The organism is Herbidospora yilanensis, from assembly GCF_001570565.1.
GTDB classification, from domain to species: domain Bacteria; phylum Actinomycetota; class Actinomycetes; order Streptosporangiales; family Streptosporangiaceae; genus Herbidospora; species Herbidospora yilanensis.
Map to the genome: position 1 here is coordinate 111696 of NZ_BBXE01000031.1, position 57416 is coordinate 169111.

Genomic DNA, 57416 nt, shown 5'->3' on the forward strand with positions numbered 1-57416 from the left:
CGACCTCCCAGCGCTACCCGACCTGCGCGGCGGCCATCGCGGCCGCGGCCGGCCCTTACACCAAGGGCATCCACGAGGAATACGAGTGGTACATCGACGTCGACAACGACGGCGTCGCGTGCGACCCCGACGACGTGTCCTGATTCCGGTCGGGTACGACCTGAGCGGCGCCCCTCGGCCGGCTGTTTCGCTCTATGCCGGGACGCTGCTCAGGGCGATGTCATCGAGCCGAATCGGCACCCTCGACAGCGGCAGGCCCGTCGCCGCCCGGACCGCCGCCGCGATGGCCGGGGTCGACGACAACGTCGGGGGTTCGCCCGCTCCCCGCAGCCCGTAGGGCGCGTGCGGGTCGGGGTTCTCCAAAATCGACAACCTCATGGGCGGCATGTCGAGGATGGTCGGGATCAGGTAGTCGGTGAACGACGGGTTCAGCACCTTCCCGTCGCGGATCTGGATCTCCTCCATCAGCGCCAGGCCGAGACCCTGGGCCGTGCCGCCGTGGATCTGGCCTTCGAGGGCGAGCGGGTTGAGGATCTTCCCGACGTCCTGGACGGCGGCCAGTTCGACCACCTTGACCAGGCCGAGCTCCACGTCGACGTCCACCACCGCCCGGTGCACGCACAACGCCAACTGGGTGTGCGAGTCGCCCTGGCCGGTCAGCGGGTCCATCGGGAACGTCCGGCGGTGCCGGTATTCGCGGGTCTCCTCGATCGGCCCCTCGGCGGCCAGCACCTCGGCCACGCTCCGGCCGTCGGCCGTCAGCGCGTCGAGACGTTCTTTGACCGCCAGGCTCGCGGCGCGGACCGCGCCCCCGGTGACGTAGGACTGCCGGGAGGCCGACGACGACCCCGCCGAGCCGACGGTCGTGTCGGCGGGCACGATGGTGACCCGGTCGATGCCCAGTTCGGTCTGGGCGATCTGGGTCTTGACCATGATGAGGCCCTGCCCGACCTCGGCCGCCGCCGTGTGCACGAGCACGTGCGGCTCGCCGCCGAGCAGTTCCACCCGCACCCGGGCGGTCGAGTAGTCGTCGAAGCCCTCGGAGAAGCAGATGTTCTTGATACCGACGCCGTAGCCGACGCCGCGCCTGACCCCCTCGCCGTGGGTGGTCTGCGCCACGCCGCCCGGCAGTTCGCGCAGGTCGAGCGTGGAAGGCCCGGGAAGGGGCATCGCGTCGAGCTCCCGCAGCATGTCGGCGAGCGGCGCGGGCGTGTCGATCACCTGGCCGGTGGCCAGCAGCGACCCCTGCGAGACCGCGTTGCGGATCCGGATCTCGACCGGCGACACGCCGCACGCCTCGGCCAGCCGGTCCATCTGCGACTCGTAGGCGTAACAGGCCTGGACCGCCCCGAACCCCCGCATCGCCCCGCAGGGCGGGTTGTTGGTGTAGGTCCCGTAGGCGTCGATGAGGACGTTCGGCACCTCGTAGGGGCCGACGCCGAGCGACGCGGCGTTCCCGACGACGGCGGGCGAGCTGGAGGTGTACGCGCCCCCGTCGAGCACGATCTCCGCCTTGACGTAGACGAGCCTGCCGTCGCGCGTCGCGCCGTGCTCGTAGCGCATCCAGGCCGGGTGGCGGTGGACGTGCCCGAAGAAGGACTCCTCGCGGCCGTACACGAACTTGACCGGCTTGCCCGTGCGGAGGGCCAGCATCGAGGCGTGGACCTGCATCGACAGGTCCTCGCGCGCGCCGAACGCGCCGCCGACGCCCGCCAGGGTGAGGCGGACCTTGTCCTTCGGGAGGTTCAGGCAGGGCGCGATCTGGTCCTGGTCGACGTGGAGCCACTGGGTGGCGATGTAGAGGTCCACGCCGCCGTCCTCGGCCGGGACCGCGAGGCCCGACTCGGGGCCGAGGAAGGCCTGGTCCTGCATGCCGACCTCGTATTCGCCCGTGACGACCACGTCGGCGGTGAAGGTCGACCCGACCCTGACGGGCTGGTGCCTGACCAGGTTCCCGTGCACGCTGACCTGAGGGCACTCGGGGTCGAAGGCGGCTCTGCGCGGGTCGGTGACGGCCTCGCGGACCTCGTATACGACCTCGATCAGATCGGCGGCCCGCCGGGCCGTCTCGGGATGGTCGGCGGCCACCAGGGCGACCGGTTCGCCCTGGTAGCGGACCTGGTCGATGGCCAGCACGGGCTGGTCCTTGTGTTCGAGGCCGTAGAACTTCTCGCCGGGGACGTCCTCGTGCGTGAGCACGGCGTACACACCCGGGACCTTCAGGGCGGGACCCACGTCGATCGACCTGATCCACGCCGACGGGTGGGGGCTGCGCAGCGTCGCGCCCCAGAGCATGCCGTCGAGCCACAGGTCGGAGGAGTAGGCGAACTCCCCGGTGACCTTCAGCGTGCCGTCGGGGCGGAGCAGGCTCTGCCCGATTCCCTGTCCGATTCCCTGGGTGCGTCCGGTGGCGATGCTCATAGACGCCCAGTAGACCAACCTTTTGTTTCCGGACCTATCGGCTGACCCATGAAACGCCGGGGCCACAGAGGGCGGCGCTTGTAGATTCATCCAAATAAGGTGGGTCTTGTGCAGATAAGTGAGCTGCTGGCCCACGAGACGCTACGGCTCATCCTGCTGGCCGGAGAGCCGGTCGGCGAGATCACTGGCGTCGTGGTGACCGACCTGCCCCGGCCGGGCCGCTATCTGAGCGGCGGAGAACTGGTGCTCACCGGCATGATGTGGCGCCACCGGCCGTCCGACTCCGAGATCTTCGTCGACCATCTCGTCCAGGCCGGCGTCACCGCCCTCGCCGCCGGAGACGCCCGGCTGGGTCACGTGCCCGACGACCTCGTGGACGCCTGCCGCGAGCGCGGCCTGGCCCTGATCGAGGTGCCGATCGAGGTGTCGTTCGGCGCGGTCATCGACGTGGTCGACCGCCGCATGGCCGGGGAACAGCGCCTGGCCCTCGGCCGCCACCGCCGCATCTTCGCCGCCGTCGCCGAGGGCGCCGGGCTCCCGGAGTTGTTCCGGATGGCCCACGACGAACTGGGCGTCACCGGCGGCGTCGTCTCGGCGGCCGGGCGCGTGATCGCCGGGGAGGTCCCCGACGCCTCCCGGATGGCCGCCGAGTTCCTCCGCGCCGTCCGCCTCCCGCACGTCACCGCCGACCCCCGCACGATCTTCACCGTCGACCGCAGCCCCCGCGTGGCCGGCTGGGCGCTGGTCCTGGACGGCGACGTCAACCCCGAGATCGGCTACGAGCTGGCCGCGTGCGTGGCCCTCGAACGCACTCGCACGGAAGAGGGCCGCCGCGTCGAACGGCGGCTGCTGGAACAGCTCATCGGCCTGGCCGGCAGCGCCGACCTCCCGGAGTTGTCGGCCCGGATGAGAACCTGCGGCCTCGACGTGGCGGCCCCGTTCGCGGTCGTCGCCTGCACGGCCCTGCGCGCCGGCGCCTCGGACGGCCCGGACGCCGCGACCCTGGGCGGGCTGGTCCTGGAGGAGATGCTCGACCGGTCGGTCGTCGCGGTGGCCGCCGCCGACGCCGGGCTGGCGCTGGTGCCGCTGCCTGACTCCGTCGACGACCTGACCGGCCGGTTGAGGGCACGGCTTTCGATATCGGCCGCCCCCGGGGTCCGGCTTTCGATCGGCGTCAGCGCCGCGCTGACCGGTCCGGCGGCGATCCGGGGCGGGATCGAGGAGGCCGGGTACGCCCGCCGCATGGCCGAGGCCCGCGACGGCGGCCTGGTGACCAGCGACGAGATCTACACCCACGCATTGTTGCTGGCTACGGTGCCCGACGACATCCGGCGGGGGTTCGCTTCACGGCTGCTCGACCCGCTGTTCGGGTATGACCGCAGGCACCAGGCCGATCTGGTGCGGACCCTGTCGACGTTTCTCGACTGTGCAGGATCGTGGAACGTCTGCGCGGAACGGTTGCACGTGCACGTGAACACGGTTCGTTATCGCATCAGGCGGGTGGAGGAACTGACCGGCCGGAATCTGACGACAATGGCCGACCGGGTGGATTTGTATTTGGCCCTGCGCGCATCCTGACCCGATCGCCATTTCGAGTCCCGAGGGCTGGAATTCCCGGTGCCGAGGAACTCGGGCTCGATGACACAATCGCCGTGCGCCACTGCTGAAAAGGTCGCCGGCGCACCTGAGTTCCGGCCACTCGGCGAAATCGCCGGGACCGGCGAACCGGCCTTTCCGGGCCGATTTCCCGCTGATATCGGTTCTCAATGCCGGGCGCCGCCAAGCGAATGCATTCCCCTTTTCGGCGGGCCGCGCGATCGGGATCGGGACAGAACGGTCTTCGGGGGAGGTTCTTCGCGACGGGGCGGCCACTTTCATCTGCACGTGCATCTGCCGTCACACCGGTCACTGATCCTGGTGCTGAGTCGCCCGACTGCGACCCGAGTAATTGAGGTGGCTTCAGCGGCCGGACCCTCCCGTAGTTGCCGGGACTCTGGTCTTCCGTAGATCACCTAACGTGACAATGAGGAGACGTTCGGTGAAAACGGCAGGTCAAACATAAAGAATCGCGGCACTGGCCAGTGCCGCGATTCCGAGTTCCTGCTGTGGCCGGGGGATCCGCTCCCGGTGCCTGGGGGCGGGTGGGGGAGGCTCACATGGGGTTCACGCTAGGGAATTTCCCTTGACTTTCCTGACTCACGTAACGAGTCAGCAGCATTCCAGGCTGTAAGGGCGCAAGGGGGACGAAGCGGCGCTGGCGGCCGTAGCATTGATCCCTGCGGCGGTGGTAACCGCAACTAGGGTCGTAAGAGCAAGCATGATCAGGCGGCGTCGCACGGTGGGGCTCCCGTCGGGTCTAGAGGTTCTTGCATTTTTCCAGGGGGTGCTGGTGACCGGTCAAGATCTAGTGGGTCAGCGCATCAAGACCATCCGCCGACAGCGGGGGCTCTCTCAAGCGCAACTCGCACATCCTGAGCTGTCCGACAGCTATGTTTCCCTAATTGAGAGCGGTAAGCGTACCCCTACTCCGGCAGTTCTGGAGCTCCTGGCTCAAAAACTCGACTGCTCTCTCACTTATCTCGTCAACGGCGTCACCGCCGAACAGATGGAAGAGATCGAGGTCGGCCTGCGATTCGCGCGGCTGGCGCTGGAGAACGGCGAGGCCCAGGAGGCGCGCCGCCGCTACACCGAACTCCTCACCGACACCAGCCTCACCGGTCTGGCCCAGCTCCGCCAGGAGGCCGAATACGGCTGCGCCCTGGCGACCGAGGCGTGCGGCGATCGGGCCGAGGCGATCCGGCTCCTCAAGGGGCTGCGCGCCGACATCGAGCGGCCGATGACCGTCGAGTGGCAGGTGGCCGTCGCGGTCGCGCTCTGCCGCTGCTACCGAGACGAGGGCGAACTCGGCGAGGCCGTGCGGGTCGGCGAGGCGCTGCTCGGCGGCAACTCTCGCCCCGCCTGGACCGACGCCCTCATCGAGCTCGGCTCGACCCTGCTCTCGGTCTACCGCACCCGCGGCGACCTGCTGCGCGCCCGCCACTTCGCCTCCGAGTTGTTGTCGGCCGCCGAGCTGCTGGGCACCCCCCGCGCCCTCGTCGCCGCTTCGTGGAACGCGGCGTTCGTCGCCCAGGAGACCGGCCGGGGCGAAGAGGGCATGAGCCTGCTGGAGCGGGCCATGGCCATCCAGTCCGAGAACGGCGGCGACCCCCGCAACCTGGCCCGCCTCCGGGTGGCCTACGCGACCATGATCGTCCGCACCCGCGCCACCGACGTCGAGGCGGGCCGCGACCTGCTGCTGCGCGCTCTGCGCGAGCTCGGCGAGTCGTCGGCCTCGGTGCTCGACAAGGCCCGCTGCAACATCGAACTGGCCCGCGCGGAGCTGGCCCTGGGCCACCCGCGCGAGGCCGTCCAGTACGCCCGCGTCGCCGACGAGTCGCTGCGCGAGTCCCGTGGGGAACACTGGGCCGACGCCAACCTCGTCCAGGGCCAGGCCCTCCTGCTCCTCCACGAAGACGAGGAGGCCGCGGTGGCCCTGGGCAACGCCAACGAGTCGTTCGACCCGGCCCCGATGCGCCGCCGGGCGCAGAGCTGGATGACCGTGGCCGAGGCCTACGACCGCCTCCACGACCACGACCAGAGCATCCTCGCCGCCCAGAAGGCCCTGGCCTGCGTCGGCCTGTGACCGTGGCGGGGGCGGTGGTCCCCGTGGCCCGGCGACGGGCTCACGGTGAGACCACCGCCCCGCGTCGGTAGCCTTAGGGCGCCATGAAGAGTTCACCGATCGTCGCCGTTCTGGCCGTCGTCGCGGCCCTTCTGCTTCCCTCCGCGCCGGCCGCCGCCCACACGTCCCTGCGGAGCAGCGACCCCGCCGAGAACGCGCAGGTCGCCGCGTTGCCCAAGGTGACGCTCGAGTTCAGCGAGTCGGTGCGGTTCCCCGCCGTCGTGTTGACCGGGCCCGACGGCGAGCGTTACGAGAACGGGAAGCCCCGGGTCGACGGGCGCAAGGTCGTCCAGGACGTCGGTCCTCCCTCGGCGCTGCCGTCGGGGACCTACACGATCGCCTATCGCGTCGTCTCCCGTGACGGGCACCCCGTCGAGGGGGAGATCCCGTTCACCTACGCGCCGGAGCCGTCCGGCGGCCTGAGCCCGTCGGAACCGGGTCAGCCGGTGGTGCAGGCCGCCGCCGCGCCCACGCCGAGCGCCACCGGGAACACCGTCGCGCCCGAGGAGAGCAGGCAGATCCCCGCCTGGATCTGGATCGTGGTCTTCGGGATCGCCGGGATCGGGATCGGCATGGCGTTCAGCATGCGTAAGAAGCCATGATGGCCGGAATGTCCGATGGGAAGGCCGCCCGGATGAACCGTACGGTCCGGCTCGCGATCGCGGGCGGGTGTGCCGCCGCCGGGGCGCTGGCGGTCGGCATGGTGGCGGGGGGCGCGGCCACGCCGCGGGTCATCCCGGGGCTGCCCGACGAGGGCACGCTCACCCGGTGGATGGTCCCGGTCTCCAAGCTCGGCATGGACGTCGCCGGCCTGGTCACCGTCGGGCTCCTCCTCATGGCCGCCGCGCTGCTGCCCTCCGACAAGGGGTTGCTCGGCAAGACCGCCCTCGGCTACGCCAAGGCGGCGAGCTGGTCGGCCCTGGCCTGGGGCGGGGCGGCGGCGCTCAACCTGGTCTTCGGCTTGTCGCAGTCGCTCGGCCAGCCGGTCGGCGTCGTGCTCGACGGCAATCAGCTGACCAGCTACGCCGGGCAGACCCCGCAGGGCATCGCCCTCACCCTGGTCGTGCTCTTCTCGGTCTCGATCGCGCTGTTCGCGCGGGGGGCGATCACGGTCGGCGCGGCCGGCGGGCTGCTGGTGTTCTCGCTGGCCACGCTGCTGCCGCCGGCGCTGACCGGACACTCCTCCAGCGCGCCCAACCACGGGCTGGCGACCACGTCGGTCGCCTTCCACCTGGTGTTCCTGGCCCTGTGGGTCGGCGGGCTCGGGCTGCTCTGCTACCACGCCCTGCGCGGCCATGACCGGCTCCCGCTGGCCGCCGACCGGTTCTCCCGCATGGCGTTCTGGTGTTTCGTCGGGGTCGGCCTGTCGGGGCTGGCGTCGGTCGCGGCCCGGCTCGCGTCGGTGTCGGCGCTGTTCACCTCCGCGTACGGCGTGATCCTGCTCCTCAAGATCGTCTTGTATGCCGTGCTGGGCGGCGTCGGCTGGTGGCACCGCAAGCGCACGCTGCCCGAGCTGGCCGCCGGCCGGCCGATGGCGTTCGTCAAGCTGGTGCTGGGCGAGATCATGCTGATGTCCGGCGTCGTCGGCATCGCCGTGGCGCTCGCGCAGACCGCGCCGCCGCCCGTCGACACGCTGCCCACCGACCGGGCGTTCGACCTGCTCGGCTACGTCATGCCGCCGGAGATCTCGGTCACGAACCTGCTCACGCTCTGGTGGTTCGACCTCTTCTTCGCCGTGATCGCGGCGGTCCTCGGGGGCCTGTACGCCGCCGGGGTCGTCCGGCTCGTCCGCCGCGGCGACAAGTGGCCCGTCGGGCGGTCGATCGCGTGGGGCCTGGCCATTGTGATCCTCGTGCTGACCACCCAGAGCGGCGTGGCCCGCTACGCACCGGTGTTGTTCAGCGTGCACATGACCGAGCACATGATCCTCTCGATGCTGGTGCCGATCTTCCTGGTGCTCGGCGCGCCGGTCACGCTGGCGCTGCGGGCGCTGAAGCCGGCCGCGCGGCGGGGCGACCGGGGGCCGCGTGAGTGGATCACCGTCGTCCTGCACAGCCGGGTCGCCAAGTTCGTCGCCCACCCGGCCATCGCGACCGCCCTGTTCGTCGTGTCGACGTACGCGCTCTATTTCACGCCGCTGTTCGAGTCGGCCATGGAGGAGCATCTCGGGCACATCTCCATGTCGTTGCACTTCCTGCTGGTCGGCACCCTGTTCTTCTGGGTGATCGTCGGGGTCGACCCGGCGCCGAACCAGCTTCCCTACTTCGGCCGCCTGCTGCTGCTGTTCGTCACGATGCCGTTCCACGCGTTCTTCGCGATGGCGATCATGAGCATGGGCAGCGTGCTGGCCGCCGACTGGTACGAACAACTGGGCCGGACCTGGGGCGCGTCGTCGTTGTCCGACCAGAACACCGGCGGCGCCATCGCCTGGGGCTTCGGGGAGATCCCGACGCTGATCGTGCTGATCGCGCTGGCCATCCAGTGGTGGCGGGCCGACGAGCGGGTCGCCCGGCGCCTCGACCGCAAGGCCGACCTGGTCGCGGCCCGCACGGGCGGCACCGGTGACACCGAGCTCGACGCCTACAACGACTATCTGGCAAAGCTCAACAAGCGTGACCAAAAGCGGTAACGGGCATCATCTTCTGGGTTCGGCAAACCCTAAGCAAACGGCAACCGTTCCTTGAGCCTCACCCGTTAGCGTCGCCGGTGAAGATCAGGGGAGTTGGAGAGCTTTGTCCGAGGAACTGCGGCTGCGTGAGGGCGCCGGGCTCAAGCCCGCCCTAGAGGAATACCTGGGCGACTGGTCGGTCAGAACCGGCATCGCGGTCGAGACGTGGGCGCTGCCCGACGCGCCGCTGCCGTCCGCCGTCGCACGGGGCGTCTACGCCGTGGTCACCGAGGCGCTGGCGAACGTCGAACGCCACAGCGGGGCCCGCCACGTCGCCATCGCCGTCACGGTCGGCGACACGGGCCTGCGCATGACCGTCAGCGACGAGGGCGTCGGCTTCTCCGAAGGCACCACCGGCCGGGGGCTGGCCGCGATGAAGGCCGGCTTCGTCGAGATCGGCGGCACCCTGTCGATCAACAGCGTGCTGGGCTCCGGCACGACGCTCAGCGGCGTCGTGCCGAAGCGGGCGCTCAGGGGAGCGTGAGGATCTCCACGCCCGAGTCGGTGACCAGCACCGTGTGCTCGAACTGGGCGGTGCGCTTGCGGTCTTTGGTCACGGCCGTCCAGCCGTCTGACCAGATCTCGTAGTCGATCGTGCCGAGCGTCAGCATCGGCTCGATCGTGAACGTCATGCCCGGCACGAGCGTCACCGCGAGCGACGGGTCGTCGTAGTGGGGGACGATCAGGCCGCTGTGGAACGACTCGGCGATGCCGTGGCCGGTGAAGTCGCGCACCACGCCGTAGCCGAACCTCTTCGCGTAGGCCTCGATGACCCGGCCGACGATGTTGAGCTGCCGGCCCGGGGCGACGGCCTTGATCGCGCGGCTGGTGGCCTCGCGGGTGCGCTCGACGAGCAGCCGCGACTCCTCGTCGACGTCGCCGCACAGGAAGGTCGCGTCGGTGTCGCCGTGGACGCCGCCGACGAAGGCGGTGATGTCGACGTTGACGATGTCGCCGTCGTTGAGCTCGGTGTCGTCGGGGATGCCGTGGCAGATGACCTCGTTGATCGACGTGCAGAGCGACTTGGGGTAGCCGCGGTAGCCGAGCGTCGAGGGGTAGGCGCCGTGGTCGAGCAGGAACTCGTGGCCGATCCGGTCGAGCTCGTCGGTCGTCACACCCGGCGCGACGTGCCTGCCGACCTCTTCCAGGGCCTGGGCGGCGATCCGCCCGGCGACCCGCATCTTCTCGATCGTCTCGGGGGTCTGCACGTCTGACGCGCCGCGTTTCGGCTCCTTCTTCCCCACGTATTCCGGACGCTCGATGTGCGCGGGAACCTTGCGGGTGGGCGAGATCCGCCCGGGCCGGAGCAGTGTCGTCATGCGCGCAAGTCTATGTGCGCGCGGAAGGGGCAAGATGGCCGTTGTGAGCGAGCGAAATGGACACTGGTGGTTCTGTCTCAAGCACATGCGCGTCGAGGGCGACCAGGGGTGCCCCAACAAGGACCGCATGGGGCCCTACGACACCGAGGCCGAGGCGGCCAACGCGCTGGCGACGGCCTCGGCCCGCAACAAGGCGTGGAAGGACCAGGACAAGGACTGGGACGACGACTAGATCGGGAGCGCCAGGCCGGGATCGTTCTCGAAGCCGACTTTCCGTTACGGCTCCGCCGACCCCGACCCCGACCGCCGTCCGTCCGCGGCACCGCACCCGGCGCTCCCCGGCCGCGCCGCGTCGTCGCCGCGACGGCCGATCCCGCACGTGAACACGGGCCGGGAGCCCGGAGGTCGGGCGCTCCGCGCCCGAGATCTCGGCATGTCGCGCTCGGCCGGGGCGTTCGTGTGGGCGTACCGGGAATGGAAGTTCAGACCACCGCGTAGGCGCGCACCGGGAAGGTGCCCATGCCCGCGACCAGCGGGGGCGCGGCGTGGAAGCGGAAGCCCGACGCCGGGAGCGAGCCCAGGTTGGTGAGGTGCTCGACGATCGGGACGCCCGCGCCGAGCAGGGTCGTGTGGGCCGGGCGCTCGCCCTTCGGGGGAGTGGCGTCGATGTTGAAGGAGTCGATGCCGACCAGGGCCGCGCCGCCCGCCACGAGGGCCGCCGAGGTCTCGGCGGTGAGGTGGGGGTGGCCGGTGAAGTAGGCGTCGGTGCCCCAGTGGGTGTCCCAGCCGGTGTGGAAGAGCACGGCCTTGCCCGCGACGTCCAGGTCGCCCGGCAGGTCGACGCCCTTCACGACCACGCCGTCGAGGTCGGCCAGCTTCTCCAGCGGGAGCCCCGACAGGTCGGCTCCGCCGGCGAAACGGTGGCTGGGGCTGTCGAGGTAGGTGCCGGTGTTGGCGGCCATGGTGATCGTGCCGATGAAGAACTCGGTGCCCTCGGCGTAGAGGTCGCGGGAGGCCTCCCGACTCAGGTGCACGCCCAGGACGGGCGCGGGGATGCCGGGGTAGGTGATCATCCCTTCGACGATGCGGTGGCTCAGTTCGATGAGGCTCATGACTTTCGTGCCGCCCTTCGTGCGATGAACCGGCTGAGGGTGAGGACGCCGATGGCGCTCCACACGATGTTGAGGATCGCCGACGGCCAGGCGCCGTGATACCCGCTGTTGACGGCCAGGGCGGCCGCGCCGCCGAGGTTGATCGCCTGGTAGGCGAGGCTGTCCCCGGACATCTTGGACGTCGAGACGAGGCCGTAGGCGATGAGGAGGGCGATCGCGCCGAGTGTGCCGATCGCGGTGATGAACGTTGACATTTGCCCCTCATGTTCGCGGTATGTCCATTTGAAGGACAAGTGAAGAAAACTTAAGCGGCCAATAAGCTTCTCTACATGGAAATCGATCCCCGACGGTTGCGGATCCTCCATGAGGTCGCCCGTCGCGGTGGCGTGATGAAGGCGGCCGAAGCGCTCCACCTGACTCCGTCGGCCGTCTCCCAGCAACTGGCCCAGCTCGAACGCGAGGTCGGCCTGGCCCTGCTCGACCGTTCCCAGCGCCGCATCTCCCTGACCCCGGCGGGGCGGGTGCTGTCGGCGTACGCGGAGCGGATCGAGGAACAGCTCTCCGAGGCGCGGAACGAGCTCAACCGCTTCACCGAACGCCTGTCCGGTCCGGTGACCATCGCGGCCTTCCCGACCGTGATCAGGCACCTGCTGGTGCCGGCGCTGCGGGTGCTCGCCGAGCGGCATCCCCGGATCGTCCCGGTGATCCACGAGGTGTACGGCAGCGACGCCCTCCAGGAGCTCCGGCTGGGCGCGGTCGACCTCGTGGTGACCGAGCGCGACATGAGCACCCCCGCGCCGTCGCTCCCGTCGATGACCCGGCACCGGCTCTACGACGACGAATACCGGATCGTGGCCCCGCCCACCCTCGACCACGTCCCCGCCGACGTCGGCGAGCTGGCCGACCTGCCGTGGGTGGCGGGCGTCTCCTTCCAGGCCTGCGGCGCCGCCCTGGAGCGGCTCAGCCAGCTCCACGGCTTCGAGCCGAGGCGCACCCACGTCATCTCGGAGTTCCCGCCCGTGCTCAGCCTGGTCGCGGCGGGCCACGGGGTGGCGATCGTGCCGTCGCTGGCGCTGCTCGACTTCCCCCGGGGCGAGGTGGTGGTGACCGGGATCCACGGGGTGGGGTCGCGCCGGATCGAGGCCCTGACCCGCGTGAGCCGGACCCGGTCGGGGGAGCCCGACCCGGTGCAGGCGGTGGTGATCGAGGTCCTGCGGGAGGCGGCCGAGGAGCTGACCGAGCGGGTGGCGGTGCTCAGCGCGTCGCTGGAGGCCCACTGAAGCCAGCGCGTTGTGACTACGGCGTCGGCCCGTGCGGTATGCCGAAATCTCGGGCGGTGACAGCCGCCCGCTCCGCTTGATGTCAGCCGGGGAGCGCTGATCCGGTCGGCCAGGCGGGCGAGGCGTTCGCGTAAGCCCTTCCAGGACCCATATGTCAGTCGGGGACGCGGGGGCCGCTGATGCGGTCGGCCAGGCGGGCCAGGCGTTCGCGTAAGCCCTTCCGGGGGGCCTCCCCGGCGGCCATGCTCACCAGGTGCTGGGCACCGTCGAAGGTCAGCGGGGCGGTCAGCCGGGGGACCGCGAAGGCGTCGTGGGCCAGGGCCTCCAGTTCCGGGTCGCCGCCGTCGATGGCGAGGATGGTCGCGCCCGTCTTGCGGGCGTCGGAGACCCGTTCGAGCAGCGGGACGGGCGCCTCGCTCTCCGACACCACCACCAGCGTCTCGCCCCGCCGCGCCTCCGAGAGGCGGTCGACGCCCACCCGCAGGTGCGGGGGGGCCGTCAGGTCGGGGGACCAGCGGACCAGGGTCGGGGTCAACTGGGTCAGGCCCGACAGGCGGGCCTCGTCGGCCAGGTGGGCGGTCAGGTGCCACGGTTCGTCGTCGGGGGTGCCGGCGATCAGCAGGCCTCCGGGGGAGCGGGTGGTGCGCATCGCCCTGCCCAGAGCACGGGCCCGGTCGGGCCATTCGGTGGAGTCGAGGGCCTCGCGGAGGAGGCTGACCGCTTCGGCGTCCATGGCGCCCATCGTGCCTCAGGGGGTGGGGGCGCACGGGGCGCTTCGGCTTTTCCGGCTCCGGACAATTCGCCTGACTCGGTACTTGACTCGCGTCTACTCGCGGGTAACCATCGGCTCACGGCGCCGTCCCCCGAGAAGTGATCCCGTGAAGGGCGGCATGTCCCATGCGTCTTCGAGTTCGTGCGACCGTGCTCGCGATCGTGGCCCTCCTGCTCCCCCTGCTCCAGCTCGCCGTCCCGTCGGCCGCCCGCGCCGCCGCGCCCGGAGACGTCGTCGAGGCCGTCCCGACCACCGTCTACCTGGCCCCCGGACGACTGCTGGAGGTGCCGGTCAACGCCTGGCACCTGCGTTATCGGTCGACCTCGGCGGTCGGCGGGTCGAACGTCGTCTCCGGGACGTTGCTCGTCCCCAAGTCCGGATATTTAGGTAAACGGCCCATCGTCGGGTACGCCGTCGGCACCCACGGCCTCGGCGACCAGTGCGCTCCCAGCGCGGCCATGGCCGACGGGACCGAACTCGAACTCGCCTTCGTCAGCCTGATGCTGCTCAAGGGCTGGGCCGTGGCGGTCACCGACTACGAGGGGCTGGGCACGCCGGGAGACCACACGTACATGGCGGGGAGATCGCAGGCGCACGCGGTGCTCGACTCGATCCGGGCGGCCACCCGGGTGCCCGGCGCGGGGCTGGCGACCGGCGGGCCCGTGGTGATCATGGGGTATTCGCAGGGTGGAGCCTCGGCGGGGTGGGCGGCCCAGCTCCAGCCGTCGTACGCGCCGGAGCTGCGGCTGCGCGGGGTGGCGGCGGGCGGGGTGCCGGCCGACCTGAAGAGGGTCGCCGAGAACGTCGACGGCGGCGGCGACTTCGGGCTGGCCGCGGCGGCGGGGCTCGGGTTCGACGCGGCCTACCCCGAGCTGCGGCTCGCCGACCACCTCACCCCCGAAGGGGCCGCGTTGTTCGCCGACGCCCGGGACGACTGCGTCGACGAGCTGCGCGGCAAGCTCGCCGGGCGCACCCTGGCCGACCTCACCACCCAGGACGTCATGAACCGGCCCGACTGGACCGCCCGCCTCCAGGAGAACCGCCTCGGCGCGACCCGGCCCTCCGTGCCCGTGTTCGTCTGGCACGGCACCGGCGACGAGATCATCCCGATCGGCGTCGGCCGCACGCTGCGCTCCGAGTGGTGTGCCAAGGGGGCCACGGTGACCTGGACGAGCGTCCCGGCGCCCAGCCACGTGCTCGGGGCGGTCGAGGGCGGGCCGCTGGCCATCGCGTGGCTGGCCGGGCGGGTGCTCGGGCTGCCCGCCTTCGGCAACTGCTGAACCGCGCCGGGGATGACGTGCGCCGGGCCGGGTGTTGTCCCTGGCATGATCGAGAACATGGCCGACCAACTTGAAGATGTGACGATCGCGATCCTCGGCGGGACCGGCGACCAGGGCAACGGCCTGGCCCGCCGGTTCGCCCTGGCCGGGCACCGCGTGCTCATCGGCTCCCGCAGCGCCGACCGCGCGCGGTCGGCGGCCGACGCGCTGGCCGACGCGGGCCGCGTCGAGGGCGGCGCCAACGCCGACGTCGCCGCCGAGGCCGACCTGGTCATCGTCGCGGTCCCGTGGGACGGCCACAAGGCGCTGCTCACCGACCTCGCCGGCGTGCTGGCGGGCAAGATCGTGGTCGACTGCGTCAACCCGCTCGGATTCGACAAGCAGGGCGCCTACGCCCTCCCCGTCGACGAGGGCAGCGCGGTCCAGCAGGCCGCCGCGGTGCTGCCCGGCAGCCGGGTCGTCGGGGCCTTCCACCACGTGTCGGCCAAGCTGCTGCTCGACCCCGCCGTCGAGGCGATCGACCTCGACGTGCTGGTGCTCGGCGACGACCGCGAGGCCACCGACCTCGTCCAGGCCCTCGCGGCCCGGATCCCGGGGGTGCGGGGCGTCTACGGCGGGCGGCTGCGCAACGCCCACCAGGTCGAGGCGTTCACGGCCAACCTGGTGTCGATCAACCGGCGCTACAAGGCCCACGCCGGCATCCGCGTCACCGACGTCTGAGCCGCGTCAGGCGTTCGCGACGAGCCAGTCGGCCACCGCTCCCGGCGCGACCACCTGGTGCAGGTGGTCGCCCGGGATCCGGGTCACCGGCCAGCCCCGCTCGTCGGCCTCCTTGGCCGGGCGCTCGTAGGGGTCGCTGAACCACAGGTAGGCCCCGCGCACGTGGTCCCACGTGTGCGGGACGGGGATGTGCTGGCTGTAGTAGAGCAGCGGGAGGCGCGGCTGCTCGGCCACGATCTCGTCGCGGGTGCGCCGGTCGGGGACCAGCGCCGACACCATCTCCTCGGGCCACCAGTCGGTCCAGCGGGGCAGCAGGCCGTTCTCGTCGGCCATCGCGCCCAGGAACGTCAGATGGTCGGACTCGGCCGCCGGGATCGAGCCGCGCCGGGGCGGGAGGGCGGCGTCCACGAACAGCACCGCCGTCACCTGGCCGCGCAGACGTTCGGCCACAAGGGGGACGTACAGGCCGGCGTTGCTGTGGGCGACGACCACCACCGGGCCGTCGGGGGCTGCCACGGACACCTGGTCGACCACGCGCGGCCAGTAGGGCGGCGGGCCCGCCGTCACGTCGGTCAGCGAGGGGACCACGGCACGCCGGCCGCGGGCGCGGAGTTCGGCCGCCACCGGGGTCCACGTGGACGGTCCGACCGCGGGGCTGTGCACGAGGAGGAAGGTGGCGTCCATGGGCACAAGCATTCACCCGTCGTGCCGAATTTGGGTGGCTTGTCCGCTGCCCGTGAACAATCTTCTACACCACGAGCGTGGGCAGCCCCGGCCGGCGGCGGGCGCCGTTGTAGTCGTGCCAGGCCGACTTCAGGCCCTCGACGCAGCGTGTCAGCTCCGGCTCGGGATGCACGAACGGCAGGCGCAACATGATCTCGTAGCCGGTGCCGGCCGGGTCGAAGGCCGTTCCCGGCGGCACGGCGACCCCGTGGCGGGCGGTGAGCTGCGCGAACGCACCCGCGTCGCCCCGGGGCAGGCGCACCCACAACGTCTGCCCGCCCGCGACCGGCCGGGCCGACCACTCGGGCAGATGCTCGCCCAGCAGCGCCACCAGGTGGTCGTGGCGGCGCTTCAGCACCTCCAGCCGGGCCCGCCGCACCTCGTCGGCCCGGTCGAGCAGGATCGCCGCCGCGAGCTGGCCTACGGCGTCGCCGCCCAGTTCGTGGATGGCCCGCCGCCGGGCCAGGCGGGAGATCACCGGGACCGCCGCCCTGATCCAGCCGACCCGCAGGCCGCCCCAGACCAGCTTGCTCAGCGAGCCCACCGTCAGCACCTGCTCGCCCCGGGCGTAGGCGGCCAGCGGCAGCGGGCGCTCGCCGTCGAAGCACAACTCGGCCGGCACCGCGTCGTCGATCAGCGGCACGTCGGCCTCCCCGGCCCACGCCACCAGCCGCCGCCGGGCCGGCGGCGGCATCACCCGCCCGGTGGGGTTGTGGGCGGTCGGGATCGTGTACGCCAGCGCGGGCCGTACCGGCGCCGACCGGCCACGGGGTGACAACACGCCCCATTCGTGCAGCTCGTCGAGGTCGCAGGCGTCGATCCTGGCCCCGGCGTCGAGCAGGATCTCCGAGGCCCCGGTGTAGGTCGGCGACTCCAGCCTGACCGTGTCGCCGGGGGTGACGAACTGGCTCGCCAGCAACGAGATGGCCTGCTGGCCGCCGTTGGTGGCGAGGATCTCGCCGGGCTCGGTCGGCAGGCCGAGGCGGGTGAAGTGGCGGGCCACCGCGCGCCGGAACTCCGGCAGCCCGGCCGGGTGGTAGCCGATGTCGCGGGGCAGCCGCGTCGCCGCCTCCTGGTAGGCCTCGACCAGTTCCGGCGGCGGCTCGACCGGGGCCGCGCAGGTCAGCAGCGTCACCCCGTCGGGCGGGTCGAGCACGTGCAGCAGCAGCGGGTTGGCCCCCGCGCCCGACGAACGGCTGATCGGCAGCTCCGCCTCGGCCACCCGCGTGCCGCTGCCCCGCCGGCGCACCAGGCGGCCCTCCTGCTGGAGCAGCTCGTACGCCGCGACGACCGTGCCCCGCCCGACCGCCAGCCGGCGGGCCAGCACCCGGTCGGGCGGCAGCGGGGAGCCGGGGGCCAGCAGCCCGTCGTCGATGAGGCCGCGTAACCGGGCGGCCAGCAGAAGATAGAGCGGGCCCCGCCCGGACGCCCAGCGCCCGAGCCAGCCGACGAGGCGATCCTCCTCCGTCATGCCGTCATCGTGACATTGGATCGCGATGCGAGCCAATTCACCGTGATTGGCTCTGCAACCAGTCCGCGTGACCCGTCATCCTTGGCTGTGTGACTGATTTGCGACCGGATACACGAGTTGTCCACCTTCCCAAGGTTCAGCCAGAAGGTAGCGCGCCGATCTCGACGCCGATCTACCAGACCTCCGGGTTCCTGTTCGACGACCCGGCCGTGTTCGCCGACGGCATGGACCGCCCCGACGGAGCCTTCGTCTACGGCCGCTACTCCAACCCCACCACCCGGGTGTTCGAGGAGGCCGTCGCCGACCTGGAGGGCGGCGTCGCCGCCGTCGCCGCCGCGACCGGCATGGGCGCGATCAACACCGTCTTCCTGGCCCTGCTCAGCCCCGGCGACCACGTGGTCGCCCAGCACTCCCTGTACGGGGGCACCGGCCACATGCTGGAGGAACTGGAGGCCCGGTTCGGGATCTCGGTCACCTACGTGCCCGAGGACGACCCCGAGGCGGCCCGCGCGGCCTTCCGCCCGGAGACGAGGTTCCTCTACCTGGAGACCATCGCCAACCCGATGACCCAGGTCGCCGACCTGCCCGGCATGTGCGCGGTCGCCCGCGAGGCGGGCATCCCGGTGATCGTCGACAACACCTTCGCCTCGCCGATCGTGTGCCGGCCCATCGAGCACGGCGCCTCGATCGTCGTCCACTCCTCGACGAAGTACCTGTCCGGCCACGCCGACATCGTCGGCGGCGTCTCCGTCTTCGCCGATCACGAGTTGCACCGCAAGGTCTGGAAGTTCCACTGCGGCCTCGGCGCGGCCCCCGACCCGTTCGCGTCGTGGCTCTCGCTGCGCGGCCTCCAGACGCTGCCGCTGCGGATGGCCCGGCACAACGAGAACGCCCGCGTCATGGCCACCCGCTTCGCCGAACACCCCGCCGTCACGGCGGTCCACTGGCCCGGCCTGCCCACGCACAAGTCCCACGCCCTGGCCGCCAAGTTGCTGCCCGACTTCGGCGGCGTCTTCTCCATCGACCTCGCGGGCGGCCGGGAGGCCGGGGTGCGGTTCATGAAGTCGCTGAAGGTGGCGCTGCTCGCGCCCTCGCTCGGCGGCGTGGAGACGCTGGTCCTGCACCCCGCGTCCACCTCCCACCGGTCGGTCTCCGACGCCGCGCTGGCGGCGGCCGGGATCAGCCCCGGCACGGTCAGGATCGCCGTCGGCATCGAACACCCCGAGGACCTGTGGGCCGACTTCGCCCAGGCCCTCGGCTGAGTGATCCTTCCGGCGCTGCGCCATGATGGGCCGATGATGCTCACGCGGGACGACGTGACCGAGGCCGCTGCGGTGATCGGCGGGCGCGTCAGGCGCACGCCGGTCGTCGAGGCCGCCCCCGGTGTCTGGCTCAAGCTGGAGTGCCTCCAGCACTCGGGCTCGTTCAAGGTCAGGGGCGCCTTCCACCGGATGCTCGCCGCCGACCTCCCGGCGGCCGGGGTGATCGCCGCCAGCGGCGGCAACCACGGGCTGGCGGTGGCCCACGCGGCGCGGGCGCTGGGCGTCCGGGCGGAGATCTTCGTCCCGGAGGTCTGCGCGGCCGTCAAGATCGCCGGGCTCCGCGCGCTCGGCGCCGAGGTCGTGGTGACCGGCGCCATCTACGCCGACGCCCTCGACGCCTCCCGCAAGCGCGCCGCCGAGACGGGCGCCCTGGAACTGCACGCCTACGACCAGCGCGAGGTCGTCGCCGGTCAGGGGACCCTGGCCCTGGAACTGGAGGAGCAGGTTCCGGGCCTGGACACGATCGTGGTGGCGGCGGGCGGCGGCGGCCTGGCCGGGGGAGTGCGGGCGGCGTTCGGCGGCGAGGTCGTGGTGGTCGAACCCGAACTCATCCCGACGATCCACGAGGCGCTGTCGGCGCGTGGGCCGGTGCGGGTGGACGTCTCGGGCGTGGGCGCCGACGCGCTGGGCGCCAGCACGGCCGGTCAGGTCGCGCTGGAGGTGCTCCAGGACCGGGTGACGAGCGTGCTGGTGACCGACGAGGCGATCGTCGAGGCCCGCCGGACCCTGTGGCGCGACCACCGGGTGGCCGCCGAACACGCGGGCGCGGCGGCCTACGCGGCGCTCCTGTCGGGCCGGTGGACGCCCCGGCCGGGGAGCGCGACGGCGATCGTGGTCTGCGGTTCGAACACCGACCCGGCGACCCTGACCTGAGGCCGGACCGTCGTCGCGGCGGTGGGGCCGCACGGCCGGTCGGCGCCGGTGACGGCGCGCGGGCCGGGCGGCGGGCGGTGCCCTGGTCGGCGGAGCCGTAACGGAGGAAGGGACCTCCCGGTCACCCCCGGCGGAGTCGGTGTCGCGACGGGGGTGACCGGTGAGGTTAGCTGTAGCTGTGCTCCTTGGCCGGGAAGGCCCCGGAGCTCACCTCGTCGGCGAAGGCGCGGACCGCCCGGTCCATCTCGCCGTGGAGGTCGAAGTACTTCTTCACGAACTTCGCCGGGCGCTCGGTCAGGCCCATGAGGTCCTGCCAGACGAGGACCTGCGCGTCGGTGCCGGGGCCCGCGCCGATGCCGATCGTCGGGATCGACAGGGCGGCGGTCACGCGGTCGGCCAGGTCGGTCGGCACGCATTCGAGCACCAGCGAGAAGGCCCCGGCGTGTTCGAGCGCCTTGGCGTCGGCCATCAGTTCGTCGCCCGACTGGCCGCGCCCCTGGACGCGGTAGCCGCCGAACACGTTGACCGACTGGGGGGTCAGGCCCAGGTGGCCCATCACCGGGATGCCGGCCGACACCAGGGCCTCGACCTGGGGGAGGACCCGGTGGCCGCCTTCGAGCTTGACCGCGTGGGCGCCGGCCTCCTTCATGAAGCGGGCGGCGGTCTCCAGGGCCTGCGCGGGGCCGGCCTGGTAGGAGCCGAAGGGGAGGTCGGCGACGACGAGGGCGCGGGAGGAGCCCCGGACCACCGCCGCGGTGAGCGGGATGAGGTCGTCGACCGTGACCGGCAGGGTCGAGTCGTAGCCGTAGACGACCATCGCGGCCGAGTCGCCGACGAGCATGACCGGGATGCCGGCCTCGTCGAAGACGCGGGCGGTCATGGCGTCGTAGGCCGTCACCATCGGCCACTTCTCGCCGCTCGACTTCGCTGCCTGGATGTCGCGTACGGTCACCCGGCGGCCGGCGGCCCCACCGTAAAGTGCAGAGGACATGGCTACCTCCTGGTCTCGTGGCGCCCCTGTGGCGTCCCCGGACAGTCGCATCATCGCATGCGACATCCGGATAGAACACCCCGCCCACTACCCGTAATCCGGTTCTGTCAGAAGCCCGCCGCTTGGCACAATGCCATGCGGAGGTCGTAAGTAATGAAAACGGCGGTTGAACCTTACCGGAGGCTCTTCAGGCTCCCGGGCATCCCCTCACTGGTGGCCCTCGGGCTGGTCACGCGCATCCCGGCGACCGCGACCGGGTTGACGATCACCCTGCACGTCGTCCAGACGCTGGGGCTCTCGTGGGCCCAGGCGGGCGTCGCGGGCACGGCCTCGACGGTCGGCATCGCGGTGGGGTCGCCCCTGCTCGGGCGGGTGGTCGACCGCCGCGGGGCCCGGGCGGTCGTGGCGGTGACGTCCGTCGTCCAGTTGGTGTTCTGGTTGACGGCGCCCTCGTTGCCCTATGAGGCGCTGGTGGGGGCGGCCTTCGTGGGCGGGCTGCTGATGTTGCCGGTCTTCGGGCTGATCCGGCAGTGCGTGGCGGCGATGGTGCCCAGGGATCAGCACCGGACGGGGTTCGCGCTCGACTCGATGTGCGTCGAGTTGTCGTACATGGTGGGGCCGGCGGTCGGCGCGGCGGCGGTGAGCACCCTGTCGAGCACGGTGGCCATGCGGGCGGTCGGCATCGGTTTCGCGCTGGCCGGGCTGGGGTTCTTCCTGCTGAACCCGCCGACCCGGTCGGCCGAGGAACTGGCCGAGGGGCCGCACCGGAAGGTGCCGACGCGGCGCTGGCTGAACGTGCGGGTGCTGACGATCTTCGGGGTGACCTCCGCGCTGACCTTCGTGCTGACCGCGACCGACCTGGCCATCGTGGCCACCCTGGAGAAGGCCGGGGACGCCGCCTGGATCGGGCTGGTCATCGGCCTCTGGTGCTTCGCCTCGCTCGTCGGGGGGTTCGTGTACGGCGTGTTGCCGCGCGGGTTCTCCCCGCTGGTCATGATCGGCGGCCTGTGCGCGCTGACCATCCCGGTCGGGCTGGTCGGCGGCGGCTGGTGGTGGCTGATCCCGGCGCTGATCCCCGGGGGCCTGCTCTGCGCGCCGTCGTTGTCGACGACGGTCGACTACGTCAGCAAGTCGGTCCCGGCCGCCGCGCGCGGGGAATCGATGGGCCTGCACGGGACGTTCCTCACCATCGGCGTCTCCTCGGCCGGTCCGGCGGCCGGTCTGATCATCGACACGTGGGGGCCGAGCTGGGCGTTCGCCGGAGCGGGGGCCATCGGGCTGGTGCTGGTGCTGGTCGCGGTGCCGTTCTGGCGGATGCCGGTGAAGACGGCGGAACCCGTTCAGGTGCCCGCCTAGTTTTCGAAACGCGACCGTTGCGTATCGTTATTCGACGGGTGTACCTTTCGATACGAAACGACATCGTATCGAAAGTTATCGGGGGCATCCGTGGATGCACACTCGGGACACCCGCGCCGCTGGCAGATCCTCGGCGTGATGGTGTTCTCGCTGCTCGCGGTGGTGCTCGACCAGACGATCCTGAACGTGGCGATCAAGACGATCGCCGATCCCGTTCACGGTCTGGGCGCCACTCAGAGCGAGCTCGAATGGGCCATGAACTCCTACACCCTGGCGTTCGCCGGCCTGCTGTTCACCTTCGGCGTGCTCGGCGACCGGCTCGGCCGCAAGCGCATGCTGATGGCGGGCATGGCGCTGTTCCTGCTGGCCTCGGTGGCCAGCGGCTACGCGCAGGACCCCAACCAGCTCATCGCCGCCAGGGCCCTCATGGGCATCGGGGGAGCGGCGATCATGCCGGCCACCCTGGCGATCATCTCCAACGTCTTCCCCTTCCACGAGCGCGGCCGGGCCATCGGCATCTGGGCGGCCGGGGTCGGCATCGCCGTCGCCATCGGCCCCATCACCGGCGGTCTGCTCCTGGAGCACTTCTGGTGGGGCTCGGTCTTCCTGGTCAACGTGCCGATCGTGCTGATCGGGCTGGTACTCAACGCCGTCCTGGTGCCCGATTCCAAGGACCCGCACAAGGCGAAGCTCGACCCGATCGGCGTCGTCCTGTCGATCCTCGGCCTGATCTCGCTCGTCTACGGCATCGTCCGGATCAGCGACCTCGGCACCGTCGCCGACGTGACCGTCATCGTGCCGGTCGCGGTCGGCGTGGCGATCCTCGCGGGGTTCGTCTGGTACGAGTACCGCACCGACCACCCCGCCTTCGACGTCCGCCACTTCCGCAACCCGGCCTTCTCCACCGCGATCACCACGGTCGGCCTGACCTTCTTCTCGGCCATCGGCGTGATGTTCTTCATGGCCTTCTACTGGCAGATCGTGCGCGGCTACTCCCCGCTGCAGTCGGGCGCGCTCGTGCTGCCGTTCGCCGCCGGCCAGCTCCTGTTCTCCCCCCGCAGCGCCGCCATGGTCGAGCATTACGGCGCCAGGCTCGTCGGCACCATCGCGATGGGCGTGATCACGGTGGTGCTGGGCGCCTACGTCTTCGTCGGCGTCGACACCCCGATCTGGATCCTGCTCGTGCTGGGCTTCGTCCAGGGCGGCGCGATGGCCAACATCCTGCCGCCCGCGACGACGGCCATCATGAACGCGCTGCCGCGCGAGAAGGCCGGCGTCGGCTCCTCGATGAGCAACGTGTTCCGCCAGGTCGGCTCGTGCCTCGGCATCGCGGTCCTGGGCGCGATCCTGTCGGCCAGCTACCGCAGTGACATGGAGGGCGTGGCCGCCGCGCTGCCCGGCGACGTGGGCCACGTGGCCCAGGAGTCGATCGCCGGCGCGGCCGGGGTCGCCTCGGCCCTCGGCCCGCAGGGGACCTCGCTGCTGCACGCCGCCAACGAGGCGTTCGTCACGGGCGTCCACTGGGCGTCGGGCGGGGCCGCGCTGATGACCCTGATCGGCGTCTTCGTGGTGGCCCGCTGGATGCCCGGGAAGTCGGCGCCCACGGTCGTCCCCGACCTGGTGAAAGCCGAAAGCGCCGTAGGATAGAAGACTGCCATGACGACCATTCAGGAATCCGCGGGGCGGGGCCGTCCCCGCAGCGAGCGCGCCGAGAAGGCGATCGTCGACGCCACCCTCGACATGATCGGCGAGGGCGTCACGGTGTCGGAGTTGTCGATCGAGGCGGTCGCGAACCGCGCCGGGGTCGGCAAGACGACGATCTACCGGCGCTGGGCGAACAAGGAAGACCTGGTGGTCGACTCACTGGCCACGCTCCGGCTCCCCATGCCGGAGCCCGGCGGCACCGACGTGCGGGCCGACCTCATCGAGTTCCTCAAGGTCATGCGGTCGGAGTCGGGCGAGTTGCGGAACCGGTGCATCACCAACATCGCGCTCAACGAGGCCGACCGCTACCCCGACCTCTACCGCCGGTTCCGCGAACTCGTCATCGAGCCGCGCCGCGAGGCCTTCCGGCAGGTCCTGCGGCGCGGCATGGCGACGGGTGAGCTGCGCCCCGACCTCGACGTCGAGGTCGCGATGTCGATGCTGGTCGGCGCGATGCTCTTCCACACGAAGATGTCGGGCCCGGCCTACCCGGTGCCCGGCGACCTCCCCGAGCGGCTGGTCGACGAGGCGCTGCGCGGCTTCCGCGCCTCCTAGCGCGCCGTCCTTGATCGGGTCGAGCGCGACAGGCGGCACGTCCGCGGCCGCGACGTGAGCCGCGTCACGCGCACCGCGCCGGCGAGAATCACACCTGCGCCCCGGGGTCCGGCGCCGAATACGGCTGGAGCGACTGAGTGCCGAGGACGACGGCGAGGGCCAGGCGGTCGGCGTCCTCGGTGCCGGGCTCGGCGGTGTAGACGGTGATGCGCAGATCGTCCCGGGCGACGAACAACGTGTCGCAGTCGAGGGTGATCGGGCCGACCGCCGGATGGTCGACGGTCTTCCGCCGGGACGTGTCGGTCGGGGCCGGGAGCGCCTCGGCGTCCCAGAGTCCGGCGAAACGCGGGCTGCCGGAGGCCAGGTCGGCGATCAGGCGTCGCAGGGTGCGGTCGGCGGGGTAACGCGCGGCCGTCAGGCGCAGGTCGGCCACGAGCCGGGCTTCGTGCTCGGCCTGCTCCCGCGGGGTGTGCACGACCCGCGAGGGCAGGCGGGCGACGTTGCGCCACACGGCATTGCGTTCCAGACCGCGCCAGGTGGTCGTGTCGCCCATGAGCGCGTCGTAGGGCTCGTTGGCCAGCACGAGTGTCCACCCGGCGTCGTACACGACGACCGGGGTGTTCGACAGCCGGTCGAGCAGGCGCTGCACACTCGGGGTGACTCGCGACGGCACGACGTCCGGGCCGGGCGCGGCGTGCCCGGCCAGCCGGTAGAGCAGGTCGCGTTCGGTGTCGGACAGACGCAGCGCTCGGGCCAGCGACTCCACGACCTGCGCCGACGGCGCGGTCGCGCGCCCCTGCTCAAGGCGGGTCAGGTAGTCGGCCGAGATGCCGGCGAGCGCGGCCAGCTCCTCGCGGCGCAACCCGCCGGCCCGGCGTCGGCGGCCCGCCTGCAGACCGACGGCCGAGGGCGCCACCCGGTCGCGCCAGCGGCGCACCGTCGGGCCGAACTCCCACGCTTCCACGCTCTCCATTCTGCGCCTGCCCGCACGCGTTGTCCTGGCCCTGCCAGTCCTACGAAAACCGGACGACTGGTTGCGGCCCGCCCGTTTCCGCAGGCTGGGGCCATGACCGAACCCGGAACCGTGCTGATCACCGGCCCCACCCGCAACCTCGGCCGGCACGCCGTGCTGGCCATGGCCGACCGCCCGGACGGGCGGCGACCCGACCTGCTGCTGGTCGGCCGCGCCGGGCGGGACCTGACGGCGGTCGCCGACGAGGCCCGCGCGCGTGGCGCATCCGTCCACGAGATCGGCTGCGACCTGGCGCGCCTGGCCGACGTGCGGGCCGCCGCGGCCACCGTGCGGGCCCTGCTCGCCGCCGGCGCCGTACGGCCGCTGCGCGCGCTGGTCGCCAACGCCGGCGCCATGTCGGCCGACGTCCGGCGGGCCTCGCCCGACGGCTACGAGACGACCTTCGCCGTCAACTACCTCGCCCATGCCCAGCTCGTCGGCGACCTGCTCGGTTCGTTCACCGCCCCGGCGCGGGTCGTGCTGCTCGGCTCGAACACCTATCACGCCAATTTCTGGCGCCGGCTGCTGGGCGTGGCCGAGGCCAGGTGGGCCGATCCCGTCGAGCTCGCCCGCCCGGCCACCGGTGAGCGGGCCCCGGGCCTGGCCGCGTCCGGCCTCGCCTACTCCAACGCCAAGCTGGCGATCCTCTACTACGCCCATGAGCTGCAGCGCCGCGCCGGCGCCGGGATCAACGTGTCGGTGTTCGAACCGGGCTGGATGCCCGGCACCGCGCTGGGCCGCGGCGCCCCCAAGGCGGTTCAGGCGATGAGCCGCGCCCTGGGCCGGGTACCCGGCGTGTCGACGCCGCGCCGCTCGGGACCGCTGCTGGCCGCGATGGCCCTGGACGACACGTGGGCGCACCTGCGCGGGGGCGCGTTCGTGGTGAAGACCCGGCCGACCGAGGTGCGGCCGGTCGCCCACGACCGCGCCCGGGAGCGGCGCCTGTGGGAGGCCACCACCGAGTTGCTGGAACGCGCGGGCGCGTCCGGGGCCTAACGGAGGAAGGCCGCCGCCACGCCCGCGTCGACCGGAATGTGGAGGCCGGTGGTGTGGGACAGGTCGCCGCCGGTCAGGGCGAACACCGCGTTGGCGACGTGTCCCGGCAGCACCTCGCGCTTGAGCAGGGTGCGCTGGGCGTAGAACTCGCCGAGCCTGTCCTCCGGCACGCCGTAGACGGCGGCGCGGTTCGCGCCCCAGCCCGAGGCGAAGATGCCCGAGCCGCGCACGACTCCGTCGGGGTTGACGCCGTTGACCCGGATGCCGTGGCCGCCGAGCTCGGCGGCCAGCAGGCGGACCTGGTGGGCCTGGTCGGCCTTGGCCGCGCTGTAGGCGATGTTGTTCGGCCCGGCGAAGACGGAGTTCTTGGACGAGATGTAGACGATGTCGCCGCCCAGGTTCTGGCCGATCATGACGCGGGCCGCCTCGCGCGAGACCAGGAACGAACCGCGTGCCATCACGTCGTGCTGGAGATCCCAGTCGGCGACCGTGGTCTCCAGGAGCGGCTTGGACAACGACAGGCCGGCGTTGTTGACGACCAGGTCGACCCCGCCGAAGGCGAGGACGGCGGCGGTCAGCCCGGCGCGGATGTCCTCCTCGCTGGTCACGTCGGCTTCGACGGCGACCGCGACGTCGGAGGCGCGTAGCGCGTTCGCGCCGAGTTCGGCGGCGACCTTGCGGGCGGCGTCCAGGTCGCGGTCGGCGACGACGACGCAGGCGCCCTCGGCGGCCAGGCGGCGGGCGGTGGCCGCGCCGATGCCGGAGCCGCCGCCGGTCACGAAGGCGATCCGGGTGGCCAGCGGCTTCGGCTTGGGCAGGCGCTGGAGCTTGGCCTCCTCCAGCGACCAGTATTCGATGCGGAACTTCTCCGCCTCGCTGATCGGCGCGTAGCGCGACACCGACTCGGCGCCCCGCATGACGTTGATCGCGTTGACGTAGAACTCGCCGGCCACCCGCGCGGTCTGCTTGTTCGGGCCGAAGGAGAACATGCCGACGCCCGGCACCAGGACGATCGCCGGGTCGGCGCCGCGCATCGCGGGGGAGCCCGCGACGGCGTTGCGGTCGTAGTAGGCGGCGTAGTCGGCGCGGTACCGGGCGTGGAGCTCACGGAGACGATCGGCCACGACGTCCAGCGGAGCGTCGGCGGGCAGGTCCACGACGAGCGGGGAGACCTTGGTCCGCAGGAAGTGGTCGGGGCACGAGGTGCCCAGGGCGGCCAGGCGCGGGTGTTCGGCGCGGGAGACGAAGTCGAGCACGACCTCGCTGTCGGTGTAGTGGCCGACCTGCGGCTTGTCCGTCGAGGCCAGGCCGCGGATCAGCGGGAACAGTTCGGCCGCGCGGGCGTGGCGCCGCTCTGCGGGCAGGGGCTCGTGGCCGGGGACGACGGGACCGAAGGGTTCGGGCCTGCCGTGCGTGGCGAGGTAGGTCTCGGCCACGCGGATGATCTCCAGCGAGTTCTCCCGGCACCGCTCGGAGGTGTCGCCCCAGGCGGTGATGCCGTGGCCGCCGAGGATGACCCCGATCGCCTGCGGGTTGGCGGCCTTGATGGCGGAGATGTCGAGGCCGAGCTGGAAGCCGGGGCGCCGCCAGGGCACCCACGCGACCCGATCGCCGAAGATCTTCCGGGTCAGTTCCTCGCCGTCGACGGCGGTGGCGATCGCGATGCCGCTGTCGGGGTGCAGGTGGTCGACGTGGGCGGCGTCGACCAGGCCGTGCATGGCCGTGTCGATGGACGGGGCCGCGCCGCCCTTGCCGTGGGTGCAGAAGTCGATGGCCTCGACCATTTCGTCTTCGTGATCGGCGCCCGGATAGACCTTGGTCAGGGCGCGCAGGCGGTCGAGCCTGAGCACGGCCAGCCCGGTCGCGGTGAGGGTGCCGAGGTCTCCGCCCGAACCCTTCACCCACATCAGGTCGACCGGTTCGCCGGTGACGGGGTCGGTCTGGCTGCCCTTGGCGGAGGCGTTGCCTCCGGCGTAGTTGGTGTTGCGCGGGTCCGCGCCCAGTTCGTGGCAGCGGTTCAGCAGGTCGTCGACGACGCTCATGGTGGTTCAGGCTCCCCATCCGGCCTGGGTGCCGCCGACACGCTCGGCGACGATCTTGTCGTAGTAGCCCGACGCGCGGTAGGCGGCGATCGGGTCGGGGTTCAGGCCGCGCCTCTCCCGCCAGGTGGCGAGCAGCGGCCGGACATCGGTGTTGTACGCGTCCATCAACGCCGCGTTCGCGCCCAGCACGTCACCGCCGTCCTGGGCGGCGCGGAGCGCCGCGGCGTCCACGAGCAGCGCCTTGGCAGTGGCTTCCTGCACGTTCATGACGGAGCGGATCTGGCCCTGGATCTTCGGCTCGATGTTGTGGCACTGGTCGAGCATGAAAGCGACGCCGGTCGCCGGGTCCAGGCCGCCGCCCCGCACGACCTCGTACATGATGCGGAAGAGCTGGAACGGGTCGGCGGCGCCGACCATGAGGTCGTCGTCGGCGTAGAAGCGGGAGTTGAAGTCGAAGCCGCCGAGCCGGCCCGCGCGCAGCAGGGAGGCCACGATGAACTCGATGTTGGTGCCGGGGGCGTGGTGGCCGGTGTCGACGCAGACGGTGGCCTTGGGGCCCAGAGCGAGGCAGTGCAGCAGGGAGGTGCCCCAGTCGGGCACGTCGGTGGCGTAGAAGGCGGGCTCGAACAGCTTGTACTCCAGCAGGATGCGCTGGTCGTCGCCCAGCCGGGCGTACACCTCGGCGAGGGCCTCGGCGAGCCGGTCCTGGCGGGTGCGGAGGTCGTCCTGGCCCGGGTAGTTGATGCCGTCGGAGAACCACAGTTTGAGGTCGCGCGAGCCGGTGGCGTCCATGATGTCGACGCATTCGAGCAGGTGGTCGACGGCCTTGCGGCGGATGCGCGGGTCGGGGTTGGTGACCGAGCCCAGCATGTAGTCGTCGTCCTGGAAGACGTTGGCGTTGATCGCGCCGAGCCGGACTCCCTGATCGACCGCGTAGGCGGCGAGTACGGAGTAGTCGGAGACCCTGTCCCAGGGGATGTGCAGGGCGACCGTCGGGGCCGCGCCGGTGAAGGCGTGCACCTGGGCGGCGTCGGCGATCTTCTCGAAGGGGTCGCGCGGCACCCCCTTCTGGGTGAACACCTTGAACCGGGTCCCGGAGTTGGCGTACGCCCAGGAGGGCGTCTCGATGGCCAGGTCGTCGAGCCCGGCGGGCAAGTCAGTCATGCTCTCAAATCCCCGTATTCCAGAAGCGTGCGATCGTTCGTGGGAGGGCGGGCGGGGCCGGGCGACACGGCCCCGCCCGCCCGTCGGTCAGCCGATGGAGTCGACGTTGGTCTTGTCCACCAGGGTCACGGGGTTGAAGACCTCACGCTCGGCGGCGTTGGAGAACTGGATCGGCTGCTTGTTCAGGGCCTGCTCGCCGAGGGTGACGGTGAGGGCGCCCATGGCGGCGGGGTCCTGGGCGACGGTGGCGGCCAGCAGGTCGGCCTTGATCGCGGTCAGGGCCTCGGGGTCGGCGTTGAACCCCACGCTGACGATGTCGGTCACCGGGCTCTTGCCGGCGTCCTTGATGGCGTTGGCGGCGGCCACGCCCATCGGGTCGTTGCACGAGAACACGCCGGCGACGTCGGGGTTGGCCGACAGGATGTCCTTCATGACCTTGTAGCCCTCTTCGGCCTTGGAGTTGCCGGACAACTCCGCGACGACCTTGTAGCCGCGCGCTTCGATCTCCTCCTTGAAACCGGCGTTGCGGCGGGCGGCGTAGGTCGCCGACGGCTCGCAGGTGATGGAGGCCACGTTCTTGCTGTCGGCGCCGTTGGCCTGGATCTGCTTGTCCATGAACTCGGCGGCCAGCTTGCCGCCGCCGGCGTTGTCGGAGATGACGATCGCGTCGTACGGGGTGCCCCCGCCGCCGATGTCGTTCACGATCACCGGAACGTTCTTGGCCTTGGCCTTGGCGATGATCGGGCCGAGAGCGGTCGGCTTGAACGGGCTGATGATCAGCAGGTCGACACCCTGGTCGATGAGCGCCGAGGCGCCGGTGACCATCTCGTTCTCGTCGCTCTTCTCGTCGTGCAGCTTGATCTCCCAGCCCTTGGCCGCGACGGCGTCCTGGGTGCCCTTGGCCATCTTCTGGAAGAACTCGTACTGCATGTCGTAGACGGAGAAGCCCACGGTGATCTTCTTGTCGGCGGGGGGCGCCGAACCGGTGGTCGCGGTCTCGCTGGAGTCCGAGCAGCCGGCGAGGGCCAGTATGCCGAGCAGGGCAACCGAAACGATCTTCTTGGTGCGCATGTGACGTGTCTTTCTCGGTGGGGGGTCGGTCAGGACGTTGGGCGCAACGCCCTGCGGAAGGAGCCGGGACTGGCGAAGCGGGTACGCAGCCCGTCGATGGTCAGGGCGACGATGAGCACGCAGCCGAGGACGATGCGCTGGTAGGCGGACTCGACGCCCTGGCTGACCAGAACTTCGTTCAGGACGCTCACGAGGAACACGGCCGAGAAGGTGCCGATGAGGGTGCCCTTGCCGCCCTTGAGCGCGGTGCCGCCGAGGACGACCGCGGCGATCACCTTGAGTTCGAAGCCGTCCTGGGCCGACCCGTCGGCGGTCCACACCCGGGTGATGTACGTCAGGGCGGCGATCCCGACGGTGAGCCCGACCAGGACGAAAACGAACAGCCTGATCCGGGTGTCGGAGATGCCGCAGAACCGGGCCGCCGACGGGGACGAGCCGTAGGCGAGGGTGCGGCGGCCGATCGCGGTCCGGCGCATCAGCACCCAGCCCGCCGCGAACACCGCGACCATGATGAGGAACGGCACCGGCAGCCCGGCGACGTTGAGGCTGCCGATCTTGGCGAACGGCGAGTCGACGTGCTCGTAGGGCAGGGTCTGCGGGCCGTCCTGGGTGAGCAGGTAGGCGATCCCCCGGAAGACGAACAGCGAACCCAGGGTCGCCACGAAGGGCGGAACCCTGAGCCGGGTGATCAGACCGGCGTTGACCAGGCCGCACAGCAGGCCCGTGGTGATCGCCGCCGCGACGGCCGCCGCCGTCCCGCCCCCGTTGAACGCCATGAGGGTGACGACGCTGGTGAGCGCGAGCTGGCCGCCGACCGACAGGTCGAAGGCGCCGCTGGCGATGGCGAAGGTCATGCCGACGGCGACGATGCCGACGTAGGCGCTCTCACGGAGGACGGACTGGAGGTTCTCGATCTCCAGGAAGCCGGGCGCGATGGCCGGCGTACAGAGAAGGAGAAGGACGAGGAGCGCGGTGACTCCCCAGGTGTCCCACAGCCGGCCCAGGGAGACCTTCGACGATCTACCGGTGACGGCCTTCTCCGAGGGCTTCTCGGTCATGGTCTGGGTGCTCATGCCGCACTCTCCTGAACCCTCGCCGGGACCCGGTTCGGTTTGGTGCCACGCTTCTCGCGGCGGCGCAGGGCCAGCAGCGCCAGGGCGGCGATCAGCAGGAGCCCGACGCTGATGCGCTGGTAGGCCGGGGGTGTGTTGAGGAGGTTCAGGCCGTTTCTGATCGTCTCGATCATCAAGGCGCCCAGGACGGTGCCGACGATCGAGGCCCTGCCTCCGAGAAGGGCCGTGCCGCCCAGGACGACGACCGTGATCGCGTCGAGTTCGAAGCCGAGCCCGAGCTGGCCGTTGCCCTTCTGGAGCTGGCTGGAGATCAGCAGCCCCCACAGACCTCCGGACAGGCCGACCAGGACGTAGACGGCGATGCGGATGCGGTCGACCGGGAGGCCGGACATGCGGGCCGCCTCCCGGTTGGATCCGATCGCGCAGACCCAGCGGCCGAAGCGGGTCCGGTTGATGGTCCACCAGCCCAGCGCCGCCAGCACGACGGCCAGCACGATCGGCATGGGCACGCCGAGCGGGCGCCCGGCGACGAGGTACTTCAGGCCGGGAGAGCTGACGATCTGGTCGTGCCCGTCGGTGTAGGCGAGCGAGGCCCCGCGGACGATCACCATCGTCGCCAGTGTCGCGATGAACGGGGTGACGCCGAGCTTGGTGATGACCACGCCGTTGGCCAGGCCGATGAGCGCGCCGACGCCCAGCGCCACGACCAGTGAGAAGGCCAGCGGCTGCCCGGCGATGAGGGCGCTGCAACAGGCGACCCCGGCGAGGGAGACCGTCGAGCCGATCGACAGGTCGAACTCGCCCATCGCCAGGCAGAAGGTCATGGCGATGCCGGGGATCGCGAGGATCGCGGCCGCCACCAGGACGTTCTCGAGGTTTCCCGTGCTCAGGAAGGTGTCGGTGGAGACGGCGAGGATCGCCATGACCAGAACGAGCGGTACCAGCAACGGCACCTTTTTGATCGTGTTGGTCATCGTTTGCTCAGCTCCTCGGAGAAGATGCGGCGCCCGGTCGTCGCACATGCCACGACGTTCTCCTCGGTCCGGTCGTCGCCGGTGAGATGGCCGACGATCTCGCCGCCGGCCATGACGTAGACGCGGTCGCTGACGCCGAGGAGCTCGGGCAGGTCGCTGGAGACCATGAGCACCGCCGCCCCGTCCGCGGTGAGAACGTTGATCAGCCGGTGGATCTCGGCCTTGGCGCCGATGTCCACCCCCCGGGTCGGCTCGTTGAGCAGCAGGAGCTTCCCGCCCGGGGCCAGTGCGCGGCCGAGCAGGACCTTCTGCTGGTTCCCGCCGGAAAGCTGGCCGATGAGCTGGTCGGGGCCGGTCGCCCTGATGTTGAGCCGCTGGTGGTAGCCGGCGTAGACGTCGGTCTCCTTGGCCGGTGCGATCAGCCGGGTGAGCCCGTCGCGCACCTTGTCCAGGATGGAGATCGTCAGGTTGTGGCGGATGGACAGGTCGGGCAGGTTTCCGGCGGCCTTGCGGTCTTCGTGCAGGAAGCCGATGCCGCGGGCCATGGCGTCGCCGGGGTCGCGGGGGCGGAAGGGCTCGCCGTTCAGCGACATGGTCCCGGAGTCGATCGCCAGCGCGCCGAAGATCAACTGGGAGAGCTCGGGCTGACCCGCTCCGGCGATGCCCCCGATGCCGACGACCTCTCCGGCCCGGACCGTCAGGGAGATGTCCCTCAACCGGCGTCCGGCGCCGACGCCCGCCAGTTCGAGCACGACCTCCCCGCCGCTCACCCGGTCTCGGTGGAAGACCGATTCGACGTCGCGGCCGACCATGTGCCGGACCAGTTCGTCGGGGTCGGTGTCGGCGATGCCGCAGGTGCGGATGTGCCTGCCGTCGCGCAGTACGGTGACCCGGTCGGCCAGGGCGAAGACCTCGTCGAGGCGGTGGCTGACGTAGACCACGCTGCGGCCTTCTTCGCGCAGCCGCCGGACGACGTCGAGGAGCTGGGTGACCTCGTCGGCCGACAGGGCGGCGGTCGGTTCGTCCATGACGATGATCCGGCCGTCGACCGACAGCGCCTTGCAGATCTCGACGAGCTGCTGCTCGGAGACGGTCAGGTCGCCGACCGTGGCCGTCGGGTCGATGCGGACCCCGAGCCCGTCGAACAACTCGCTGGTCCGGCGGTTGATCTCGGCGTACCGGATGCCCCGGGAGATCCCGTTGCGGGGTTCCCGGCCGGAGAAGACGTTCTCCGCCACCGTCAGGTCGGGGTAGAGATTGAACTCCTGGTAGATGACGGCGATGCCGGCCGCGAGCGCGTCGGCGGGCCGCCGCGGGCGGTAGTGGTCCCCGGCCAGCCGGACCTCGCCGGAGCTGGGGCGGTGCACACCGCCCAGGACTTTCAGCAACGTCGACTTGCCGGCGCCGTTCTCGCCGACGAGGGCGTGCACCTCGGCGGGCCGGATGTCGAAGCGCACGGAGTCGAGTGCCCGGATGCCCGGGAACTCGACCGTGAGGTCGTTCACCTCAAGCAGTGCCTGATCGCCCCGGAGCGGGGGGTCGCTTCCCATGGTCCCTCACGCCCTCTCAATGTCGCCCGTGGGCCATCGTGCAAAAACGTTTTAACAAATCGTGTCTGGAGGAACGTAGATGTAACATCGCCGACCCGTCAAGAGTGCAGTTTTGCCGGTTCGATTCCCTTGACACGTTTCAATCCGGCCGCCACAGTGTGGCGAGCATCGCCGCTCCCGTCCGTCCTTGTGAGGTCACTCATGCCAAGATCCGAAACCGGTTCGCGTGACGTGACCGTCGGCATCAAAGAGGTCGCGCACCGAGCGGGGGTGTCTCCGGGGACCGTGTCCAACGTGCTGAACCGGCCCGAGCGGGTGGCCCCCACGACGCGGGCCCGAGTCCAGCGGGTGATCGAGGAACTGGGCTTCGTCCGCAACGGTTCGGCCTCCAGCCTCCGCGCCGGCCACGGCCGGATCGTCGGCCTCATGCTGCACGACCTCGGAAACCCGTTCTTCGCCGAGATCGCCCGCGGCGTCGAAGACCTGATGAGCGAACGCGACTACGGCGTGATCCTGTGCGGATCGGCTAGCCAGGCGCGGCGCGAGGAGCGCAACATGCGGATGCTCGCCGAACAGCAGGTTCGCGGTGTCCTGGTCACCCCGGTGAGCGACGACCGGGGGAGTCTGGCGCTGCTGCGGGAACGGGGCATCCCCACGGTCATGATCGACCACCCGGCGACGCGCGGCGATCAGTGCTCGGTCACCGTCGACGACGTCACCGGCGGCCGGCTGGCCGTCAACCATCTGCTGGAGCAGGGCGCCCGCGACATCGTGTTCCTCGGCGGCCCGCTGACCATCCGCCAGAACGCCGACCGGCGCAGGGGTGCGCTCCGGGCCCTGGAGGAGACGGGGACGGGCAGCCTGCGCGAGGTGATCGTCGACGAGATGACCTCACGCGCCGGTCACGAGGCGGCGGAGCGGCTGCTCGCCGAGCTCCCGGACGCGGTCTTCTGCGCCAACGACCTGCTCGCCATGGGGGTGTTGCGGGTCTTCCTCCAACAGGGCGTCCGGGTGCCGGGTCGGGTCATGGTCGTCGGCTACGACGACATCGAATACGCCCTGGCCTCGGCGGTTCCGCTGACCTCGGTCCGCCAGCCGCCCTGCAAGCTCGGCCGGATAGCCGCCGAGTTGCTGCTCGACGAGTGCGACAACCCGGCTGACCACTCGCATCAGCAGATCCTGTTCCAGCCCGAACTGATCGTCCGGGAGTCGACGACCCGATGAGCGCCACCATCGCCGCGATCGATCTCGGCGCCTCCAGCGGTCGCGTCATCAGCGCACGGGTCGACGAGAACCGGCTGGAGATCACGGGGATCCACCGGTTCCCGAATCGGCCCGTCCGCGTCGCCGGCACCCTGCACTGGGACGTCCTCGGTCTCCACGGCGACGTGCTCGACGGCCTGAGGCGCATCGACGCCGCGCGCCTGGACTCGCTGGGCATCGACTCCTGGGCCGTCGACTACGGACTTCTCGACCGCGACGGGCGGCTGATCGGCAATCCCGTCCACTACCGCGACGAACGCACGGCCCCGGTCATCGACCAGGTCCACGAACGCGTCTCCCCGAGGCGTCTCTACCAGGTCAACGGGCTTCAGCACCTTCCCTTCAACACCCTCTACCAACTGGCCGCCGAGACGTTCCTGGAGCGGGCCGGCACCCTGCTCCTCATCCCCGATCTGATCTCCTTCTGGCTGACCGGCGAGCGAGGCGCGGAACAGACCAACGCCTCCACCACGGGCCTGTACGACGTGCGCGGCGGCACCTGGTCGGATGAACTGATCGAGGCGTTGTCGCTGCCACGCGGCGTCTTCCCCGCCCTCCGCGCTCCGGGGGCACCCGCCGGCCGGCTGCTGCCGGACGTGGGGGTCTTCAGCGGAGCCCCCGTCACCACGGTGGCCTCGCACGACACCGCGTCCGCCATCGCGGCGGTCCCCGCCACCGGCCCGAACTTCGCCTACATCTCCTGCGGCACGTGGTCGCTGGCCGGCGTGGAGACGTCCGCGCCGATCCTCACCGAGGCCGGACGCGCCGCCAACTTCACCAACGAGACCGGCGTCGACGGGACCATCCGCTATCTCCGCAACGTCATGGGCCTCTGGTTGTTGTCGGAGTCCCTGCGCGCCTGGGGAGTGGCCCCCGCCGAACTCGGCGGCCTCATCGAGCGCGCGGCCGAGCTGCCCGCGCTGCGCAGCGTCGTCGACCCCAACGACCCGGCCTTCCTCCCTCCCGGCGACATGCCCTCCCGCATCGCCCGGCGGTGCGCGGACACGGGCCAGCCCGTGCCCGAGACCAAGGCCGAAACCGTGCGCTGCGTGCTGGACAGCCTCGCGCTCGGTCACCGGCAGGCCATCCGCCAGGCCCTCGCGCTTTCCGGCCAACAGGCCGATGTGATCCACATCGTCGGCGGCGGCGCCCAGAACGCGCTGCTGTGCCAGCTCACCGCCGACGCCACGGGCATCCCCGTCGTGGCCGGCCCCGTCGAGGCGACCGCCCTCGGAAACATCGGCGTGCAGGCCCGTTCCCTCGGCCTCATCCCCAGCCTGTCCGCCCTGCGATCCCTCGTCGCGGCGACCCAGCCACTGCACCACTACCGACCACGAGGTTCCGCCGTCGCGTGGCGCGAAGCCGCCGACCGTCTCAGCACATCGATGCCTCTTCTGGCCTGACCTCCTTTCCGGCGAAATAGCGAATTCCATTCGGCGAAATCGGGCGCCGAATGGCGCTTCGGCATGCCCGAATTCACATCGGAATGTCTCCGGAATTTCGGTCTTGACGGCCTGCCAATAAAACGTTTAGGTTAATTGATGAACATGTTAAAACGATTTAATTAACGTAGTGGCAACGCCGGTCGTCTACGGCGCGGGTCTCGGGCGGTCTCGGCCGCCCGGCCGCGGACGGCCCATCGGGGACCGACCCACCGATTTCCCTCAGTGACGGAAACATCTGCGAACTGGCATTGAACGGCCGGACCCGATGATTCCCGACTGAAAAAGAAAGGAGTAGCCATGCCAGTGAACAGAAACTCCCGGCGTGCCCTGGCGATCGGTCTCGCCGTCGCCGTGGTCGTGCCATTCATGGCCACCAACACCGCTGCCGTCGCCGCGGCGTCGGCCGGAAACGTCGAAGTCAAACGACTCGGCGTGGACGGCCGGTATGACAACCCCCTCGGGCTGGACGACGTGCAGCCCGTCCTCAGCTGGCAGTTCGCCGAGACCCCGCAGGCTCGTTCGCACGCCTGCCACCAGCCCGGCGCGGTCGTCGCCTGTCCGGGTGACAAGCAGACCGCCTACGAGGTGCAGGCGGCCGAATCGGCCGAGAAGCTGGCCGCCGGTGACCTGATCTGGACGACGGGCCGGGTGCGGAGCGCGGACCAGCGGGTCATCTTCCGGGGAACGCTCCAGTCGCGGCAGCCGGTCTTCTGGCGGGTCAAGGTCTGGGACGCCGACGAGCAGGAGTCGGCGTGGTCGGCGCCGGCCCGGTGGACCGTGGGTCTGCTGGAGCAGAGCGACTGGGGCCAGGCCCGCTGGATCGACTACCCCGACCGCGTCGAGTCGCAGGCACTGCCGATCTTCGCGCGTCAGTTCCAGATCCCGGCGGGCAAGAGTGTCGCCGACGCGCGCCTGTACCTGTCGGGCGTCGGTCTGCACCACGCCACCGTCAACCGGCGGGAGGTGTCCGACGAGGTCCTCGCACCGGGCAACTCCAACTACCAGTTGTCCAGCGAATACCGCACGTACGACATCACCAAGTCGCTCCGGCCCGGAGACAACACCATCGGTGTCGAGCTGGGCAACGGTCCCGCCTACGTCCGGCGTAGCGTGACCAACCCGGCGGTCGGCCGCACCTCTCCCTACTCCTGGTGGCAGAGTCAGCCCAAGGGGAACGGCACGCTGGCAGGCGACGTCGCGGTCGGCGCGACGAACGTCAAGGTCGACAGCGTCGCGGGCTACCACGTCGGCGGGACGATCAACGTCGACACCGGCCAGGGCGGCGACCGCCTGGAGTCGCGGACGATCACCGCGGTCGGCACCGCCGGAGCCGCCGGGACCGGCATCACCTTCACGCCGGGCCTGTCGCTCGACCACACCACGGGCGCGAAGGTGACCGGCTCGGGCAACAACATCGCGGCCAGCGACGCCTCCGCCGGAGCCGCGGTGACCCCGCGCCTCATCGGCCGCGTCGAGATCGCCTACACCGACGGCAGCTCCGACACGATCGTCACCGACCGGTCGTGGCGGACCGCGCTGGGCCCGCTCGTCACCGACGCCTGGTACTCGGGCTCCGACTACGACGCCCGCAGGGAGCAGGTGGGCTGGGACAAGCCCGGAGCGAACCTGACCGAGACGGCCAAGCGCCGCGACGGTTCGCCCACCGGCTGGACCAGCGCCGGGATCGCCCCGCCGCCGAACCTGGCGACCAAGCTCGTCGCCCGGACCGCCGACCCCGTCCGCGAGCAGGAGACCTTCAAGCCGATCTCGGTGACCAACCCCGTACCGGGAACCTGGGTCTTCGACTTCGGCCAGAACATCGTCGGATGGCCCAAGCTCAATCTGGCGCAGGTCCCCGCGGGCACCACCGTGAAGATGCAGCCCGCGGAGTCGCTGAACGCCAACGGCACCGTCAACCAGGCCTCCCTCATGGGCGGCGGCAGCTCACGCGGCACCAACCTCTTCAACACCTACACGGCCCACGGCTCCACCGACGGTGAGACCTGGCACCCGAACTTCAACTACTTCGGCATGCAGTGGGTCCAGGTCACCGGCCTGCCCGAGGGCTACACCCCCACCGCCGACCTCATCACCGGCGTGCGCCTGCAGGCCGACACCGCCCAGGTGAGCGAGTTCACCAGCTCCAACGCGCGGATCAACCGCATCCACAAGATGGCCAGGTACTCCTTCGCGGGGAACATCATGTCGGTCTTCACCGACTGCCCCGGCCGGGAGAAGCTCTCCTACCCCGCCGACTACACCATGCCGATGGGCTCCATCCACCGGAACTTCGAGCTCGACGCCTTCATGCGAACGACGATGCGCCACCTCGTCGAAGGGCAGTCGGTCGCGAACACCTCCATGGCCGGGAACGTGGCCCTGAAGACGCCGGTCTACGACTGGGGCTACACCGGCCAGTTCGGTGACGAGATCAACTGGGGCAACGCGATCATCCTGGTCCCGAGCATGCTGTACGAGTACTACGGCGACACCCGGACGATGGCGCAGTACTACCCGCAGATGGTCAAGTTCGTCGACTACATCCAGCGTCAGAAGGTCGGCACCGGCGCGAACGCCAACATCGTCAACGCCGCCCTCGCCGACTGGGTCTCGGCCGAGCAGACCTCGGGCCGGATCACCGGCACCTGGGGTTACTACATCATGATCACCAAGATGGCCGAGATGGCCCAGGTCCTCGGCAACGCCGCCGACGTGGCCAAGTGGACCCAGCTCGCCGCCGACATCAAGACCTCCTACAACCAGGCGTTCTTCAACGACTCACTGGGCCGCTACACCGCCAACGGCAACGCCGGCACCACCGGCGCCACCCAGGCGGCCCAGGCCCTCGCGCTCGACGCGGGCCTGGTGCCCGAGGACAAGCGCGAGAGCGTCCTGAACGCGCTGGTCGAGAACATCTACAACTTCCACCCGAACGGCGACGGCCCGCACTTCAGCGGCGGCACCATCGGCATGGCCCCGACCGTCCGCGCCCTGATGAACGGCGGCCGCGACGACGTCCTGTGGGACATCCTCCAGGAGGACGAGCAGCCCAGCTACGGCTTCTTCATGGAGTCGACCGTCGCCAACCCCGGCGGCATGACCACCATCGGCGAGCGCTGGAACCGCGGCGACTCCAAGAACCACATGATCCTCGCCCAGATCGAGGAGTGGTTCCACGCCGGCATCGCCGGCATCAAGGCGGCCCCCGGGTCGATCGCCTACGACAAGCTGGTCATCCAGCCCAAGCCGGTGGGCGACCTGGTGAACGCCGGAAGCAGCTACCTGACCCCGCACGGCCTCACCAAGAGCTCCTGGACCAAGGAAGACGGCCGGTTCAAGCTCAAGGTGACGATCCCCGCCAACACCACGGCGGAGATCCGGGTGCCGAAGACCGACGAGCAGACGGTCATCGCGCCGTCGCGGGCGACCTTCGTCAAGAACGAGGGCGGCTACGCCGTCTACACGGTCCCCTCGGGCGAGGACTTCGTCTTCGTCGCCAGGTAGCACCTGACCATTGACAAGTCCGTGACCGAGACCGCCTGACGAACCGCACAGGGGTGCCACAGACGTGGCACCCCTGTTGTCGTCAGGCGGCGGTGCTCGTCTCCGCTGCGCGGCCGACCACAGCCGCGCGACAGCGGGACGGCCGGCGCAGGTCGTCTAGAGCCAGACGTCGAGGGCGATCGCGAGCGGCCCGAAGTCGCTTGCGTAGCCTGTCGTGGCGTCGCCCGCGTGATGCAGGCCGATGATCTCGTCGGCTTCGTTCACCACGACCGAACCGGAGTCACCGGAGTTGGACCAGATGCCGTCGGGATTGAGGTCCGGATCGTCGAGAACGTCGATGGCGATCTGACCCACCATCCACCACAGGAAGACGCCGTTGGAGTTGTACATCGCGTAACTGCCGAACAGGCCGGCGACCCTGCCGTAGGTGAGCAGGGTGCGGTATCCCCGCTTGCGCGGGCAGCGAGCCGACGGCGCCCGTGAGATCGTTCAGGCCCAGTCCCAAGGCCATTCCGTCCATGAATGGGATCGTGCGTTGAGATCCTGCCATGCGGCAAGTGAAAGCCCGATCGACAGGACTCTGTCAAGTCTTGGCGGAGGGCGGCGGCGCCGTCGAGCGGCGGGCGACGAGCTTGGGCGCCACCGAGAAACGTGCCGCCACCGTTCGTCCCTCGATGCGCTCCAGCAGCAGCCGGCCCGCCACGCGGCCCATCGAGAAGCCGTCCTGGTCGACGCTGGTCAGGTTGATGTTGGGAAGGGCGGCCAGCAGGGTGTTGTCGTAGCCCGAGATCGAGATGTCCTCGGGAACCCGCAGGCCGGCCTCATGGATGGCGGCGAGGGCGCCGATCGCGGCCTGGTCGGCGCCCGCGAAGATCGCCGTCGGACGGGGAGACCGCTTCAGCAACTCACGCGCTCCGTCATAACCACCCTGTTCGGAGTAGAAGGTGGTCGCGACGGCGATCTCGTCTTCGAGCCCGTGCTCGCGCATGACCCGCTTGTAGGTCTCGGCTCTTATGATGTGCAGCAGATCGGCCGGTCGCGCGATCGCGTTGTCCTGGTGCGTGATGTGCGCGATCCGGCGGTGTCCCAGTTCTATGAGGTGTTCGACGACCAGTTCGGCTCCCGTCTGGTCGTCGTCGTACACCGAGTCGTAGGCGGTCGACTTCTCGTGGCGCGCGAGCACCACGAACGGCCGTTCCTTCGCCACTTCCTCCATGCGGTTCTTGGAGGCGAGGGGTGCGACGTTGATGATGCCGTCCACCTGACGGTCGAGCAGGGCCTCGACCGCCGCCTTCTCGGCCTTACGCGTGGCGCCTCCCTGCACCATGATCGCTTGATAGCCGGTGCCGTCCAGATGCTCGTGGAGGCCGTCGAGGATGTCGGCGAAGAAGGGGTTGCGTATGTGCGGGAGGACCACTCCGATGGTGAAGGTGCGGCCACGCATTCCCCGCGCGGCCGCCTGAGGGCGATAACCGAGTTCGGCTATGGCGGCCTGGATCCGGCTCCTGGTCGCGGGGCTGACGCCGTCGGCGTTGCGGATCACCTTCGAGACGGCCGTGGTGGAAACCTGGGCGTGGCCGGCCACGTCGGCGATCGTCACGCGCCGCCGCCGGTTCTGCGTGGCCATGGAAGTCCTCCCGAAAACGCCTATTCGATCACGAGTCTGGTGTCGTGCAAAGAGTGGGAAACCTCGATCACCCATACATCCGACATGCGCCGCCACCCATTGGAGGTCCAGCTCTGATACGAACGTTCGGGGATATGAATCCTCGCTTCGGCGCTTTCGCCGGGATCGGCGGCCACGACGGCGAAACCGGCGAGACGGCGTACGGGCAGATCGGGATTCTCGACGGCGGGGCGCACATAGACCTGCACCACTTCGCGTCCGGCCCGATCACTGGAATTGCGAATGCGGACGATCACGTCCTCGTCCTGACGCCAGGCCTCCTGGTAATCCCAGCGGGTGTAACCCTGGCCGGAACCGAAGGAGAACGCCGGCGCCTTCGCCGCCCGATCCCAGGCCCGGTAGCCGATGAAGACGCCCTCGTCGTAGGACAACGTTCCGTTCTCCGGGCTCACCTGGCTCACCGGGCAGTCTTCGAGCGTCGCCGGCCACGTGGTGGGGAGCCGTCCGCCCGGTTCGGCCCTGCCCAGCAGCACGTCGGCGAGGGCGTGGCCGCCCTCCTGACCGGGGAACCAGGTGAGCAGGATCGCCGCCACCTCCTCGCGCCAGGGCATCTCGACCGGAGCTCCGGCGTTGACGACGACCACCGTTCGGGGGTTGGCCGCCGCGACCCGGCTGACGAGCTCGTCCTGGCGGCCGGGCAGGCGCAGCGAGGTCCGGTCGAATCCTTCGCTCTCGACTTCCCTGGAGGTACCGACCACGACGACGGCCACCTCGGCCTCCGCCGCCGCGGCCACGGCCTCCTCCAGGAGAAGGTCCGGGTCGCGCATGGTCTCGGGGGCGCGGTGTCCGAGCGCGAAGACGACGGCGGGGAACAGGCCGCCGGACAGGAGCGGCGGCTCGGTGTGCAGCAGGCTGACCGTGACCGGCCCGTCGACCTCGATCGCGACCTCGCGCTGGGGCGGCAGGAAGATGTCGCCGACGGGGTCGCCCATATCGGCGGGCGGGATACGGCCGTCGAAGAGCGGCCGGCCGTCGACCGTGAGGCGATGGTGGCCCGCTCCCTCCACCCCGAAGGCGTGGAGGCCGGCGGTCGCGGGCGTGAAGGTTCCGGTGACCTCCACCGAGTAGATCGACGCCGCGTCGAGCCCGGCGGGGAGCTCGCCCATCCACATGACCAGGCCGTCCGGGAGTGGCAGGTCGGCGAGCACGGATTCCGCCGCGTCCCGGACCACGACGCGCAGCGCGAAACCGTCCTGCGCCACCCGGAACCGATCGCTCGCGTCGGCGCCTCGCGTGTAGGTGACCGCGGCGCCCGCCTGGAGCAGACCTTCGAGCGGTGAGACGACATGGTCGGGGAAGACCTGGGCGCTGCCGCCGCCCATGACCCGGGCGTCGGTGGCGAGACCGCCGATCAGGGCGATCCGGGCGCCGGGCCGCAGCGGCAGGACCGCGTCGTTGACCAGCAACGTCGCCGACCTCACCGCCACCTCCCTGGCGAGCGCCACGCCGTCGACCTCGCCGACCGTGATCTCCGGTGCTTCGCCGAGCGCCCCGACGCGGGCGGCGAGCCTCAGCACCCGGCTCACCTGGGCGTCCACCACCTCCTCTGGAACATCTCCGTCATGTACGGCTGCCGCGAGCGCTTCCCCGAACACGGTGACGGGGCCGGGCATGGCCACGTCCAGGCCGCCGAGGGCGGCCCTGACCGTGTCCCTGGCGGCGGACCAGTCGGAGACGATGACGCCGTCGTAGCCCCATTCGCCCCGCAGGACGTCGTTCTGCAGCCGGTTGTGCTCGGTCATCGCCGAACCGTTGACGCCGTTGTAGGCCGCCATGATCCCGAAGGGCGAGGCCTTCCTGACGATGTGCTCGAACGGCGCGAGGTACAACTCCCGGAGCGCTCGTTCGCCGACCAGCACGTTCACGGTCATCCGGTCGGTCTCGGAGTCGTTGGCGACGAAGTGCTTGACGGTGACCCCGACACCGCCCTCCTGCACCCCGGACACGTACGCGGCGCCGATCTCCCCGGTGAGCAGCGGGTCCTCGGAGAAGCACTCGAAGTGACGGCCGCCCAGGGGGCTGCGGTGCAGGTTGACCGTGGGGGCCAGCAGAACGTGCACGCCTTTTCGCCGGGCCTCCTGGGCGAGCAGGTTGCCCGTCCGCCGGATCAGGCCGATGTCCCAGGTCGCGGCCATGGCGGTCGGGCTCGGCAGCGCGATCGAGGTGTCCGCGCCGCGCCATTCGGTGCCGCGCACGCCGATCGGGCCGTCGGACATCACCAGCGACCTGAGCCCGATCTGCGGCACGGCGGGCAGCGACCAGGTGTCCTGCCCGGCGAGCAGGCGGGTCCGGGTCTCCAGATCGTCGATCATCGTCCGCCTCCGGGCACGTGGAAGACGTGCCGGCCCGATCCGACCTCGATCGGCCGGCCCGGATCGGCGGGAAGACGGACGTCCGCCGAGGTGTTGGGCGGCACCGTCACCTCCAGCGTGAAGCCGTCGTCGCCGAGGGCCCAGCTCACCTCGGCAGGGCCGTAGGGGGTCTCGTGCCGGGCGCGGGCATGAGTGAGGCCGCCCCCGGGAACCGGCCGTACCTGGAGGCGGCGGTAACCGGGTTCGGCCGGGGCCAGGCCGGCGATCGTGCGGTGCATCCAGTCGGCGACCGCACCCAGGGCGTAGTGATTGAACGAGGTCATCTCGCCGGGGTTGATCCTTCCGTCGGGCAGCATGCTGTCCCAGCGTTCCCAGATCGTGGTCGCGCCCATGGTCACCGCGTACAGCCATGAGGGGCATTCGGTCTGCGACAGCAGCCGGTAGGCGTCGTGGACGGCCCCGCCCTCGGTGAGGGCGTCGCAGATCAGCGGAGTGCCGACGAAACCAGTCCCGATGCGATGCCCGTTCGCCTGGACGAGTTCGGCGAGCCGCCGGCCCGCGTACTCGCGCCGCCGGTCGCCGTTCACCAGGCCGAACCGCAGGGCCAGCGCGTAGGCGGTCTGCGAATCGCTGGTGGCCTTGCCCTCTTCCGTGATGTACGCGGCGTCGAACGCGGCGGCGACCTGGCCGGCCAGTTCGTGATAGCGCTCGGCGTCCTCGGTCTCGCCGAGGAGCGCGGCGGTTCTGGCCACCAGCCGCGCCGAGTGGGCGAGATAGGCGGTGGCCACCAGGCCGGGGTCGGTCTGCGCCTCGAAGGGCCGCTCGGGCGGGGCGGTCGGATCGAGCCAGTCGCCCAGTTGCGGGCCGGTGTCCCACAGCCGGCTCGGTCCGGCCAGTGCGGCGATCTGGTCGACCCACGCCGTCATGCTCGGGTACTGCGCGCGGAGCAGCCCGAGATCCCCGGTTCTCTCATGGAGCACCCAGGGCACCACCACCGCCGCGTCACCCCATGCGGCGGTCGGCGGTATCTCCCGGAAGGGGTCGAGGGAGATCCACGGGACGTAGAGCGGAACGGTGCCGAGCTCACGCTGTTCGGCGGCGAGGTCGGCCAGCCAGGAGGAAAGGGCACCCGCGCAGTCGTAGAGGAAGGACGCGGTGGGCACGAACACCTGGATGTCGCCGGTCCAGCCCAGCCGCTCGTCCCGTTGCGGGCAGTCGGTCGGCAGGTCGACGAAGTTGCCGCGCATGCTCCACACGATGTTCTCGTGCAGGCGATCGAGCTGGGGGTCGGACGACTCGAAGTGCCCGGTGCGGCGCATGTCGGTGTGGCACACGACGGCGACGACGTCGGCGGGATCCAGGTCACCCGGCCAGCCGTCGACCTGGGCGTAGCGGAATCCGTGCATGGTGAAGCGCGGCTCCCACTCCTCCGGGACGCCGCCTGCGAGCGTGTAGGCGTCGTGCGCGGCGGCGTGCCGGAGCGGGCGCAGGGCCAGGGCGCCGGTCTCGTCGAGCACCTCCGCGTGGCGCAGGGAGACGGTGTGCCCGGCGGGGCCCTGCACGCGGATCCGCAGGCGGCCGGCGATGTTCTGGCCGAAGTCGAGGATCGTCTCCCCGGCGGGGCCGGTGCCGACCGCGACCGGGGAGATCGTCTCGATTCTGCGCACGGGCGGACCGGTGGGAGCGACCAGCAGCGCCGGATCATGGGACAGCGACTCGGCCGGGCGCCAGGCCGAGTCGACGAAGCCCGGAGACGACCAGCCCGGAGGGAGCCGGCGGGCGTCGTAGTGCTCCCCGTCGTAGAGACCGGCCGAGACGACCGGCCCGGGAGCGCTTCGCCACCGTTCGTCGGTCGTGACGGTGTCGGCGGTGCCGTCGGCGTAGGTGATCTCCAGCTGGGCCATCAGGCAGGTGCGGTCACCGTAGATGGCCGAGACGCCGCCGTGGAAGCCGTATCGGCCGGTGTACCAGCCTTCGGCGAGGGTGGCGCCGATGGTGTTGTCGCCTTCCCGCAGCAACCCGGTGACGTCGTGGGTGCGGTAGCGGAGGCGATGGTGGTAGCTGGTCCAGCCGGGGGCCAGGACGTCGTCGCCGACCGGCCGGCCGTTCACCTCGACCTCGTAGAGGCCGTGAGCGGTGACGTACAGGCGGGCGGAGGCGATGGCGGCCCGCGCCCGGAAGTCGCGGCGCAGCAGAGGCGCTCCGCTGAGCAGGTCCCGGGGAGGCGCGGTGGCGCCGGCCCGCCAGTCGGCGGGTTCGAGCAGCCCGGCCTCGACCTCCGACCACGGACTCCAGTCGCTCGCGGAACCGTCCCGGCCCTGTACGCGCACACGTACACCCAGGCGTTCGCGCGACCGCAACGGCCGGCCGGGCCAGGGCGTCAGGACCGATTCGCCGGAGACCACATGGGTCGTCGAGCCGTCGCTGCGTTCGATGTCGTAGGCCTGCTGCAGCCATCCGGGCAGTTCGGTGCGGACCACCCAGGACAGCCGGGGGGTGGCTTCGCCGATGCCGAGAGGATCACGATGGTGCTCGAAGGTGACCGGGCCGACGTGCAGAGAAGTCATGTCATCCCTTGATGGAGCCGGCGGTCATGCCGGCCACGATCTTGCGGTTGAAGAAGACGAAGGCCAGCAACGGGGGGATCGTGATCAGCACGATGTCCATGAACAGCAGGTTCCACTGCGTGCTGTACTGGCTCTGGAAGTTGTAGAGGGTGACCTGCACGGTCGCGTTGTCGTCGCCGGGCAGGAAGTAGAGCGGGTTCACGAAGTCGTTGAAGACCCGCACCGAACTCGTGAGGACCACCGTGATCGTCACCGGCCGCAGCAGCGGGAAGATCACCCGGAAGAACAGCGACAACCCTCCGCAACCGTCCATCATGGCCGCCTGGTCGAGCTCGCGGGGGATGGCCGCGATGAACGCGCGGAACAGCAGCATGGCGTAGGCGAGCCCGAAGGCGACTTCGACCAGCACCAACCCGGGCAGGGTCTTGAACAGGCCGATGGCCTGCAACAACCAGATCGTCGGCACCACGGCCGGGGGGACGATCAGCCCGGTCAGGACGAGGAAGTTCGCGACCGCGCCGACCCGCCCGGGCCTGCGCTGGAGGACGAAGGCCGCCATCGCCCCCGCGATCACGATGAGCGTCACGGACGCCACCGTGAGGATGATGCTGTTCACGAAGGCACGCAGGAGGATGTAGTCGCGCGCCTCGATGACCTCGACGAGGTTCTGCACGATCGGCCAGTTCGTCGGCCAGGCGAAGTCGAGGTCGGCCGACTGCACGTCGTCCTTGACCGCCGTGAGCACCATGAACGAGAACGGCACCAGGAAGATCACGGTCGCGAGGAGCAGCACCACGCCCTCGGCTCCCGCACGCTTCAGCGATCTCATCACGTCACCTGCCGTCTGCCGAGGAAGTGGTTCAGCGGGAGCACCAGCGCCGTCACGATGAGGAACAGCAGCACGTTGCCCGCCGTGGACAGGCCGAAGAACCCGGCCTGGTACTGCTTGTAGATGATCGACGCGATGACGTCGCTGCTGAACCCGGGGCCGCCGCGGGTCATCGTCCAGACGAACTCGAACGAGCGCAGCCCGCCGATCAGCGACAGGATGATCACCGAGTAGGTGGCCGGCCAGCTCAGCGGCAGGGTGACGTGCCGGAAGCGGTGCCAGGCGGTGCCGCCGTCGACGGCGACCGCCTGGTAGTAGTCCTGCGGGATCGACAGGATTCCGGCGATGTAGATGACGGTGGCGAGCCCGACGCCCGCCCATACGTCCACCAGCCCGACCGACAACAACGCGGTCGTGGCGTCGCCCAGCCAGTCGGGTCCGGAGATACCCACGACCGCCAGCGCCCTGTTCACCAGCCCGGTGTCGGGCCGCAGCAGCGCGCTGAAGGTGATGCCGACCGCGACCGTGGAGACCAGCACCGGGAAGAACACGACCGCGCGCAGGAAACCGCGCAGGCGCAGCCTGCCGGTGAGCAGCACCCCCAGCCCCAGGCCGAGCACGACCTTCAGCCCGCTGGTGAGGACCGCGTACACGAGGGTGTTCTGGAAGCCGACGCGGAGGTTCTGCTCCGCCAGGAAGTCGCGGAAGTTCTCCAGCCCCACGAACGTGCTGTCGAACAGCGTCCACCGGGTGAGCGAGAAGTAGAAGGCCAGCCCCGTCGGCACCAGGAAGATCAGCAGGAACACCGCCCCGGCCGGGAGGTAGAGCCAGTAGGGGTAGGGCGACCTGTTCCTGGTCAGCGGTCTGGAGCGGCGGCGGGTCCGGGCCGGGCCGGGCCCCGTGCGGGGCCCGGCTTGCTTGGTCACCACCCCGCGAGGCCCAACTGCTTGGCCTGCTTCTCGACGTCCTTGTCGTACTGGGCGGCGCCCTCGGCGGGGGGCGTCAGCCCCGAGCCGACCGCGACGGTGATCTGCTCCAGCGACGGGCCCTTGATGGGCGACAGGAACTCCAGCGCCGGGGAGGTCGCGCTCTGGTCGATGTACACCTGCAGGTCCTTGGCGACCTGGAGCGCGTCCTCCGGCAGCTTGGAACCCTTGACCCGGTAGGGCCCCGACGGGCGGACCGCGGCGGTGACCGCGTCGGTCCCGGCGGGGGAGGCGACGAAGGCGAGGAACTTCTTGGCCGCGTCGAGGTGTTCGGTGGTCTTGGCGATGTAGAGGGCCGCGGGCTCCCACACGGTCGCGCCGTGCTTGGCCGCGTCGGTGCCCGGCAGGCCGAAGAAGCCGACGTCGGTGGCCGTCTGCGGGTAGTTCTCCAGCTGCGCGGGCAACAGGGTCGTCAACATCGGATAGTGGGCGCCGGTGCCCTCGATGAGCATCTTCAGGCCCTGGTCGAGCACGGCGGAGCCGAAGCCCTTGTTCATGTAGCCCTTGGCGTGGACGTCGGCCAGGTGCTGGAAGCCGCCGATGGCCGCCGGGGTGGTGGCGAACTTCGCCTTGCCCGCCGTGTAGTCGGCCGCGAAGTTCGGCGTCGCCGCCCGCACGTTGTAGAAGTCGGACAGGACGAAGAGCTGCGAGGTCCAGGTGTCCTTGAACGTGGAGACGACCGGCGTGATGTTCGCGGCCTTGATCTTCTCGTTGTTGGCCATGAACTCGTCCCAGGTCTTGGGCACCTGCAGGCCGAGCCGCTCGTAGACCTTGCGGTTGTAGAGGATGCCGCCACCGGCCAGCGTGGTCGCCGGCACGCCGAACGCCTTGCCGTCCTGGCTGACGACGGGCAGGTAGTCGGGCTGGACGTTGGCCAGGACCGGGTCGCCGGTGAGGTCGACCATGGTCTGGGCGGGGTTGAGCGCCTGGAGCAGCGAACCGGAGTTGTACCAGAAGACGTCGCTCATCTCGCCGGTGGACAGGCGGGTCTTGATGATGTTGTCGCCCTCGCTGCCGCCCGGCTGGTTCTCGATTTCGATCTTGATGTTCGGGTTGGCCTTCATGAAGGCGTCGGCCAGTGCCTTTGAGGTGTCGACCGTGGACTGGTCGCTCCCCGTCAGGAAGGAGAGGGTGACGGAACCGCCGGCCTGCTCGCCGGCCTGCTCGTCGCCGCTCGCGCCGCAGGCGGTCAGGGCCGCTGTCGCGAGGACGGCCACAACCGTCCGAAGCGCGGGGGGTGGGGTTTTCATGGGGGCCCTCCCGGGTGCATTGAATCGTTTTAATCGACTCCCCGAATGCGGTTAACGTAGGCGTTACAAAGTTGGGCGTCAAGGTTCGATTGGGTAACGGTACCCATCGAACATCCAGCTCAGTGAGCCGTGCACGGATGGTTATGGGTACCGATACCTGTCATCGGAGCCGGTGCGTCAGCGGCCGGCGGCGCGCCTGATGAGGTCGGCCGTCGCGGCGGTCTCGCGGATCCGCGACCCGGCCCGCTGCGCCATGAACCGCTGCGCCGCGGCGGGCGGCACCTGGTCGTTCCCGGCGACCAGGTGGTAGGAGGGGATGGTCCGCCACGCCGGCTGCCGGGGAACCTGGTCTGGAGCTGCGGCGGGGACTCTCCCTCGTCTGGGCGAACGCGGCGACGTACATCAGCGCCTTCGCGGTGTTGGGCGGCGACGATCCCCGCCGTAGGAGTGGGCGGCCACGACGATCGGGCCGCTCGGCCTGGCTAGCACGCTCGCCGGGTATGACTCCGATCACTTCTTCTGGCCCATGTGCTCGATCGTGTTCTGGGAAATCGGGCTCGGCTTCCACCATTGGGCCGTCAGCTCACCGCCCCGGGCGAAGGCGGTGAACTGACGTCACGACGGCATCTCGCGCCACTTGTTGGTGATCGGCAGGCGGCGGTCGCGCCCGAAGTTCTTCGGGCTGATCTTCGGGCCCGGCGGATACTGCCGCCGCTTGTACTCGGCGAAGTCGACCAGCCGGATGATGCGCAGCACCAGCTCGGGATCGTGCCCGGCCGCGATCAGCGCGTCGCGGCCCATGTCCTTCTCGACGTAGTCGTCGAGCAGCCGGTCGAGGACCTCGTAGGGCGGCAGTGAGTCGGTGTCGCGCTGGTCGGGCCGCAACTCGGCGCTGGGCTCCTTGGTGATCGAGTTCTCCGGGATCGGCGGCGGGTCGGACTGGGTGTTGCGCCACCGCGACAACTCCCAGACCAGGGTCTTCGGCACGTCCTTGATCGGCGCGAAGCCGCCCGCCGAGTCGCCGTAGAGGGTCGAGTAGCCCGCCGCCAGCTCGCTCTTGTTGCCGGTCGTCAGCACCAGGTGGCCGTGCTGGTTCGACAACGACATGAGGAACATGCCGCGGACCCGGGCCTGGAGGTTCTCGGCGGCCAGGCCCGTCAGCTCGACCTCCTTCTCGAAGGCGGCCACCGTGTCGGCGATGGGCAGGATCCGGGAGTGCAGGCCCTGGCGGCGCACCAGCTCCTCGGCGTCGGCGATCGAGTGGCCGGAGCTGTAGCGCGAGGGCATCAAGACCACGTGGACCCGGTCGGCCCCGATGGCGTCGGCGGCGATGGTGGCGGTCAGGGCCGAGTCGATGCCGCCCGACAGGCCCAGGATGACCGAGCGGAAGCCGTTCTTCTCCACGTAGTCGCGCACGCCGAGCACGAGGGCGCCGTAGACCTCGGCGGCGTCGTCGAGGCGGTCGGCGACGACCGGCTCCCTCGGCTCGAAGCTCACCGGCTCCTCCGAGAGCACGATCCGCTCGACCGTGATCACGGTGCCGTCGCCGGCGTCGAACACCGACTCGCCGGGTTCGCCCGACCCCCGGGGGAGGTCGAGGTCGGCGAACAGCAGTTCCTCGGTGAACTGGGCCGCGCGGGCGATCAGCGCGCCGTCGGCGCCGACCACGAGGGAGTCGCCGTCGAAGACCAGTTCGTCCTGGCCGCCGACCTGGTTGGCGTAGGCGAGGGCGCAGCCGGCCTCACGGGCGCGGCGGGCGCACAGGTCCCGGCGCACGTCGTCCTTCTCCCGCTCGTACGGCGAGGCGTTCGGCACCACCAGCAGGCCCGCGCCGGCCGCGCCGGCCACCGACACCGGGCCGCCCTCCTGCCACAGGTCCTCGCAGATCGCCACGGCCACGTCGACGCCGTGGAGGCGGAAGACCGGCAGGCGGTCGCCGCGCACGAAGTAGCGGTATTCGTCGAAGACGCCGTAGTTGGGCAGGTGGTGCTTGGCCGTGCGCACGACCACCCGGCCCCGGTGGAGCACGGCGGCGGCGTCGAGGGGGGCGCCCTTCGGCTGGCCCACCCGGGCCACCCGGTCGGCGCGGTCGACGTAGCCGACGACGACCGGGAGGTCGCCGTAACCGGAGTCGGCCAGGCGGCGGGCGCAGCTCTCCAGGGTCGCGATGGAGGCGTCGACGAAGGAGGCGCGCAGCACCAGGTCCTCGACCGGATAGCCGGTCAGGAACATCTCGGTGAAGACCACCAGGTGGGCGCCGCCCGCGTGGGCCTTGCCGGTCCATTCGACGAGCCGGTCGGCGTTCCCGGCGAGGTCGCCGACGACGGGATTGGTCTGGGCGAGTGCGATGCGGAGTTGGGCCACGGGGCCAGCCTACGGGGACGCCGCTATTTTCATCAATGTGACGATAAGCACCCGTGTCACGTTCCGGGGCTGACGAGCCCCGACTCGTAGGCGAGCACGACGAGCTGGGCGCGGTCGATCAGGTCGAGGCGTTTGAGCAGGCCGGTCACCTCGGCCGCGACCTCCGACTCGTCGACGGCCAGGGTGACGGCGATCTGGCGGTTGGTGAAGCCGCGCGCGATGAGCCGGACCAGGTCGACCTCGGTGTCGCTCAGCCCGCCGGGCGCCGCCGGGTTGTGCCGGCCCGCGAAGGCGGCGATGAGGTGGGTCGTCACGGCCGGGTCGATCAGCGCGTCGCCCGCCACGGCGGCCCGGATCGCGGCGATGAGCTGCTCGGGCGCCGAGGTCTTCAGCACGAAGCCGCTGACCCCGGCGCGCAGCGCCGAGTAGAGGTTGTCGTCGGTGCCGAAGGTGGTCATCATGACCACCTTCGGCGGGTCGGCCTCGGCCAGGATGCGCCGGGCCGCCGCGAGGCCGTCGAGGCGCGGCATCTGGATGTCCATCAGCACGACGTCGGGCCGGGTCAGGTGGACCTGCTGGATCGCCTGCTCGCCGTTCTCGGCCTCGGCCACCAGCTCCAGGCCGGGCTCGCTGTCGAGCACCACCTTCAGCCCGGTGCGCACCAGGGCCTGGTCGTCGGCCACGACCACCCGCAGCACCCCGGCCGACCGGGTCGCGGACCCCGACGCGGGCGGGGTGACCGGCCCGTCGAGGTGGGCGGCCTGCCCGAGGATGTCCTGCTCCAGCCGCTGGAGCGCGGGGCCCAGATCGAGCCCGAGGTCGTCGCGCAACACGTCGCGGGCCCGGCGCAGCGCGCCGAGCGCGTCGGCCTGGCGGCCGGCCCGGTAGAGGGCCAGGGCGAGCAGCCGCCAGGCCTCCTCACGCAGCGGGTGGGCGGAGGCGTGCGCCTCCAGGTCGGGGATGAGCGCGGCGCTGCGGCCCAGCCGGACGGCCGCGTCGGCGCGCCGCTCGACCGCGATCAGCCGCAGGTCGTCGAGCCGCTGCGCCTCGGCCTGGGCCCAGGGCAGGTCGCCGAACTCGGCCAGCGCCGGGCCCCGCCACAACGCGAGCGCGGTGTCGAGCCGGGTCAGCGTGGCCGTCAGGTCGCCGCCGTCGTCGCGTTTCACCAGGTGTTCGAAGTGCCAGGCGTCGACGTTCCCGACGTCGGCGCGCAGGGCGTAACCGGGCGGGGCCGAGACGAGCACGCCGGCCTCCTCACGCGGCGCCCGGCCGGGCTCCAGCGCCCGCCGCAGGCGGGACACGTAGCCCTGGATCGTCGACAGCGCCTGCACGGGCGGACGCCCCGGCCACAACTCGTCGATCAGCGTGGTGACGGGAATGGCCCGCCCGCCCGCCACCAGAAGGCGGGCCAGAACGGCCTGCTGCCGCTGACCTCCCAGGTCGAGCGGCCGCCCGTCGGAAATGGCCTGGAACGGCCCCAGGGCCCGAAGTATCACCATGGTTCTGGTAAGCGTAGAGCAACGTCACATGGTGCCGGTCAACGGCAGCCGGGCGGCCACGATCGTACCGCCGGTGTCGGGCGCGGTGATCGCGCACGAACCGCCGAGTTCGGCCGCCCGCTCCCGCATCGAGGAGGTGCCGACGCCCGCCCGGCGCACCTCGGGCAGCCCGATCCCGTCGTCGGCGATCCGGACGGTCAGCAGGCCGTCCCGCAGCGCCAGCGTGATCGTCACCCGCTTGGCGTGGGCGTGCCGCCGCACGTTGGTGAGCGCCTCCTGCGCGATCCGGTACGCCGCCACCTCGACCGCCGCCGGGAGGTCGTCCATGGCCCCGTCGGCGCTCACGTGGGTGGCCGTGCCGGAGTCGAGGGTGTCGGCGGCCAGCGTGCGGATCGCCTCCACCAGGCCGAGGTCGTCGAGCGCGGGCGGGCGCAGGCCGTAGACGAGCTCGCGGATGTCGCCGGCCACCGCGTCCATGCCGGAGCGCAGGTCGCGCAGCAGGTGGTCGGCCGTGGCGGGGGAGCCCTTGATGTTGAGCCGGGCCATGTTGAGCGTCATCGCCATCGCGCCGAGCGTCTGGCCGAGGCCGTCGTGCAGGTCGCGGCGCAGCCGCCGGCGCTCCTCCTCGCGGGCGGCCAGGATGCGCTCCCTGGAGCGTTGCAGGTCACTGGCCATCCGGACGGCGTGGGCGACGTCGGCGACGTAGGGGAGCAGGGTGGCGACCACACGTTCGTCGTGGGCGGCGCCGAACCTGCCGCCCTCGGGGGCGCCCAGGAGCAGGCGGCCGACCGGTTCGCCGTGCCAGACGAGCGGGAGCTCCCGGGGGGCGGCGCCGACCTGGCCCGAGGCGACGTGGAGGCCGTTGACGACCTCGACGGCGGCCCCGCCGACCGCCAGGCCGTCGCGGACCACGTCGACCACGGCGGCCAGCGCCTCCGCCGGGTCGGCGTTGCGCACCTCCTCGACGAGCCGCGCGGTCAGTAAACGCGGATCGCCGACCGGGCCGTAGAGGAGCCGGTCCATGCCACGCTGGATCAGGCGGCGCAGCGGCTGGTAGAACGCGCCCGCGAACAGGGCGGCGCCCAGGCCCGCGAGGATGTCGTACTCGGCGGCCATGAGGCTGAAGACCGCGCCGGCGGCGAAGTAGACGGCGCTCACCCCGGCCACCGTCCCGGCCACGACCAGGGTCCGGCTGAGCACGTCGTCGATGCCGAACAGCCCGTGCCGCAACACCGAGAAGGCGATCGACACGGGGATGAGCGCGACCCAGCCCACGAGGAAGGTGTGGAAGGCCGGATCGCCGGTCACCACCAGCACCGCGTAGACCGCGAAGGTCAGCGCCGGCCAGGCGATCGCCCGCCGGGTCGCCGCGTCGGCGCCGCGCATCCGGACGACCATGGAGGCCAGCGCCAGCAGGATGCACCCCTGCTCGGCGAGCCACACCGAGTCGGCGACCGGGACGAAGATCTCGCGCGGTATGCCGAAGTCGAGCGGGTTGGGGATGACCGACGACATGCCCAGCGTCGGCGCGGGCGGGGCGGGGCGGCCGACCCGGAGCGCCGTCTGGGTCACGATGATCACTCCGGCGACGACGCCGAAGACGCTCCAGCCCTTCGACGGCCGCCGCCCGCCGATGGAGAACAGCGGCACCAGGATCGCGAGGAAGCCGCCGCCCAGCGACCAGGCGGCGACGCCGACGATCCGGTGGAGGGCCGCCGCGTCCAGGTCGCCGCCGCTCTCGGCCTGCACCATCAGCGCGGAGAACAACACGCTGGCCAGCTCGAACACGCCACCGGCGATCATCAGCCAGCCGATCGGCAGGCGGGGCCGCCGGGCCGCGATGTAGGCCCCGAGGGCGGGGAACATCACCCCCGCCGTGTAGTCGGGCGTCGGCTGGAAGGCGGCCCGTACCTGTGGCGGCAGCCCGAACTGGATCGCCAGCGTGGCGCCGACGGCGGCGGCGGAGGCCACGCCGACGACGGCCGCGATCACCAGTGCCGGACCCGAACCTCTGTCTTCCATTTCGGGCCAGGGTATTGCCGAATTATGACTGTTGTGTCCTGGTCCTATTACGGATCGCGCGCGCCAGCAGCAACTGCCCGACCGCGGCCACCAGACCCAGCGCGCCGGTGGTCAGCCACAGGGCCTCGTGGCCGACCTCCAGCAGCCGGGTGCCGAGCACGGGGGTGACCGCCGCGCCGACCGACCACGACAGACCGTAGAGGCCGTTGTACCGGCCGCGCAGGTGGGGCGGCGCCAGCGCCGAGGTGATCGCCAGGGGCATGCCGGCGGTGAGGATCTCGCCGCACGTCCAGACGGCGACGGCCAGGGCGTACTGGAGGGTCGTGGTGGCGAAGGCCTGCAGCGCGAACCCCACGCCCACCACGGCGAACCCCGACGCCAGCACCAGGCTCGGCGAGAACCTGGTCAGCCAGGCCGTGGTGATCGGCTGGACGATGATGATCAGCGCGCCGTTGAGCGCGATCGCCGTGCCGAACGCCTCCGGCGGGAGTCCCCGCTGGGTCATCGCGATGGCCAGCGTCTGGAACGCCTGCAGATACGTGCACGTGTAGGCCAGGTTCATCAGCACGAACGCGACCATGGTCCGGTCGCGCAGCACGTCGCGGTAGCCGCCGGGGAGCCGTTCCGCCGCGGGCGGCCGGGTCTCCGGGATCAGCCGCCAGACCAGGAAGCCGAAGATCAGGCAACCCGCCGCGTCGATCCAGAACAGCAGCAGGAACCCGCCCGACGCGAGCCGCCCCCCGGCCACCATGGCGACCGAAAAGCCCAGGTTGATCGCCCAGAAGAGCAGCCCGTAGGCCCGGGGCCGGTCCTCCGGCGGCACCAGGTCGGCCAGCATCGCCTGGGAGGCCGGCCGGTACGTGTCCACGACCATCCCCAGCACGAACATGCCGGCGGCGATCGCGGTCAGGTCCCGGGCGTAACCGAGGAAGATCATGGTCGCGGCGGTGGCGACCATGCCGCCCGTGAGCGTCGCCCGCCGCCCGATCCGGTCGGCCAGGAACCCCGCCACCGGCTGCGACAGCAGCGACCCGCACCCCCACAACATGAGGACGAACCCCGTCATGGCGACCGAGACGCCGCGCGACTGGGTCAGGTAGATCCCCATGAACGGCTGCGCCATCGCGCCGAGCTTGTTGACGGCCGTCCCGGAGAACAGCACCCAGAACTCCCGGGGCAGCCCGCCGACGCGGGAGTGGACGAAGCGGCGGACGGGGGAGCGCTGGATGGGGGGTGCGGCCATGGGGTCAAGGGTCGTGAGCGGGCGCGGGCCGACGCGATCGATTTAGCCTCTGCTAAAACATGGTCTGAAATGGGCAAAAGACGGGGGTTGCTGACCTATGGCCGTGGAGTGGTTGTTCACGCCCGGTGACGTGGCGCGGTCGCGGTTCGCCTTCTCGCCCATGTGGGAGGTGATCGCCAGCCTCCGGGCCGTCCAGGGCGCCGCGCTGCACACCGCGCAGGTGCCGTGGTCGCGGGCGGTGCGCGACCGGCTCGCCGCGCTCGGGCTGGCCGAGC

General features: G+C 70.9%; 47 protein-coding genes (2 of these 47 cut by a window edge). 21 read left to right on the plus strand and 26 right to left on the minus strand.

Features of this window, described 5'->3' with window-relative positions:
* On the plus strand, window positions 1-143 hold the final stretch of the coding sequence (locus AW273_RS25045; protein WP_083950024.1) for an excalibur calcium-binding domain-containing protein. The gene continues 757 nt to the left of window position 1, outside the view; the window shows 143 of its 900 coding nt (coding positions 758-900); the start codon falls outside the window, past its left edge; it ends in the stop codon at window positions 141-143.
* A 49-nt stretch (window positions 144-192) separates the two neighbouring features.
* On the opposite strand, the gene AW273_RS25050 is transcribed toward AW273_RS25045, so the two are convergent.
* Window positions 193-2421, minus strand: coding sequence for a xanthine dehydrogenase family protein molybdopterin-binding subunit (locus AW273_RS25050; RefSeq protein WP_062352766.1), 2229 nt, complete (start codon window positions 2419-2421; stop codon window positions 193-195).
* A gap of 108 nt (window positions 2422-2529) precedes the next feature.
* On the opposite strand from AW273_RS25050, the gene AW273_RS25055 reads away from it, so the two are divergent.
* The 5 genes from AW273_RS25055 to AW273_RS25075 all read left to right on the plus strand — a co-directional run bounded on the left by AW273_RS25055 (window position 2530) and on the right by AW273_RS25075 (window position 9294).
* On the plus strand, window positions 2530-3999 hold the full coding sequence (locus tag AW273_RS25055; protein ID WP_062352769.1) for a PucR family transcriptional regulator: 1470 nt from the start codon (window positions 2530-2532) through the stop codon (window positions 3997-3999).
* 829 nt (window positions 4000-4828) lie between these two features.
* Window positions 4829-6103, plus strand: a complete 1275-nt coding sequence (locus AW273_RS25060) for a helix-turn-helix domain-containing protein (RefSeq protein ID WP_232327585.1) — start codon at window positions 4829-4831, stop codon at window positions 6101-6103.
* 83 nt (window positions 6104-6186) lie between these two features.
* A complete protein-coding gene (locus AW273_RS25065) occupies window positions 6187-6744 on the plus strand; it encodes a copper resistance CopC family protein (RefSeq protein ID WP_062352772.1) in 558 nt (185 codons plus the stop codon).
* A gap of 8 nt (window positions 6745-6752) precedes the next feature.
* Complete coding sequence (locus AW273_RS25070; protein WP_232327581.1) at window positions 6753-8771, plus strand: bifunctional copper resistance protein CopD/cytochrome c oxidase assembly protein; 2019 nt, start codon at window positions 6753-6755, stop codon at window positions 8769-8771.
* Between the two features lie 103 nt (window positions 8772-8874).
* The gene (locus AW273_RS25075) at window positions 8875-9294 is read left to right on the plus strand and encodes a sensor histidine kinase (RefSeq protein ID WP_062352776.1); all 420 of its coding nucleotides are present in this window, start codon (window positions 8875-8877) and stop codon (window positions 9292-9294) included.
* On the opposite strand, the gene map is transcribed toward AW273_RS25075, so the two are convergent.
* The gene (gene map, locus AW273_RS25080; protein ID WP_062352779.1) at window positions 9281-10129 is read right to left on the minus strand and encodes a type I methionyl aminopeptidase; all 849 of its coding nucleotides are present in this window, start codon (window positions 10127-10129) and stop codon (window positions 9281-9283) included. The two genes, AW273_RS25075 and map, sit on opposite strands and share 14 nt — an antisense overlap.
* A gap of 34 nt (window positions 10130-10163) precedes the next feature.
* Here map and AW273_RS25085 point away from each other — a divergent pair, with 34 nt between their 5' ends.
* Entirely contained in the window at window positions 10164-10361 is a 198-nt protein-coding gene (locus AW273_RS25085) for a hypothetical protein (RefSeq protein WP_062352782.1), read from the plus strand.
* Window positions 10362-10611: 250 nt separating this feature from the next.
* On the opposite strand, the gene AW273_RS25090 is transcribed toward AW273_RS25085, so the two are convergent.
* Both AW273_RS25090 and AW273_RS25095 read right to left on the minus strand, forming a co-directional pair.
* Window positions 10612-11241 (minus strand): cyclase family protein, encoded by a 630-nt coding sequence (locus AW273_RS25090; protein ID WP_062352785.1) that lies wholly within the window; start codon window positions 11239-11241, stop codon window positions 10612-10614.
* Complete coding sequence (locus tag AW273_RS25095) at window positions 11238-11495, minus strand: CBU_0592 family membrane protein (protein ID WP_030450575.1); 258 nt, start codon at window positions 11493-11495, stop codon at window positions 11238-11240. Before AW273_RS25095 ends, AW273_RS25090 begins: the two co-directional genes overlap by 4 nt.
* A 75-nt stretch (window positions 11496-11570) precedes the next feature.
* On the opposite strand from AW273_RS25095, the gene AW273_RS25100 reads away from it, so the two are divergent.
* Window positions 11571-12521 (plus strand): LysR family transcriptional regulator, encoded by a 951-nt coding sequence (locus tag AW273_RS25100; protein WP_062352788.1) that lies wholly within the window; start codon window positions 11571-11573, stop codon window positions 12519-12521.
* 154 nt (window positions 12522-12675) lie between these two features.
* Here AW273_RS25100 and AW273_RS25105 read toward each other — a convergent pair whose 3' ends face one another.
* Window positions 12676-13254: a hypothetical protein gene (locus AW273_RS25105; RefSeq protein WP_198168337.1), complete on the minus strand. Its 579-nt coding sequence runs from the start codon at window positions 13252-13254 to the stop codon at window positions 12676-12678.
* Between the two features lie 164 nt (window positions 13255-13418).
* Here AW273_RS25105 and AW273_RS25110 point away from each other — a divergent pair, with 164 nt between their 5' ends.
* Together AW273_RS25110 and npdG are read left to right on the plus strand one after the other, a co-directional pair.
* Window positions 13419-14573 (plus strand): lipase family protein, encoded by a 1155-nt coding sequence (locus AW273_RS25110; protein WP_062352794.1) that lies wholly within the window; start codon window positions 13419-13421, stop codon window positions 14571-14573.
* Between the two features lie 45 nt (window positions 14574-14618).
* Window positions 14619-15293, plus strand: coding sequence for an NADPH-dependent F420 reductase (npdG, locus tag AW273_RS25115; protein WP_062352797.1), 675 nt, complete (start codon window positions 14619-14621; stop codon window positions 15291-15293).
* 6 nt (window positions 15294-15299) lie between these two features.
* Here the strand turns inward: npdG and AW273_RS25120 are convergent, their stop codons facing one another.
* The gene (locus tag AW273_RS25120) at window positions 15300-15977 is read right to left on the minus strand and encodes an alpha/beta fold hydrolase (RefSeq protein ID WP_062352799.1); all 678 of its coding nucleotides are present in this window, start codon (window positions 15975-15977) and stop codon (window positions 15300-15302) included.
* 64 nt (window positions 15978-16041) lie between these two features.
* On the minus strand, window positions 16042-17487 hold the full coding sequence (locus AW273_RS25125) for an aminotransferase-like domain-containing protein (RefSeq protein WP_062352802.1): 1446 nt from the start codon (window positions 17485-17487) through the stop codon (window positions 16042-16044).
* A gap of 89 nt (window positions 17488-17576) precedes the next feature.
* On the opposite strand from AW273_RS25125, the gene AW273_RS25130 reads away from it, so the two are divergent.
* Together AW273_RS25130 and AW273_RS25135 are read left to right on the plus strand one after the other, a co-directional pair.
* Window positions 17577-18749, plus strand: coding sequence for a trans-sulfuration enzyme family protein (locus AW273_RS25130; protein ID WP_062352804.1), 1173 nt, complete (start codon window positions 17577-17579; stop codon window positions 18747-18749).
* A 33-nt stretch (window positions 18750-18782) separates the two neighbouring features.
* Window positions 18783-19682 (plus strand): threonine/serine dehydratase, encoded by a 900-nt coding sequence (locus AW273_RS25135; RefSeq protein ID WP_198168339.1) that lies wholly within the window; start codon window positions 18783-18785, stop codon window positions 19680-19682.
* 166 nt (window positions 19683-19848) lie between these two features.
* Here AW273_RS25135 and panB read toward each other — a convergent pair whose 3' ends face one another.
* Window positions 19849-20673, minus strand: a complete 825-nt coding sequence (gene panB / locus AW273_RS25140; RefSeq protein ID WP_062352807.1) for a 3-methyl-2-oxobutanoate hydroxymethyltransferase — start codon at window positions 20671-20673, stop codon at window positions 19849-19851.
* Window positions 20674-20886: 213 nt separating this feature from the next.
* Between panB and AW273_RS25145 the strand changes: the two genes are divergently transcribed.
* The 3 genes from AW273_RS25145 (at window position 20887) to AW273_RS25155 (ending at window position 24288) form a co-directional block, all read left to right on the plus strand.
* The gene (locus AW273_RS25145; RefSeq protein WP_232327582.1) at window positions 20887-22029 is read left to right on the plus strand and encodes an MFS transporter; all 1143 of its coding nucleotides are present in this window, start codon (window positions 20887-20889) and stop codon (window positions 22027-22029) included.
* Window positions 22030-22119: 90 nt separating this feature from the next.
* The gene (locus tag AW273_RS25150) at window positions 22120-23676 is read left to right on the plus strand and encodes a DHA2 family efflux MFS transporter permease subunit (RefSeq protein WP_062352813.1); all 1557 of its coding nucleotides are present in this window, start codon (window positions 22120-22122) and stop codon (window positions 23674-23676) included.
* Between the two features lie 9 nt (window positions 23677-23685).
* Window positions 23686-24288 carry a TetR/AcrR family transcriptional regulator gene (locus AW273_RS25155; protein ID WP_062352816.1) on the plus strand — a complete coding sequence of 201 codons (603 nt, stop codon included), beginning with the start codon at window positions 23686-23688 and terminating at the stop codon, window positions 24286-24288.
* 88 nt (window positions 24289-24376) lie between these two features.
* Here the strand turns inward: AW273_RS25155 and AW273_RS25160 are convergent, their stop codons facing one another.
* The gene (locus AW273_RS25160) at window positions 24377-25252 is read right to left on the minus strand and encodes a helix-turn-helix transcriptional regulator (RefSeq protein ID WP_062352913.1); all 876 of its coding nucleotides are present in this window, start codon (window positions 25250-25252) and stop codon (window positions 24377-24379) included.
* A 102-nt stretch (window positions 25253-25354) separates the two neighbouring features.
* Between AW273_RS25160 and AW273_RS25165 the strand changes: the two genes are divergently transcribed.
* Window positions 25355-26296 carry an SDR family NAD(P)-dependent oxidoreductase gene (locus tag AW273_RS25165; protein ID WP_062352819.1) on the plus strand — a complete coding sequence of 314 codons (942 nt, stop codon included), beginning with the start codon at window positions 25355-25357 and terminating at the stop codon, window positions 26294-26296.
* Here the strand turns inward: AW273_RS25165 and AW273_RS25170 are convergent.
* The 6 genes from AW273_RS25170 to AW273_RS25195 form a co-directional block, all read right to left on the minus strand.
* Window positions 26293-28338 carry a bifunctional rhamnulose-1-phosphate aldolase/short-chain dehydrogenase gene (locus AW273_RS25170; RefSeq protein WP_062352822.1) on the minus strand — a complete coding sequence of 682 codons (2046 nt, stop codon included), beginning with the start codon at window positions 28336-28338 and terminating at the stop codon, window positions 26293-26295. The two genes, AW273_RS25165 and AW273_RS25170, sit on opposite strands and share 4 nt — an antisense overlap.
* Window positions 28339-28344: 6 nt before the next feature.
* Complete coding sequence (gene rhaI / locus AW273_RS25175; RefSeq protein WP_062352825.1) at window positions 28345-29502, minus strand: L-rhamnose isomerase; 1158 nt, start codon at window positions 29500-29502, stop codon at window positions 28345-28347.
* A gap of 87 nt (window positions 29503-29589) precedes the next feature.
* Window positions 29590-30573, minus strand: coding sequence for a substrate-binding domain-containing protein (locus AW273_RS25180; protein WP_062352828.1), 984 nt, complete (start codon window positions 30571-30573; stop codon window positions 29590-29592).
* Between the two features lie 29 nt (window positions 30574-30602).
* On the minus strand, window positions 30603-31646 hold the full coding sequence (locus AW273_RS25185) for an ABC transporter permease (RefSeq protein WP_062352831.1): 1044 nt from the start codon (window positions 31644-31646) through the stop codon (window positions 30603-30605).
* Window positions 31643-32620 carry an ABC transporter permease gene (locus AW273_RS25190; protein ID WP_062352834.1) on the minus strand — a complete coding sequence of 326 codons (978 nt, stop codon included), beginning with the start codon at window positions 32618-32620 and terminating at the stop codon, window positions 31643-31645. Before AW273_RS25190 ends, AW273_RS25185 begins: the two co-directional genes overlap by 4 nt.
* Complete coding sequence (locus AW273_RS25195; RefSeq protein ID WP_062352837.1) at window positions 32617-34170, minus strand: sugar ABC transporter ATP-binding protein; 1554 nt, start codon at window positions 34168-34170, stop codon at window positions 32617-32619. Before AW273_RS25195 ends, AW273_RS25190 begins: the two co-directional genes overlap by 4 nt.
* A 201-nt stretch (window positions 34171-34371) precedes the next feature.
* On the opposite strand from AW273_RS25195, the gene AW273_RS25200 reads away from it, so the two are divergent.
* The 3 genes from AW273_RS25200 (at window position 34372) to AW273_RS25210 (ending at window position 40382) form a co-directional block, all read left to right on the plus strand.
* Window positions 34372-35394 (plus strand): LacI family DNA-binding transcriptional regulator, encoded by a 1023-nt coding sequence (locus tag AW273_RS25200; RefSeq protein WP_062352840.1) that lies wholly within the window; start codon window positions 34372-34374, stop codon window positions 35392-35394.
* Complete coding sequence (locus AW273_RS25205) at window positions 35391-36836, plus strand: rhamnulokinase (protein ID WP_062352843.1); 1446 nt, start codon at window positions 35391-35393, stop codon at window positions 36834-36836. The genes AW273_RS25200 and AW273_RS25205 overlap by 4 nt, the downstream gene beginning before the upstream one ends.
* A 339-nt stretch (window positions 36837-37175) precedes the next feature.
* Complete coding sequence (locus AW273_RS25210) at window positions 37176-40382, plus strand: alpha-L-rhamnosidase (protein WP_062352845.1); 3207 nt, start codon at window positions 37176-37178, stop codon at window positions 40380-40382.
* 156 nt (window positions 40383-40538) lie between these two features.
* Here the strand turns inward: AW273_RS25210 and AW273_RS25215 are convergent, their stop codons facing one another.
* From AW273_RS25215 to AW273_RS25245, 7 genes are all read right to left on the minus strand, one after another.
* Window positions 40539-40772 carry a hypothetical protein gene (locus tag AW273_RS25215; protein WP_062352848.1) on the minus strand — a complete coding sequence of 78 codons (234 nt, stop codon included), beginning with the start codon at window positions 40770-40772 and terminating at the stop codon, window positions 40539-40541.
* Between the two features lie 193 nt (window positions 40773-40965).
* Window positions 40966-42009: a LacI family DNA-binding transcriptional regulator gene (locus AW273_RS25220; RefSeq protein WP_157556124.1), complete on the minus strand. Its 1044-nt coding sequence runs from the start codon at window positions 42007-42009 to the stop codon at window positions 40966-40968.
* Between the two features lie 20 nt (window positions 42010-42029).
* Window positions 42030-44381: a beta-glucosidase H gene (locus AW273_RS25225; RefSeq protein ID WP_062352850.1), complete on the minus strand. Its 2352-nt coding sequence runs from the start codon at window positions 44379-44381 to the stop codon at window positions 42030-42032.
* Complete coding sequence (locus AW273_RS25230; protein ID WP_062352853.1) at window positions 44378-46948, minus strand: glycoside hydrolase family 78 protein; 2571 nt, start codon at window positions 46946-46948, stop codon at window positions 44378-44380. The genes AW273_RS25225 and AW273_RS25230 overlap by 4 nt, the downstream gene beginning before the upstream one ends.
* Window position 46949: 1 nt before the next feature.
* Window positions 46950-47777: a carbohydrate ABC transporter permease gene (locus AW273_RS25235; RefSeq protein WP_062352856.1), complete on the minus strand. Its 828-nt coding sequence runs from the start codon at window positions 47775-47777 to the stop codon at window positions 46950-46952.
* Window positions 47777-48703, minus strand: a complete 927-nt coding sequence (locus AW273_RS25240; protein WP_198168340.1) for a carbohydrate ABC transporter permease — start codon at window positions 48701-48703, stop codon at window positions 47777-47779. The genes AW273_RS25235 and AW273_RS25240 overlap by 1 nt, the downstream gene beginning before the upstream one ends.
* Window positions 48700-50013, minus strand: coding sequence for an ABC transporter substrate-binding protein (locus AW273_RS25245; RefSeq protein WP_062352859.1), 1314 nt, complete (start codon window positions 50011-50013; stop codon window positions 48700-48702). The genes AW273_RS25240 and AW273_RS25245 overlap by 4 nt, the downstream gene beginning before the upstream one ends.
* Before the next feature lie 172 nt (window positions 50014-50185).
* On the opposite strand from AW273_RS25245, the gene AW273_RS38795 reads away from it, so the two are divergent.
* Window positions 50186-50323, plus strand: a complete 138-nt coding sequence (locus AW273_RS38795; RefSeq protein WP_232327583.1) for a hypothetical protein — start codon at window positions 50186-50188, stop codon at window positions 50321-50323.
* A gap of 305 nt (window positions 50324-50628) precedes the next feature.
* Here the strand turns inward: AW273_RS38795 and AW273_RS25250 are convergent, their stop codons facing one another.
* The 4 genes from AW273_RS25250 to AW273_RS25265 are packed head-to-tail and all read right to left on the minus strand — an operon-like array spanning window position 50629 to window position 57141.
* Window positions 50629-52377 carry an NAD+ synthase gene (locus tag AW273_RS25250; RefSeq protein WP_062352863.1) on the minus strand — a complete coding sequence of 583 codons (1749 nt, stop codon included), beginning with the start codon at window positions 52375-52377 and terminating at the stop codon, window positions 50629-50631.
* A gap of 56 nt (window positions 52378-52433) precedes the next feature.
* Window positions 52434-53876 (minus strand): BTAD domain-containing putative transcriptional regulator, encoded by a 1443-nt coding sequence (locus tag AW273_RS25255; protein WP_062352866.1) that lies wholly within the window; start codon window positions 53874-53876, stop codon window positions 52434-52436.
* A 24-nt stretch (window positions 53877-53900) separates the two neighbouring features.
* Window positions 53901-55898 (minus strand): sensor histidine kinase, encoded by a 1998-nt coding sequence (locus AW273_RS25260; RefSeq protein WP_062352869.1) that lies wholly within the window; start codon window positions 55896-55898, stop codon window positions 53901-53903.
* Between the two features lie 22 nt (window positions 55899-55920).
* Window positions 55921-57141 (minus strand): MDR family MFS transporter, encoded by a 1221-nt coding sequence (locus AW273_RS25265; protein WP_062352872.1) that lies wholly within the window; start codon window positions 57139-57141, stop codon window positions 55921-55923.
* A 97-nt stretch (window positions 57142-57238) separates the two neighbouring features.
* Here AW273_RS25265 and AW273_RS25270 point away from each other — a divergent pair, with 97 nt between their 5' ends.
* Window positions 57239-57416 carry the start of an ArsR/SmtB family transcription factor gene (locus tag AW273_RS25270; protein ID WP_062352875.1) on the plus strand. 788 nt of this gene lie beyond the right edge of the window, so the window shows 178 of its 966 coding nt (coding positions 1-178); the start codon lies at window positions 57239-57241; its stop codon lies beyond the right edge, outside the window.

Coding starts and splice junctions, on each gene's coding strand:
- AW273_RS25200 (WP_062352840.1), top strand. CDS start 34,372: ATGCCAAGATCCGAAACCGGTTCGCGTGACGTGACCGTCGGCATCAAA.
- AW273_RS25170 (WP_062352822.1), bottom strand. CDS start 28,338: ATGAGCGTCGTCGACGACCTGCTGAACCGCTGCCACGAACTGGGCGCG.
- AW273_RS25120 (WP_062352799.1), bottom strand. CDS start 15,977: ATGGACGCCACCTTCCTCCTCGTGCACAGCCCCGCGGTCGGACCGTCC.
- AW273_RS25090 (WP_062352785.1), bottom strand. CDS start 11,241: ATGAGCCTCATCGAACTGAGCCACCGCATCGTCGAAGGGATGATCACC.
- AW273_RS25230 (WP_062352853.1), bottom strand. CDS start 46,948: ATGACTTCTCTGCACGTCGGCCCGGTCACCTTCGAGCACCATCGTGAT.
- AW273_RS25110 (WP_062352794.1), top strand. CDS start 13,419: ATGCGTCTTCGAGTTCGTGCGACCGTGCTCGCGATCGTGGCCCTCCTG.
- AW273_RS25050 (WP_062352766.1), bottom strand. CDS start 2,421: ATGAGCATCGCCACCGGACGCACCCAGGGAATCGGACAGGGAATCGGG.
- AW273_RS25260 (WP_062352869.1), bottom strand. CDS start 55,898: ATGGAAGACAGAGGTTCGGGTCCGGCACTGGTGATCGCGGCCGTCGTC.
- AW273_RS25105 (WP_198168337.1), bottom strand. CDS start 13,254: ATGGACGCCGAAGCGGTCAGCCTCCTCCGCGAGGCCCTCGACTCCACC.
- AW273_RS25065 (WP_062352772.1), top strand. CDS start 6,187: ATGAAGAGTTCACCGATCGTCGCCGTTCTGGCCGTCGTCGCGGCCCTT.
- AW273_RS25235 (WP_062352856.1), bottom strand. CDS start 47,777: ATGAGATCGCTGAAGCGTGCGGGAGCCGAGGGCGTGGTGCTGCTCCTC.
- AW273_RS25155 (WP_062352816.1), top strand. CDS start 23,686: ATGACGACCATTCAGGAATCCGCGGGGCGGGGCCGTCCCCGCAGCGAG.
- AW273_RS25245 (WP_062352859.1), bottom strand. CDS start 50,013: ATGAAAACCCCACCCCCCGCGCTTCGGACGGTTGTGGCCGTCCTCGCG.
- AW273_RS25100 (WP_062352788.1), top strand. CDS start 11,571: ATGGAAATCGATCCCCGACGGTTGCGGATCCTCCATGAGGTCGCCCGT.
- AW273_RS25180 (WP_062352828.1), bottom strand. CDS start 30,573: ATGCGCACCAAGAAGATCGTTTCGGTTGCCCTGCTCGGCATACTGGCC.
- AW273_RS25215 (WP_062352848.1), bottom strand. CDS start 40,772: ATGTACAACTCCAACGGCGTCTTCCTGTGGTGGATGGTGGGTCAGATC.
- AW273_RS25255 (WP_062352866.1), bottom strand. CDS start 53,876: ATGGTGATACTTCGGGCCCTGGGGCCGTTCCAGGCCATTTCCGACGGG.
- rhaI (WP_062352825.1), bottom strand. CDS start 29,502: ATGACTGACTTGCCCGCCGGGCTCGACGACCTGGCCATCGAGACGCCC.
- AW273_RS25210 (WP_062352845.1), top strand. CDS start 37,176: ATGCCAGTGAACAGAAACTCCCGGCGTGCCCTGGCGATCGGTCTCGCC.
- npdG (WP_062352797.1), top strand. CDS start 14,619: ATGATCGAGAACATGGCCGACCAACTTGAAGATGTGACGATCGCGATC.
- AW273_RS25265 (WP_062352872.1), bottom strand. CDS start 57,141: ATGGCCGCACCCCCCATCCAGCGCTCCCCCGTCCGCCGCTTCGTCCAC.
- AW273_RS25225 (WP_062352850.1), bottom strand. CDS start 44,381: ATGATCGACGATCTGGAGACCCGGACCCGCCTGCTCGCCGGGCAGGAC.
- AW273_RS25070 (WP_232327581.1), top strand. CDS start 6,753: ATGTCCGATGGGAAGGCCGCCCGGATGAACCGTACGGTCCGGCTCGCG.
- AW273_RS25095 (WP_030450575.1), bottom strand. CDS start 11,495: ATGTCAACGTTCATCACCGCGATCGGCACACTCGGCGCGATCGCCCTC.
- panB (WP_062352807.1), bottom strand. CDS start 20,673: ATGTCCTCTGCACTTTACGGTGGGGCCGCCGGCCGCCGGGTGACCGTA.
- AW273_RS25205 (WP_062352843.1), top strand. CDS start 35,391: ATGAGCGCCACCATCGCCGCGATCGATCTCGGCGCCTCCAGCGGTCGC.
- AW273_RS25165 (WP_062352819.1), top strand. CDS start 25,355: ATGACCGAACCCGGAACCGTGCTGATCACCGGCCCCACCCGCAACCTC.
- AW273_RS25125 (WP_062352802.1), bottom strand. CDS start 17,487: ATGACGGAGGAGGATCGCCTCGTCGGCTGGCTCGGGCGCTGGGCGTCC.
- AW273_RS25195 (WP_062352837.1), bottom strand. CDS start 34,170: ATGGGAAGCGACCCCCCGCTCCGGGGCGATCAGGCACTGCTTGAGGTG.
- AW273_RS25220 (WP_157556124.1), bottom strand. CDS start 42,009: ATGGCCACGCAGAACCGGCGGCGGCGCGTGACGATCGCCGACGTGGCC.
- AW273_RS25185 (WP_062352831.1), bottom strand. CDS start 31,646: ATGAGCACCCAGACCATGACCGAGAAGCCCTCGGAGAAGGCCGTCACC.
- AW273_RS25085 (WP_062352782.1), top strand. CDS start 10,164: ATGGCCGTTGTGAGCGAGCGAAATGGACACTGGTGGTTCTGTCTCAAG.
- map (WP_062352779.1), bottom strand. CDS start 10,129: ATGACGACACTGCTCCGGCCCGGGCGGATCTCGCCCACCCGCAAGGTT.
- AW273_RS25135 (WP_198168339.1), top strand. CDS start 18,783: ATGATGCTCACGCGGGACGACGTGACCGAGGCCGCTGCGGTGATCGGC.
- AW273_RS25190 (WP_062352834.1), bottom strand. CDS start 32,620: ATGACCAACACGATCAAAAAGGTGCCGTTGCTGGTACCGCTCGTTCTG.